This window comes from Prevotella sp. C0026C3, from assembly GCF_056590795.1.
This window is the reverse complement of the sequence record NZ_JBWPWW010000001.1, coordinates 230,686-288,356: the sequence shown is the minus strand read 5'-3', so window position 1 is coordinate 288,356 and position 57,671 is coordinate 230,686. Positions and strand designations below refer to the sequence as shown.

Genomic DNA, 57,671 nt, shown 5'->3' with positions numbered 1-57,671 from the left:
GATTATCTAAGTTATATTTAGTTTAGGTTATGAAGACAATAACAGACCGTATTAAAGATATACTAGACAATGATGGGCATACAGTCAGTACATTTGCTCGAAAGTTGGGGATATCATGGAGTTCGGCAAATAATATCGTCTCCGGAAGAAATGCACCTAACTACGAAACCATGGTCAAAATCATAGAAAAATTTAATAATATTGATGCGAACTGGCTTGTAATGGGACAGAAGAGTATGGATGCACAAAAGGATAAAAAGCTGTATGCTATAATTGAGAAGCAACAGAAAACTATCGAGAATCAGCAAAAAACAATTGATAGATTGACTGCAGAATTAGTACAAGATTTGTCTTCTAAAAAAGTAGCGGATGTCGTATAATCAAAGAGATATGGATTTTGTCGACTCGGTGAAAACTCGGTGAAATAATGTGTGTTTAATAGAAAAACCCTATTGATTATCAATGAGTTATGACGGAAGAAGTGACAATCGTAAATCCAGTAATCCCGACTTCATTTTAAGTAAAAAGGGACTGTCTGACAGTCCCTTTTTCTTTTTTATCTTCCTAATTTTTCATTCCTAGGTCATAACAGCTTACCCTTAATAAGAATCTGTAGGAGTATTACATATTGTGTTCGCAATCAAATTATGGTTATCAACTGTATTCATTCTTACTTGTAAATCTTGCAATTAACTTCCCACTATCAGCTTGCTCATCAGTTTTTTGCTATATATTTCATATCATAATGAAAGTTGTAAATCCCCACTTTCCACTCCTAACTCTTCACTCTAAGTGTGTTGCAGGGGCTTTTCAAGCTTGTTGCATGAACTAGGCAGCGATGTTGTAGAGCCGAAGCAAGGATGTTGCGGAGCCATAGCAGTAGTTTGAGAGTGAAGAATAGTGGAGTGAGAGGTGAAGTGCTTGTAAATGAAAGTCGATGAAGTTAAAGGTTAAGTAATTATTGGCTGCTGGGTGATATATATAGTGCCACATTGTTTTTAATTTTTATTGTTTTATCAGATGTAAAGATCGAGGCGATTTTTTGTTGTTATAAACATTAATATATATCTTTGTGGGAGTGGGTATAGATGTGAGAATGATACGTATGGATGTGCTTAATTTGTCCTTATGGAGTCACGGAAGACCCACAAATTGTTAAATTTAAAATGATATACGTATGATGAAGAAATTATATTTGATGACCTTTGTGGCGATGTTGTTGGTTTCGTGCGGTACGCCAAGGACTGCGGAAGAGAAGGTGGTGTTGCGACAGCGCACGGCACAGCAGGTGGAACAGGCTTTGAACGATCGCCATTATACCATTACGGTGGACTATATGCAGCCGGCCGTGGGACCGAGTCGCCGATTGGATTTCGGATATAGCTTAACGGTCAAGGGGGATACGCTTCATTCTTATCTGCCTTATTTTGGGCGTGCTTACAACATACCTTATGGTGGAGGGAAGGGACTTAACTTTGTAGCTCAGATTGTGGGATATACCGAACGAGAGGTGAAAAGGGGGCTGAAAGAGATTGTGATTGATACGGATAATAAGGAAGACCAATTGCAATATGTGTTGTCAGTGTTTGACAATGGCAGCGCGTCGATAATGGCTTATGCCCGTCAACGCGACAGGATAGGCTTTACGGGTAATATGGAACTGGATAAATAACTTGGAAATAGATAGATAAATGAAGCGAATTGCCATGGTGTGTGGGCTACTTTTATTCGCAGTTGCCACATTCTCTCAAAACTCTGCTACCCGATATTTGATAAGTTACGATCGCCAACACATGTTTCTTAGACATGGACAAGAGATGAACGTGGTGGATATGGAATTGGAATGGCCGCATTTGCTCAATGGTGAGCGATCCGATTCGTTGCAAGCCAAACTTTGCAGGATAGCTTTTGGACAATATGCAGGAAGCGTAGAACAGAGCAGAAAGGCTTTCCTGAATCGATTAGGGCAGCCGGTAGTAGGGCAGTTGGATTCGCTTCCCGATGACCGGAAATTTTGTTATGTGCGTTGTAAAGTGCAACAGCTAGGTTTCTCACCCGAACGTTTTATCTCGTTCCGTGTGGAATATGATTGTCAGCCAGAGGCACTCTCATCGCAGAAAGCTGAAAGTAGGATTCGCTTCATTACTTACGATATGACTGCACACGAGGTGATGGAAGAGAGTGATATGATGGATTTGGGCGCATTGATGAACGATTCTTATAACTATTCAACACTGTTGCGATATCTGTCGCGTGGCGCTCGGACTTCGCTTCAAGGTGAGATCGAGGCTTCATCGGTGCTGGGGCCGGCACTGAGTGGCGAGCATTCGGCTGTGTTCGAAGTGTTCTATAATAATGGTGCTGATAGTTTTTTGAGTGATATTCCCTATGAGGTTTTGCGCGGGGCGATGAAACGTCGAGTGAAGAAAATGATGAAAGCTACGACTCAGCCAGTCGCTCTTGTCGATAATTTGGAATTTAACGACGGAATAGATGATTCACTTACGATTTGTAAGCAGCCCGATGTGCAACCCACATATAAAAATGGTAAAGCAGACCTTTTGGACTATTTTTCAACGCAATTTGTAATACCTGAGCGTGGAAAGTTGGAGGGAAAGTGTGGTAGGGTAGTGGCTAGATTCGTGGTAGAATGCGATGGTAGCTTGTCTCATCTGGCTATCGTAAGTCCTTCTTCGCCCTCGGTAGATAGAGCACTTATAGAGAGTTTACGTCAAATGTATGGTTGGAAATCTGCTCAGAAAGATGGGCAAAATGTTCGCACAGAGTACGTACTTCCAGTAAGATTGATGACTCAATGATATATTTTGGATGAAAATTGAAACAAGAAGTATCGAAAAGATAGGTATGGTAGGTACTTGATGAGTGTAAAAAACATGTTTTAGGAGCGTAAAAGTGTCATATTGTAATTTAGAAGGTGTTTTAAGGGGTGGTTTGTGTAATATGGCTTTACAAACTGTAAGTATAATCTTGAAAAACTAAAAGTTTTAAACTGAAAGCATAGGGAAATATTTCAGTTAAAAAAGAGGGTTGATTTTTGTGCAAAATAGTGTTAAAATCAAAAGCTTAAATGATATTTCTTGTATATATTTGCAATAGAAAAATCGAGACCTATTAAACTTTTGACTTATGAAACGTACCCTTTTGATAACCGCAATGGTAATGATGGCCATCTCTAGTTTTGGCCGTAAGCATATTGAAAATGCTACAGTTGTAGCCGATACTATTTTCTATGCAGAGAATATGTTGCACGTTACAAGTAGCGAACAAGCTAGTTATTATCGTTTGTTGATGACTGCCGGAACGGGCTTGAAAAAACAAGAAGTGTTCCAAGACTTCTATATGAACGGAACATTGAAGGCTGAGGGTGGTTATAGCTTTATAGATCTTGGCAACGATAAGAATACCGTACTGAACGGTGAAGTTACCACTTATTATAAGAATGGTAATGAAAAGTGGCATGGAAAGTTTGTAAATGGTAAGCGCGAAGGATACTTCACATTGCAGATGCGCGATGGTAGTATTGCCGTAGTAGAGTTTGCTGATGGTGTTTCAAAGCACAGTTACTTCACTGTAACTCGCCAAGACGGAACGATGGAAAAGCGCTCTTTGAATGAAATAAAATCTCTCTTATAAATAAATATAAAAGTCTCTATTATAATACTAAAAAAGGAGTCTGCTTCGTGAGAAGCGGACTCCTTTGTCTTTTTGTATATATCAAAGAATGGATATTGCTTGTTTGTATTACTTAATCGTTGAGAACGAGCTCTACGGGACAGTGATCGGAACCAAAGATGTCGGTATGTATTTTGGCATCTGAGATACGGTCGCGCAACCGTTCGGATGCAAGGAAATAGTCAATACGCCACCCTGTGTTGCGTTCGCGAGCTTTGAAACGATACGACCACCAACTGTAAGTGATTTGTTCAGGATAGAGTGTGCGGAAAGTATCGATGAATCCTTTGGCCAATAAGGCTGTCATCTTCTCGCGTTCTTCGTCGGTGAAGCCTGCATTACGATGATTGGTCTTAGGATTTTTGAGGTCTATCTCTTCGTGAGCTACATTCATATCACCACAAACAATAACGGGTTTACGTGCGTCGAGTGCCTGTAGATACTTTGAAAATTCGTCCTCCCACTGCATGCGATAATCTAAACGGCGTAGCTCGTCTTGTGAGTTGGGGGTATAAACGGTAACTAAGAAGAAGTCGGCATACTCTAGTGTGATGACGCGCCCTTCGTGGTCGTGTTCGTCGATACCCATGCCATAAGCCACATTGAGTGGCTTATGCTTGGTATAGATGGCCGTACCGGAGTATCCTTTCTTGTCGGCATAGTTCCAATACGATTCATATCCCTCGAATTGTAAGTCTAGCTGACCGGCTTGCATCTTTGTTTCTTGCAAGCAAAAGAAGTCGGCATCAAGTGCTTTGAAGTCGGCTTCAAAGTTCTTACCTACACAGGCACGTAGCCCATTTACATTCCATGAGATGAATTTCAGCATGTTATATTTTATTTCTTGCCTTTGAATCGCAATGGTAAATTGACGTCGTAGGTGCTATTGCCAACTTTGATGCTCTTGATAAGAAGCGTACATCCGAATTGATTTTGGAAAGATTCGCATATCGGGTATAAAACAACTTGTTTGAAAGTTAATTGGTTGGCGTACTCAATAGTTACATTCTTTGAACCGGCAGAGAATGTGGTAGTAGTCGGAATTATTATAAATTGATAATATCCTTTATTAAAGAATTGGGTAGAATAAGTTGCTGGTGTACGTACATTGGCCTTAATTGTGAAAGTCTTTGCTTGATTTACAAGTGTGCTATCGTCGCTTGTAATATACTTGCTGATGGCTTTTGTGGGGATGTTGGGGATAATAATGGTAGAATCAATTGCTGCTCTTATCATGATATCCATAGAATCCGGCTTGCTCTCAGAGATGTTTTTGTAAGAATACACTTTTCCTTTATAATTGCCAGATAAGGCAGTTATCATTGTGGTTTTCTCTGTAGGAGTGAGTTTTTTGTAATTGTTGGAATCGTCATTGTTATCAGAACCCAAACAAGAAGTAAAAGAAGCTGTTGCCAAAAGAGCACAGCACATCAAGGTAAATAAACTTTTAAAATTTTTCATGTGATAAGTTTTTTAATTCGTTATGTGTATAAAACGATATGAAAAGGAGAATCTTGCATGTGGAATTGTTAAATTCTCTTAGATTCTCCACGCAATAAATTCATAAATTCCTCGCGCGTCTTAGCCTGATTGAAAGCCCCGCTGAAATCGCTGGTAGTCGTAATTGAGTTTTGCTTTTCGACACCGCGCATTTGCATACACATGTGTTTGGCCTCGATGACGACCATCACTCCGAGTGGATGCAGGGTGTTTTGGATGCAGTCTTTAATCTGTTGTGTCAAGCGTTCTTGCACTTGTAAGCGATGACTAAAGATGTCTACGACGCGTGCAATCTTGCTAAGTCCGGTAATATATCCATCGGGAATATAAGCAACATGCACTTTCCCATAGAATGGAAGCATATGATGTTCGCACATAGAAAAGAAATCAATGTCCTTCACAATGACCATTTGGTTGTACTTCTCAGCAAAAAGAGCGTCAGTTAATACCTTGTGTGGATCTTGCGAATAGCCTCTCGTGAGTACTTGCATGGCCTTTGCCACGCGCATAGGAGTCTTCTCTAATCCCTCGCGTTCGGTGTCTTCGCCAAGGAGTTTCAGTATAGCTTGGTAGTGTGATGCGAGTTCTTCCAGTCCCTCACGAAATTCAATTTCAGGATTCATTCTATTTGTTTCGTATATGATAGAGTGGCTTATAGCCGGTATATTCTATTGTAATGTTAGTCTTGTACGGTAATCTTACCACGTACAATGGTTGCTTGCTTGTAGCCCATCTTGCGAAGATTCTGCAACATTTGGACTGCTTCTTGCATGCTTCGATAGTTACCGATGCGGCAAATCCATCGTGGTGAGTAGAAATGTACATAGACCGGTTGGTCTGGATAAGCCATTTTGATGGCGTTACCTATTTGTTGAGCGCGTTGTTTGTCGGCTCTGGAGTTACCTCCGGAGAATGCTTGTACCCTGTACCCATTCACCTTATAACTTCTCACCATTACTTTCTTACGTAAGTCTACGGTCGGTGTTTCTGTTTCATCATAACCCTCTTCTGTTGTCTTTTGAGGATTAACAGCAGTCTTTTGAGTTGTCGGTGTAGCCTCTTTGTGAGCTGGTTCGCGCTTGGTAGAGTCACCGTTATGTTGTTGGGTGGTAGGGGTAGGGTGCTCGGTGGGCTTCGTTTCCTTGGTCTTAGGATCTATTTGTGGCTTGGTACCATTCTGTTGAGTCTTGCTACCATTCACCAATTCGTCTATCTCCTTACTTTGTTTGACAGACACGGTGCCTTGTCCTGGAACTTTCTTTTGTAGTTGTTCGAGGAATGTTTGGGCGCTGATGGTCGCAAACGGACACATGACCAATATCAATAGAGCGACGAATTTATTTCTAATCATGTCGATTTAAATAGGGAAAGAAAGGCGGAGAAAGACTCTTTCTGTAAGGAATGAGTCTTCTCCTTCCATTCTTCAATGATTTATTTCTTATTTCTTCCAAGCGTCAATAATGCCTTTGAAGTCAGCGCATTTCAATGCTGCGCCACCAATCAAACCACCATCAATGTCGGGTTTAGCGAATAGTTCGGGTGCATTGCTAGCCTTGCAGCTGCCACCATAGAGGATAGAAGTCTCGTCGGCAATCTTCTCTCCGTATTTAGCAGCGACTGCTGAGCGGATGAATGCGTGGATTTCTTCAGCCTGATCTGATGTAGCTGTCTTGCCGGTACCGATAGCCCAAATTGGCTCATAAGCAATGATGATGTTCTTAAATTCTTCTTCTGACAAGTTGAATACAGAACCTTCGAGTTCAGCCTTTACTACTTCGTTCTGCTTATTAGCTTCGCGCTCTTCCAAAGTCTCACCGATACAGAAGATAACCTTCAAACCGTTCTTCAGTGCCAACAATACTTTCTCCTTCAAGATCTCCGGAGTTTCATTGTAATATTGACGACGCTCAGAGTGGCCAAGGATTACATATTGAGCACCGGTACTCTTTACCATCTCAGCAGAAACCTCACCAGTGAAAGCTCCCTTTTCCTTGTCAGCGCAGTTTTCTGCACCAAGTCCGATGGTATTGCTGTCCAAAATGCCGGCTACGGTAGCCAAGTGGATAAATGGAGTACAGATAACAACATCACAGTTTGGCTTGTCTGCTGCCAAAGCTTCGTTGAGTTCTTTAGCCAAAGCTACGCCGTCTTGCAGGTTCATGTTCATTTTCCAGTTGCCTGCTACAATTTTCTTTCTCATTTTACTATTCTTTTTATTAAAGAGTTGAACAATATGTTTCTTTTCTTTCAGTTCTTTTGCTCTCACCCATCTACTCCAAGCCCAAAGGCGATCGGCCAAGGTCAAGAGTGTCAGTGGCAGCACAAAACAGAGTATGATCTTCAATATGTCACCGGCAATCGTATTGTCCGACATCTTGCCAATTTCGGTTTGAGCGAGTGGTTTCTTCAGTTCCTCATCCTTAGGCAGCCTGTTGTGGCTCCACTTTCGGATGATAGTACCATCCTTAATAAGTACCAATCCCGGATTACTACGGATGATGGTTTTCAACGTAGTTTCGTCTGTAGTACAGAACGGATACTCAGCTCCGGTCATATCTTCCCAATGGCTGATGGCTATACTGTCGCTTGCGGTCAGTCCATAGAATGGTATACCATAGTTTTGAGCATATTCGTAAACCTGATTTATGTCTCCGAAATTCCCATCGTCAGCCACTTCCAAATGGGGAGATATAAGTAGGAAGGTGTAACCTTTGTTGGTAAGAACCTGTCGGGTAATATCTTCGCCCGTGCTATTGAGCTGGATGGAGAAGTCGTGGATGGGTGGAATATAGCCTTTCTCTGTTTGTACCGTTTTGCTATCCACGAACGTCCACGTTGAATCAGGATAGTTGTCAAGTGTGAACTCACGCGTCTTTCCATTCTTCTGAAGCAGGAATGTTGTCTCAAATTTCGGTTGCTTGGCTCCTTGCGGAATCTCCATTCCTTTCAGAATGTTAGCTCCTACATGATAAGGACGGAAGTCGAATTGGGGTAAATCGTAAAGACTATACCCACTTGAGATAATAATAAACAGCACCGTATAGTTGATGACAATCCACTGATTGCTCTTCGAGATGAATCGCATTTGGCGCAATGGCCATATCGCTATAATGATGGCTGCAGCCAACAGCACTATATTTTTGAGCAATGTTTGTGTGTTCGACAGGATGATGGCGTCGCCGAAGCAACCGCAATCTTTTATCGGGTCGGTCACAACTATCCATATTGTAATAACTGTCATGATACTCATGAACAGTATAACAATCTTAGAGATGACGCGACGACGAATAGCGAACAGCATGAAAATGCCCAATGAGAACTCCAATGCCGCTAATCCTACCGATGTGAAGAGTGTCAACCAGTCTGGCAATACGTCCACCAATCCTATCGCACTTAGGTAATCTTGTATCTTATATTGGGTGCCGATGGGGTCAATGGCTTTCACATAACCCGAAAAGATAAATGTAAATGCAAGCAGCAATCTACATAGGTTGGTGAGGATGGTTTTCAGTCTGTCCACTTCTTCTGCTTATTCCGCTAATTTGATGGCTCCAAATACAGCGTAATTGATGATGTCCATGTAGTTGGCATCAATACCTTCCGACACGAGAGTTTCGCCTCCTATGTCCTCAATCTCTTTGACACGTTCTATCTTTGTCAGTATGAAGTCGGTGTAACTGCTAGTGCGCATGTCTCTCCAAGCTTCGTCGTAGTCGTGGTTCTTCTTCAACATGAGATTCAAAGCTTCCTCTGCATGTCGGTCATAGAGAGCCAAAGCGTCTGTTGGTGTCATATCAATGGAATCGGCAAATCCTTTTTCCAACTGTATTAAACCGATGATACCATAGTTGATAAGTGCCACAAATTCCGTCCTGATACCATCGCCTACGCGTGATTCTTTCTTGATTTCAAGCGAGCGAATGCGCTTGGCTTTGATAAAAAGTTGGTCGGTGAGAGAGGATGGACGCAATATACGCCATGAAGCTCCATAGTCATGTAGCTTCTTTTCGAACAGTGTGCGGCATTCGCGCATGATGTTCTTGAACTGTTCTTCCGTGTTGGAATGACTCATGAATCCTAAAATTTTCGCCTGCAAATTTAATGAATTCCACCGAGAAAAGCAAATAATTAATATATAAGGTGTCAAACTTTCAAGTGAGAAAGTTTGGGAGTCAAGAAGAGTTGATTATGTTATAGCCTGTTGAAAGTTGGTAGATGGGGGTGTTTTCTTATTGCGTTTAGTGCAAGAGATGGTTTTGTTATTCTATGGATTTGACTTTCCATCGTCTGGTTTTGTCACTACCTACGTGTTCAATGATGCCGAGTTGACGGAATTTTTGTAGATGTTTCTCTATAGCACGTTGGCTTATTCCTATTTGTTGGGCTATTTCCGAACTTGTTAATATAGAGTTTTTGGCAATGAGAAGAAGCGTCTGTTTTTCGTTTACACCGAACTTTACACCGAACTTTACACCGAACTTTTTGCCAAATCTAGCTTCAAATTCCTCGTTGATGTATTTTCTTTGTTCTCTACTCTTATTAATAGGTTGTCCTTGTTGAGACTTTAATGTTTTCAAGATTTCATCAAGCATAAATTCAATGAAAGGTGTGCTGTTGGCATTATCATTGGCTGTTGCTATAGCTTTATAGTACTGTTCTTGGTTGGAATAAACGATATTCTCCACAGGTAGATGAGCAAAGAGGGGATGTAATTTTGATAGTATGAGCGATTGCCACAATCTACCAGTTCGTCCATTGCCATCACTAAAAGGATGGATAAACTCAAATTCGTAGTGAAATACGCAGGAACGGATGAGTAGATGGTCTTGAGCGGTTTTTAACCAAGCAAAAAGATCGTTTATTAGGTATGGAACTCTATCGGCAGGTGGGGCAATGTACACAACGCCCGGTTCTGAAAAAAACTCCTACACCGCCTCGTCGGAAGTGTCCAGCATCATCAGTCTATGCCATCATCATCGTGCTGTGAGTACGTAACAAATCATTGACTTCGAATGGATTTAATTGATCAAGTAACTCATATGTAGCCAAAGCGTTCTTCACTTCTTGTATTTGTCGGAGGGGAGCCACCACCGTTTTTCCCTCAACAATGTCTTTTACTTCGTTCTCTGAAAGGGTGTTGCCCTCAATAGCTAGCGAACTGTGAATTGTCTTTATACGATTTGCCTTACGCAAATGTAGGCTATCGTTTTGCTCCAGCCTAATGGCATATCGCTCAATTTGGGCTGATATGTCAGCTATTTGGTTGACTATCTTTGCTGTGATGGTGAACGGTGGTGTGTACATGTCCAATCAAATGGTTCTGATTAGGGACTTCTGATAATTTCGGATTGCTTCGGTTGTTTCCAATAACTTCCTTGAAAGTTTCTATTTCTCAGCCCTTTGTTTTATCCGAATCATTCGTACGACACCGCACATAGCTTCGTAGCGGGCTTGTAGTGAATCACGCTTGACGCCTAATTTGTTGCGTTCGGCAATGGTAGCAGAGGTTTGGACGAGGGCAATGGTGGCTTGTAGGGCTGAGTCGGTTTGGGCGATTTCGGTTTGGGCAAGCTTCAATGAAGCTTCTTGCCAAACTTTGAGAGCATGTTTGCGCGACTCAATAGCCATAGGATAAGTTCTGCGTAACGACTCAATGGAGTCGAGTACATCGGCATACTTACCTTGTGCATACAGGGAATCTATCGACTGTACCAGCGCAGCCGCCTTTTCATCTTCGGTTGGTGCACACGAAACCAACCATATTGTGATAATCAATAGTATATTGAGTTGCTTCTTCATCTCCGGTCTATTAGTTAGATGACAAATATACGCATTTTTCTTTCAATAGCAAAAAAGCCTACTATACTTTTCCTTTTTCTCATTTTTCTTTAACTTTGTGACCGTCTAATCCAAATGAGTTGTCATGAAATACCTGATACATCGAATTTTCTTGAAGTTGCTATTGCTTACAATATTCTTGCCGTTGTCGGTTTCTGCCGACATCATCCATCTCATGCCAACCCCTCATTCACTGCAAAGGGTGAGGGGACAATTCTCGCTTCATCGCTCTATATCCATCGTGATGCCCGATAGTGTGGCTATCGTTGGTGGACCGCGTGTGGCAGCAGAGTTGTCCGAGTTGGTCGTTGAAGGTGGTGGAAAGGTTGTTGCTAAGGCTCATGCTACCATTGTTGTGCGGATGGTCGCATCGGTTCGTGGTGCTCGATTCCAAGAAGAAGCTTATCATTTGACGGTCAATCCGAATACGATAATGATAGAGGCTGCGACTCGTTTGGGTGCTTTGCGTGCAGCACAGACGCTCCGTCAGTTGGCCGAAGGACGTCGTGGGTCTATAGCCGGTTGCGATATTACAGACTGGGCTGCCTTTCGAGTGCGGGGTTACATGCATGATATCGGGCGCAGTTATATCCCTTTCGAGCGACTTAAAGAAGAGGTTGTGGCCTTGGCTCGCTACAAAGTGAACGTATTCCAGTGGCATCTCACCGATAATCAAGGTTGGCGATTGCAGAGCGATATTTATCCTCAGTTGAATGCCGATTCTAGTTTTACGCGGTTTCCCGGTCAATATTATACCAAGGCACAAGTTCGTGAACTTGTTACCTTGGCATCTTCTTATGGTATCACGGTTATTCCCGAACTTGATATGCCCGGTCATAGCGAGGCCTTTCGTCGTGCTATGGGGCATAGTATGGTCACGGTGGAGGGACTGAATGAATTGAAGAATCTGCTAACAGAGGCTTCCGAGACTTTCAGTGGTACCCCATGGATGCACATAGGAACAGACGAATATCGTGTTGCCGATAAGCCTCTGGCCGGGCAACATGCATTGGATTTGAACACCTTTGTAAGTGAAATCGTAGCCCATCTCAAGTCGCTTGGTCGCAAAGTAATGGCATGGAGTCCCGGTGTGGGGGATAAGTCGGTGCTCAATATGACACAGATGTGGAGTGGGCGAGGCCGACCTACTCCCGGCGTACCGGCCATTGACTCTCGTTATCACTACATTAATCACTTCGATACGTATGCCGATTTAGCCTTGCTTTATGGTTCTACTATTGCCGAACAACAGGAGGGGAGTGCACAGTATGCCGGTGTTATCATGGGGATGTGGAACGATAGGCTGATGCCTAGCTATGAATCTATCATTACGCAGAACAATTTTTATGCCTCTATGTTGGCTGCTGCCGAGCGTGGATGGCTTGGTGGAGGAAAAGGTTATTTCACAAACAAAGGGGTAAGACTGTCTGTTGCCGACACCGATTTCTTCGATTGGGAACGTCGGTTCCTTTATCATAAGGCGCATTTTCTACAAGGTAAGCCTATCAACTATGTGAAACAAACTAACGTGAAATGGCTTATTACCGACGCTTTTCCTAATAATGGTGATTTAACAATGAAGTTTCCACCAGAGACCGAAGAACTGAAATCTTCTTATACTTATCAAGGAAAGGTTTATGGTACGCATTCTGCGCTGGGCGCTACGGTGTTTTTGCGACATTATTGGGGAGAGAAGATGGTGCCCGGATTCTTTGAACATCCGCAATCCAATACTACCGCGTACGCCTATACCTATGTTTATTCGCCCGTGAAGCAGATGGCTGGTGCACAGATAGAGTTCTACAATTACGGTCGTAGTGAGGCTGATGTAGCGCCACGACAGGGTAAATGGGATTATAGAGAGAGTCGTATTTGGGTGAACGACGCGGAGATAACCCCACCCAAATGGCAGAATACCTACACCGAACGTACGAATGAACGTCCGTTACTCAATGAGAATTTCAGCGCTCGGAAGCCTATTGGCATCTCACTCAACAAGGGTTGGAACAAGATACTCATCAAGTTGCCCAATAACGGATTTGAGGCTACTTCTGCCACTCGCCTTGCTAAGTGGATGTTTACCTTTGTCTTGACTAATCAGGAGGGTACGTGCGCACTTGATAATGTAATCTATTCGCCTACGCGCTAATTTTTCTCTAGTTCCATTCTTATCTTTTTGGGTAGCGAATGAACTACCAATTGGTAAGATCCTGCGATACAATCGGTCACCAATTCGGGGGGGTAATAGGTCTAGATAGAGGTCGTTCCAATGTTTCTTGTTCATGTGATACGCCGGTTTGACACCATCGTATTGTTCGCGCAACTCCTGTCCGTGTTCCGGCTTTAGTTTAACGGCAATGCGTGGTTCGGGTGTATCCAGTTCTATCAGCATGAACCATTTACCCTCGATACGGAACGAAATCCATCGCTCGGCAAACAATTCTTCTGTCACTCCTTTGTGTTGTAGCGCGACCAATCGTGCTTCTTCTATGTCCATTGTGAGACGTTGGTTTTCATTGAATGATGTTATTGGCAAAGATAATAAATACTAGAAATATATCCAAAATGTGAGATAGTAGGACTCGATTCTTGTGTGTAAAAGTACTGATATGATTTACTTTGCAAATAAGAATACTCTGATAATCAGTAGATTATGGTGTTATTTGATTTGTTTTGCAAATAAGAACTTAAACATAATATGGAACATATGTGGCATATTTTTTAGAAGTTATACTTTCGTCTGATACTTTTATCAAGTGCGCTTCTAATGTATCTGATATGATACGTGATGCTACGGCAGATTTATTCTTATCCAATCCAAATCTTTCTCTTACTGATAAGTTGTTGATAGGATTGTTTGATTCGTATGAGAGACAGGCATGCTGATAGCACGCCATAACCTTCTCTTGCTTGGTCATATCTGATATTCTCTTTCTCGGATAGAGGAATATGCGTGTGTATAGTGCGTTTTTTGTGAATTTAACAGCAGGTAGAAGCATCTGTTCTATGGCTTCAACGGCACGGTCTATACCACTTCCGCGACGCTCGCAATATCTCAGGAAGAACATCGCTTGGGCGAGTTGTTCATTTCGGGATAGTGGAGGCATATCTATTAATCGATTAATATCTCCAAGTGGGGATCCCGGATTTGTTATTACAATTCTGTCTTTAAATATTTCAATAGTTACAGCCATGCCCGGTATAGAGAAATCTTGATGGACCAACGCATTGGCAATAAACTCCCTAATGGCTATCAGTGGATATGTCGGTTGCAGTATTCGAGCCACTTTTATGTTCTCTGTGGAGGAGTGCTTCATTACATAGTCAATTAATCCATCGAAGCCAATAGCATATCCATATGTTCCGATTTGCTCATGAAGTAGTTTTAAATTGTTATTGCCCTCGTATATCCTCACAATTACCGAATGGCTACTAAGCTCTTCAAAGTCTTTTATATCATTGGCGAATAGCAAAGCTCCAAGATTAGTGATATCCCACTTTCCTGCGTCTAGAGATTCTGTACAATACCCTAAGGTTACAAGTAATTCCATCACAATCTGCGTGTTGTTTGGGATTGTTTTGTCCAAAATCTGATACAATTTCCTATAGTTGAGCAGGGTGAGGACTTGCTTTACTGTCAGATTTTGCTTTGCATGTCTTTTCTCAAACGGAGTTCCTTGTGAGTCTGCTATGAGGGATTTGATTTGTGACCTCGACATCTTGATGGTTGAACCTGCTGAACGTGTATATGCATCAAACATATTTGACCCCTTTTTGTGGATGGGCTTATCTGATTGCTCAGGGATATAAATGAATAGCATAGAGTGTTCTTGATAAGTTAAGACTGCATGTTCTATACTAATAGACGATGACAGATTGTTGTGTGCAATATTTCCTAATTTCTGGATAATGTTGTCAATATCTGTTTTAGTGAGTGGCGTAAAACTTCCATCATTATTGATTCCAAATACCAATATCCCTCCTCCTTTGTAATTAGAGAAAGCACAAAGGTGTTCAGCAAGTCTTTCTGTTTTTGTAGACAAAGCGCATTTCCAATCAAGTTCATTCAATTCCGTTGGAATAGGATATAAACTGTCTTCTAATAATGTTATGGCTTTTTTCTTCCAATCCATGATATTGCGGCTTTCAAGTGTATATGTTCTTTCTTTGCAAAGATAAATTTATTATTTGTAAAAACGATATATGGTGTGATTTAATATTCAAAACGTCTCTTTCATGTATCGCACATTGTATGCAGCAAGGGGTTGCAATAGGTGTGCAAAGAGGTTAACTTTGCATCGACTAATAAACAAATGATATGAAAACTACAACAAATCAAAGACCGGCAGACTATGTTGTTTGCATGCTCACCGAGGGCAAATGCGCCTTGAGCGCGTCTTGCCTGCGGAGCAAGATGTTTGCTGCGAACGTGGATGAGAAGCAAACTTACATGCACATGTTAAATCCCTATGCACTTGCCGATGGCTTAAGTGGAACGCCATGCACGTATTATCGCTCGGCGCAGAAGCAACAGTTGGCTCGTGGTATGTTGCACATTTTCGACAATGTACCTCGAAAAATCTATCCCGAAGTGCGTAGAGCGGTAATGGATTGCTTCTCTTCCTACCGGCAATTCTATTATTGCCGAAAGGGTGAAAAACTAATTTCTCCATCTGCCCAAAATGCTGTTATGGAGGTGTTTAAACGTTATCGACTCGATACGGAGCATCTTTTCGATGCTTATGAGGAAGGATTCGACTGGTAATGGGAATGCTCTTGGATTGCTGCTAAGTTGAGTCAGCATCGCTGTTGGGATGACTCAGCGATGCTGAAACGGCTTGGCAGCATTGTTGCCTTGCTCTTGCAGTTGGGTAGTAGACAAAATGATGCGTTGACAAGTAGACAATGATGAAATTCTATTTTGATATGATTTCGAGATGAGATGTGGATAATGGTGGGGTGTAAACATTGGTGTTATTTGGCTGCGGACGCGACATGTCGCGTCCCTACAATGCTTATGTGTAGCTACCTGTATGTGTGCTTGGCGGTAATTATCGGAAATTTGGATATGTGAAATCCCAGTTCCTTACCTCCCTTTTATGTATTATTAGCTGTAAAAAGGCGGTATCAAGCATCTTTTTCATTATTTTTGTAATGATGAAACAGGAAGGACTACTAGCATGAAGATATTGAATCGTATAAGGAAATGGTTCTCGTGCCGGTCCGACGAGCGCCGAGTGGCATTGGTCTTATCGGGTGGTGGAGCTCGTGGATTGGCTCATATTGGAGCAATAGACGAGTTGGTGAGTCGCGGATATACCATTACATCAATAGCAGGAACATCGATAGGGGCACTTATAGGTGGTCTTTGGGCGGCCGGACAGTTGGATGCTCTGCGACAAGAACTTACCAACTTGGATCGCAGACGTATCCTTTCGCTCATGGGTATCTCGCTGGGGTTGGATCATGTGGCGACCGGTGAGAAACTGATGATGGCGTTGGAAGCGTTGGTAGGCGATCGTAAAATAGAAGATTTACCGATTAAGTTCTGTTGTGTGGCAAGCGATATAGTGTCGGGACGAGAAATGGTTTTTAACGAAGGCTCGCTGCTCCAAGCTATCCGTGCATCTATTTCCATTCCCGGATTCTTTAGTCCGGTGATAGATGGAGAGCGTGTATTGGTAGATGGCAGTGTACATAATACGTTGCCGCTCGACCGCGTGATGCGCCAAGAGGGTGATTTATTAGTGGCTGTTAACGTCAGTGCGCCCGATGATGAACCGTATGTTTGTTATCTAAAACCGCAGTGCGAACGGCATAGTTCTTTAGAATTTGCAATCCGTTCGCACTTTCCTTTCAATAAGATAAAATTCTCTGAGAACTATTTTAATATGGCTTTGCGGGTGGCACGGCTGACGATTCAGAATAATACTCAGATGGCTTTGCGACTCACGCCGCCCGATTTGTATGTCCAATTACCCATGTGCCGCTACAGTTTATTCGATTATGACAAGGCCGAGGAAATCATTGCTTACGGCCGAGAAGAGATGGGTAGAAAGTTAGATGAATTAGAAAAAAAATAGTAACTTTGCATCCCAATAAGACTAAAATATAAGAATGAGGAATCTTACTGATGCCGATTTGGCTCAATTACTCGATCAAGATATATTCCATCAAATTTCGTTAGCAGCCGATTCTCTCCACATGGAGTGTTATGTGGTGGGCGGATACGTGCGCGATTTGTTTTTAGAGCGCCCATCAAATGATATTGATGTGGTGGTCGTGGGCAGTGGTATACAGGTGGCTGACGCCTTGAAGAAGCAGTTGGGCAGGAAAGCTCATCTCTCGGTGTTCCGTAATTTCGGTACGGCACAGGTAAAATTCCGCGACATGGAAGTGGAGTTTGTGGGGGCACGAAAGGAAAGTTATAGCCACGACTCGCGCAAACCGGTGGTGGAGGACGGTACGTTGGAAGACGATCAGAACCGTCGCGACTTCACCATCAATGCTATGGCCGTGTGTCTGAATGCTGATAGATTTGGCGAATTGGTAGATCCTTTCGATGGACTTTTGGATATGGAAGATGGCATAATCCGCACGCCGCTCGACCCGGATATTACGTTTTCGGATGACCCCTTGCGCATGATGCGCTGTATTCGATTCGCCACACAGCTTAATTTTTTTATCGAAGATGAGACGTTTGAGGCGTTGGAGCGCAATGCCGATCGCATTAAGATTGTCAGCGGTGAACGCATTGCTGATGAGATGAACAAAATCATGATGACGAAGACGCCCAGTAAAGGCTTCGTCGACTTGCATCGTTGCGGACTGTTGAAGCTTATTTTGCCAGAATTAGCAGCCATGGATGTGGTGGATGTACGCAATGGTCGTGCTCATAAGAACAATTTCTATCACACGTTGGAAGTGCTCGATAATATCTGTAAACATACTGATAACCTGTGGTTACGGTGGTCGGCGCTATTCCATGACGTAGGTAAACCGCGCAGTAAACGATGGGATAACGTGGCCGGATGGACGTTCCATAACCATAATTATATAGGAGCGAAGATGATACCTACCATTTTTCGTCGCATGAAATTGCCGATGGATGCGAAGATGAAGTTCGTAGAAAAGATGGTAGACTTGCACATGCGCCCCATAGCCATAGCCGATGACGAGGTGACCGACAGTGCTGTACGTCGCTTGATGAACGATGCCGGAGACGATATAGACTCGCTGATGACCCTTTGTGAAGCTGATATTACGAGCAAAAACCAGCAGCGCAAGCAGCGATTCCTCGACAATTTCCGTATTGTACGTGAGAAGTTGGTCGACTTACAGGAGCGTGATTACAAGCGATTGTTGCAACCGGTGATAGATGGTAACGAGATTATGGAGATGTTCCATCTGCGTCCTTCGCGAGAAGTTGGGGCATTGAAGCAAGCGTTGAAAGACGCTGTACTGGACAATAAGGTGCCTAACGAGCGTGAGCCTTTGTTGGAGTTGCTGCGTAAGAAGGCTGCCTCTATGGGACTGACCGTTTGATCGTATTCAGAATATAAGTTTCCCTTATAATCTTTGTTAAATAAAACCTGATTGCAGACTAAAGTTTGCAAAGAATTTGTACTTTTGTGTCGCAAAACTTTTATAGCGATATAAGTTTTTAGATTAATACGTCATAAGATAGCTGATAGAGGCATGTTGCGCGTCAGACTACATGATATGAGATAGAAATAATAATTATATATAGTATTTAAGGTATGAAGATTAAGACTTATTTGTTTGTTGGAGCCGTTGGGCTCTTGATAGCTTCATGTGGCAACAAGCGCAATCAGTTGCCAACCGATAACCATTATCCGGTAGTAACCATTGGTTCTCAGAGTGCAGAGATGCAAACTACTTATCCAGCAACTATCAAAGGTGTGCAGGATGTGGAGATACGTCCAAAGGTTTCGGGATTCATTACGAAGGTTTGTGTACAACAAGGTCAGGCTGTAAAAGCCGGTCAATTGTTGTTTGTTATAGACAATGAGACCTATCAAGCAGCTGTCCGTCAGGCTCAAGCTGCTGTGAATACAGCTCGCTCAGGGATGAATACGGCTAAGTTGACTTACGACAATAGCCAGAAACTTTTTAGTAGCAATGTCATCGGTTCGTATGAGTTGCAGTCGGCAAAGAACTCCTATGAGAGTGCACATGCGTCTTTGGCACAGGCCGAGGCATCCTTGGCTTCGGCTAGAGAGATGCTGAGTTACTGCTATGTGAAGAGCCCGGCTAACGGTGTAGTAGGCGATATTCCTTATAAAGTAGGTGCATTGGTAAGTGCATCCAGCCCCGATGCGTTGACCACAGTGTCTAATACGAGCACCATGGAAGTATACTTCTCGATGACCGAAAAGGATATGTTGGAGCTCTCAAAGAAGGCCGGTGGCGTGCATGCTGCTATTAGTGACTACCCGGCAGTGAAGCTACAGCTGGCCGACGGAACTATCTACGACCGTCCGGGAAAGGTGACGAAAGTGAGCGGAGTGATTGATCAAAGTACCGGTTCGCTTTCTATGATCGCTCGTTTCGACAATCCCGACCATGTATTGAAGAGTGGTGGCGCCGGTTCTATCATTGTTCCAAACATTCATAGTAATGCTATTGTGATACCACAAAGTGCAACTACGGAGATACAAGATAAAGTATTTGTTTATACGGTAGGCTCAGACGGTAAGGTGAAGTATACGGAAATCACTGTCGATCCACAGAATGATGGGCGTAATTATGTGGTTTTGACCGGTTTGAAGGTGGGCGACCGCATCGTAACCAAGGGTTTGACGTCGTTGACCGACGGTATGAAGATAGAGCCAATATCCGAAGCCCAGTATGAAGTAAACTTAGAAAAGGCAACCAAGATGGCAGCCAATCAAGGCTCGGCAAAGGGTTTTATTGATACCATGAAGGGTAAAAAGTAGAGAAAAAGATTGTTGAAAATAACTGTTTATTATGACATTTTCAAGATTTATTGAACGTCCTGTACTGTCAACGGTGGTATCAGTCTTCCTCGTTTTGTTGGGATTGATAGGCTTAATATCGCTACCTGTTGAGCAGTATCCGGACATTGCGCCACCTACTATATCCGTATCGACGGTTTATACGGGTGCAGATGCGCAGACGGTATTGAACTCCGTAGTCACTCCTTTGGAGGAAAGTATCAACGGAGTAGAGAACATGACCTACATGACATCGTCGGCAACGAATGATGGTATGGCCATGATTACGGTGTACTTCAAACAAGGTACCGACCCGAACATGGCTGCCGTGAATGTACAGAACCGTGTACAACAGGCGCAAGCGTTGCTACCTGCCGAGGTAACACAGGTGGGTGTGACTACTTCAAAGCGTCAGACGAGTAACGTCATCATGTATAGTATCACGACAGAAGATGGTCGTTACGACGCCAAATTCGTGACCAACTATAACAACATTAATATTATTCCGGCCTTGAAGCGTGTATCCGGGGTGGGCGATGTGCAGACTTTCAGTACCAAGACCTACTCTATGCGTATTTGGTTGCAGCCTGATAAGATGAAACAGTATGGTTTGATACCATCTGATATAGCTGCATCTTTGGCCGAACAGAATATCGAAGCCGCTCCCGGTAAGTTCGGTGAGCAGAGCAATGCCAGCTTCGAATACGTGATGCGCTATAAAGGTAGATTGAAGACACCGACCGAATATGGCAACATCCTCATCAGTAATTCGTCGACAGGACAGACACTTCACCTGCGCGATGTGGCTAAGATAGAGCTTGGCGGACTAAATTATGCTGTTGGACAGAAGAACAACAACCAGCCCTCTGTGATGGGTATGGTACAGCAGATAGCCGGTTCTAACGCTAATGATATTGCCAAAGGTGTGAAGCAGGTGCTTGAAGAACAAGCCAAAAACTTCCCTCCCGGACTGGAATACAAGATAGACTATGATGTAACAGAGTTTCTCTATGCCTCTATCGAAGAAGTTGTAATGACATTAATTATCACCTTCGTGCTGGTGTTCTTCGTGGTTTACATCTTCTTACAAGACTTCCGTTCGACGTTGATTCCGTTGATTGCCGTGCCGGTATCATTGATTGGTACCTTCCTTTTCCTTTGGATATTCGGTTTCTCCATCAACTTGCTGACGTTATCTGCGCTACTTTTGGCCATCGCTATTGTAGTGGACGACGCCATAGTGGTGGTGGAAGCGGTGCATGCCAAGCTAGATTTGGGTTATAAGAGTGCAAAGACGGCTTCTATTGACGCCATGAATGAGATTTCAGGTGCTATTATTTCTATTACGCTTGTTATGGCTTCGGTGTTCGTTCCGGTGTCGTTCATCAGCGGAACGAGCGGTACATTCTATCGAGAGTTTGGTGTTACGATGGCTGTAAGTATCGTTATCTCGGCTATTAATGCCTTGACGCTGTCTCCGGCTCTTTGTGCTATGTTCTTGAAACCGCACGACAAAGACGGCCATGAGCGCAAGATGAGTCGCATAGACCGTTTTCATACTGCTTTCAATACAGCCTTTGACAAGATGCTCGTGAAGTATCGTAAGGGCGTAGAGAATATCATTGGTCATCGTATTGTGACAATATCTACCGTTGTTGTGGGTATTGTATTGTTGGTCATCTCAATGGGTGTGACCAAGACCGGGCTTGTTCCGGATGAAGATACAGGTACATTGTTCGTCACCATCTCGCTTCCTCCTGCTACCAGTCAGGCCGAAACGCAGAAGGTTACCGACCGTGTGGATGCCATGTTGGCAAGCAATCCAGCTATCCAAAGCCGTGAACAAATCGTCGGTTATAACTTTATTGCCGGTCAAGGTTCCGACCAAGCCACCTTTATTATCAAGTTGAAGCCTTTCGACGAGCGCCCCAGCGGATTCTTCTATAAACTCTCAGGCTTGTGGCAGGGTGATGGTATCATGCGATTCTTCGTCAATCCAATGGCTAATACGTCTGTCCTTGGTATGATATACAAGCAGATTGCCTCTATCAAAGGAGCGCAGATTCTAGCATTTGGACCTCCTATGATTCCCGGTTTTTCGGCTACCAACGGTCTAACATTCTCTATGCAGGATAAGACGGGTGGCGATTTGAACAAGTTCTTCAGCGTTACTCAGGACTTCTTAAAGGAACTGAACAAGCGTCCGGAGATTTCAAATGCGATGACATCGTACAATCCTAACTACCCACAATATATGGTAGATGTGGACGTAGCCAAATGTAAACAGAGCGGAATCAGTCCAAGAGTGGTTCTTTCTACATTGCAAGGATACTACGGCGGACTCTATGCTTCTAATTTTAATAGCTATGGTAAGCTCTTCCGCGTGATGATCCAAGGTGACGTTGCAAGCCGTATGCGCCCCGGAGACTTAACGAATATCTATGTACGTACGGCTGCCGGAATGGCTCCTATCAGTGAATATTGCACACTGAAGCGTGTCTATGGACCGTCTAATGTGAACCGTTTCAACCTGTTTACAAGTATCAATATCAATGCAACACCGGCCGATGGTTATTCTTCAGGAGATGCTATCAAGGCCGTACAAGAAGTTGCTCAGCAGAATTTACCGACCGGTTACGGTTACGATTTCTCCGGTTTGACCCGTTCGGAGCAGGAGTCTAGCAATACCACAGCCATCATCTTTGTGCTGTGTATTGTGTTCGTTTACTTGATTTTGTCGGCTCAATACGAGAGTTATTTGCTTCCGTTGTCGGTTATCTTGTCGTTACCTTTCGGTTTGGCAGGTGCATTTATCTTCACCAACTTGTTTGGTCACAGCAACGATATCTACATGCAGATTTCGCTGATTATGCTTATTGGTCTGCTAGCTAAGAACGCTATCTTGATAGTAGAGTTCGCTTTGCAGCGTCGTCGTACCGGTATGGCTATCAAGTATGCCGCTATTTTGGGTGCTTCTTCGCGTCTTCGTCCTATCTTGATGACCGGTTTTGCCATGGTCATTGGTCTGTTACCGATGATGTTTGCAAGCGGTGTAGGCAAGAATGGTAACCAGACTCTAGGTGCAGCAGCCGTTGGTGGTATGCTTATTGGTATGATGATTCAGATCTTTGTAGTACCGGCTTTGTTCGTTATCTTTGAATATTTGCAAGAGAAGTTCAAGCCTATTGTCTTCGAAGACGAGAACAATCCCGAAGTTGCTACTGAGTTGCAGCAATATGCTCGACGCCCTATTGAATATAAAGTAGAAGAAAAGTAAATGATGAAAATAAAGAGTTTAATCATATTAGGCCTTGCAGTCGTGTCTTTGACAGGCTGTAAGAGCCTATACGGAAAATACGAACGACCTGTTATCAACACGCAGGGACTGGTGAGGGACACTGTTTCCGTCACCGATACGTTGGCAGTTCGCGACACGGCGAGCTTTGGTAATCTGCCTTGGCGCAGTGTGTTTACCGACCCACAGTTGCGTGTTCTCATCGAAAAAGGGTTGACTAACAACACCAATTTGCTCAATGCTGCCCTCAATGTTGATATGGCTGAGGCTCAACTCAAGGCTGCAAAGTTGGCATTCTTGCCTTCTTTCACCTTTGCTCCCAATGGAACTATCGCTTCATGGGATGGAAATAAGGCTACGAAGACCTATTCGTTACCCATTTCAGCCAGTTGGACAGTCGATCTCTTTGGCAATTTGTTGTCATCCAAGCGTAGTGCGCAGATGGCTTTGATAGGCACTAAAGACTATCAAGTGGCGGTGAAGACCAAGCTGATAGCCAATATTGCCAACCTTTATTACACCCTGTTGATGCTCGACGAAGAAGTGAATATCATCACCAACATGGAGAAGTTGACCAAAGATACATGGGATGTGATGAAGATACAGAAGGAACTTGGCCGCGTACGTTCTACCGGAGTACAGAGTGCCGAAGCCAGTTACTACTCTGTCATGGCACAGAAGGCCGACCTTCTACGTAATATTCGTGAGGCCGAGAACTCGCTTTCTCTCTTGCTAGGTCAGCCGGCTCAGACCATTGTCCGTGGTAAATTGGCAGATCAGAGCCTTCCCGACAACTTTTCAACAGGTATCTCTCTCCAACTATTGAACAATCGCGCAGATGTTCATGCTGCCGAGATGAATTTGGCACAGTGCTTCTATGGTGTGGAGAATGCGCGTAGTCGCTTCTATCCCAACCTCACAATTTCGCCCACAGGTGCCTTTACCAACAGTGGTGGCATGGGTATCGTGAATCCCGGTAAGTTCTTGTTGAGTGCGGTAGGTAGTCTTGTACAGCCTATTTTCCAGCGTGGACAACTCATTGCCGGACTCCGTGTAGCGAAAGACCAGTACCAAGCTGCCTACAACACATGGCAACAGTCGCTTTTGAGTGCGGGCAGTGAAGTGAGCAACGCCCTGATACTTTACAACGCTTCGGCGTCTAAAAGCCGTATCGAGGAAAAGCAGGTGGCTACGCTGAAGCAGAACGTTGTCGATACCAAACTGTTGATGTCGCAATCCAACAGCACCTATTTGGAGGTTATTAGTGCCCAGCAGAGCCTACTCAATGCAGAACTTTCCAAGGTGCAAGACGACTTCTCCAAGATGCAGGCTGTGGTTAATCTATATTATGCACTGGGCGGTGGAGCCAAGTAATTGTCGAATTTTAAAACAAGAAAAGATGGCAAGTCAAATAAGTCCTAAAGCAGAAGTTTCTCCCAAAGCAAAGATAGGAGACAACTGTACTATATATCCTTTCGTTTTCATCGAGGACGATGTGGAGATTGGCGACAACTGTGTAATCTTCCCATTTGTGAGCATTCTCAACGGTACTCGCATGGGTAGCCACAACAAGGTACATCAGTGCACGGTGTTAGGTGCGCTCCCTCAGGATTTTGAATTTACCGGGGAGTATTCTCGACTCATCATCGGCGACAATAATATTATTCGTGAGAACGTGGTTATCAACCGTGCCACACACCGCGGATGTACCACGGTGATAGGTAATGATAACTTCCTGATGGAAGGATCCCATATCTCTCATGACACCAAGGTGGGTAATCAGTGTGTGTTCGGATACGGTACCAAGATAGCCGGAGATTGCGAAATCGGGAACGGAGTAATCTTCTCAAGCAGCGTCATTGAGAATAGTAAGACCCGCGTAGGCGACCGTGCGATGATTCAAGCCGGCACTACTTTCTCCAAAGATATACCACCTTATATTATAGCAGGTGGTCGTCCGGTGTCTTATACGGGTATCAACGATGTGATGTTGACCCAAGATGGTGTCGACGAAAAGATACAGAAGCATATTGCTAATGCTTATCGACTGGTGTTCCATGGGCAGACAAGCGTGTTCGATGCAGTGCTTCAAGTGAAGGAACAAGTGCCCGATAGCATTGAAATTCAGAATATTGTGAATTTTATCGAGGGTACACAATTAGGTATTATCAGCAAGATGTAGTTCATACCTATACATCTTGTGTTTATGATAAGGGCTGGCCGTGAGGTCAGCCCTTATTGTTTTTCAGTCGGTTTTGTTAATATCCGAGATTCTGAGTCATGCCCGGATTCAAGTCAATTTGGCTAAACGGAATTGGCAAAAGTTGTTGATAGTCCTTGATGCCATATTCGGTGATAGCGAGTTTGTTACGTTTCATGAAAGCGAAGTTGCCGATACTGTAGAGCAACAACTTTTGTCTTGCTTCCTTGATACCTGTAATCCCACTGTCCGAAACACTGATATGCTTGGCATCTACTACCTGTTTCAAATAATTGTTGGCTTGTGTTGCCTGCCCGGTATGTACCATACATTCCGCATAGAGCAGCATTACGTCAGTGTAATTCAGCACTGGTAACGAATACGAAGAATAATCCTTGAAGCCTTTTTCGGCATTTCTTATGTATTGAGGTCTTAACGATAGTATATTCTCTTTGCTGTAACTGTTGATGGCTTTAAGCGTTTCCAGATTGCTGTAGTTGCTATTGTCGAGACTATAATAGCCGTTTTTGACGACTTTCTCCAGTAATGGCGTCGCCGAGTTGTAGTCGCCTTGATACATATAAATTTGTGCCAAGATGATACGTGCCACATCTTTAGGGACGAAGAAGAATCCCTCTTCACCATTTAACGATTCATTTCGTTCTTCTTTTAGTGACTCAATGGCATTCTTTGGGTTTGTTTCCAAATTAGTAAAGATCGTCTTCTTGCCAGTGCGTACAATTCGACTACCAGAATCGGTTTGTCTTTGTGATAGATAAGGCATATCGCCCCAAGCCACTACCATGTTGTAATAGATGAGTGCATGGAACACGTTACAATAGTTTTTGAACAGGTTGAGTCGCTGTGCATCGGCCTCTTTGATTAAAAGTATATTGTTGATGGCATCGTACACATAAGATGACACTCTTTACCGATGGTTTTAATGCCGGCTTACAAGCTATGGACTACCGCATGGAAAAGAAAAAAGCGAACTCTGATACCACGCTCAATATCCGTATGGTACGTAATGGTGGGTTCACGGCTGTAGTGGAATAAGTGATGATGATAGACAATAAAAAAGGTAAGAGTTTGAACTCTTACCTTTTCTAATATGATGCTGTACAGGGGATTCTGGCAGCAATGACGCGGTCGCGGATGGTATCCAATTCCTCGCGAGTGGCCTTTTGGAGATGTGTGTCGGGTGTTTCACGGTCGATAGTGTATACCATGACCTCGCTCGGAGCTATCTCTTTGACAGCTTCAAGCCATGGGGCAATGTAGTATTCCGATGTGTTGTCGACACTCTCACCGGCGTTGTTACAACCTTTCATAAACATGGTTTGGATGATGACGTGGCCGTTGAAGCTTTTTAGTTGGTCGATGATACGTTCCACGTTGTAGTTCGGACTGAGTGGGCGGTCTACCTTTTTGATGTATTCCGAGTCGACGGTATCCAGCTTTTGAATATTGTTGTCTACCTTCATGAGTGCCTCGTGTACGGCTTTCTGTTTAAGAAAGGTGGCGTTGCTAAGCACACTTACCTTTGCATCGGGACAATATTGGTTACGCAGACAGATGGTGTCGTCGATGATTTCGGGGAAATGCGGATTGCTCGTAGGCTCTCCATTGCCTGCAAACGTCAATACGTTGGGGTGTTCACCGGCTTCGTGCATCTTTTTAAGTTGTGCCTCAAGCTTTTTGGCTACAAGTTCGCGAGTAGGGAAAGGAGACTGTGTGCGATGGTCGGCATTAAATCCGCATTCGCAATAGATGCAGTCAAAAGTACATGCTTTGCCGTCGCCCGGTAGCAAGTTGATGCCTAGGGACAATCCTAATCGGCGACTATGTACCGGTCCGAAAATCGGTGATGGATATATTATCGTACTCATAATGTCTGTATAAAGTTGGTTTACAAAGGTAATGAAAATCCTGTTATGGTGGCATTTGTGCCCGATTTTATGTTCTGAAGTAATGATGCTACGTAAGAATTAGCATATTTTATACTTATTACCATCTTATGATAATTACATGATGGTAATTGGAAAAAGATGATTATCTTTGCATTAACAAGCTTATTTCTATTATGATAGCAAATCCTTTTATATTGCATGGTTATGTATCTGACGATTTGTTCTGCGATCGAGTGGCGGAAACCGGTATCATACGCGAGCATCTAGAGAATGGTCGCAATGTGGCATTGATGGCTCAGCGACGTATGGGAAAGACCGGTCTTATCTCCCATTTCTTTCATCAGAAGGATATACAGCAATGCTATTATACTTTTTTGGTAGATATATATGCGACGAAATCGTTGCAAGAGATGGTCAATGTGCTAGGTAAAGAAATACTCAGTGCATTGAAACCTTTTGGTAGAAAGGTATTAGAATTGTTTATGGATTGTCTCCGATCGGTTCGTTCGGGTATATCGTTTGACCAATATGGTAATCCAACTTGGAATGTGGAGTTGGGGGACATACAGAATCCGGAAGTAACGCTTGATGAAATTTTCCGGTATTTGGAGATGGCTGATAAACCTTGTCTTGTTGCTATAGATGAGTTTCAAGCCATTTGTATGTATCCGGAAAAAAGTGTTGAGGCCTTGTTACGAACTAAGATACAACGATGCCATAATGCCTATTTTGTATTCTCCGGGTCTCAACGTACCATGATGACTGAGATGTTTTTGAGCCATAGTCGTCCGTTTTATCAAAGTACGGCGTTGCAGCATATTGGTGCTATAGACTTGAGTGTATATACAGAATTTGCTACTCGTTTGTTTAGAGAGGGCTGTCGAGTACTTTATGCTGATGTTGTGGAAGAAATATACAGTATGTTTGATGGTGTTACATGGTATCTACAGCGTATACTCAACAAGTTATATGTGCTGACAACGGAAGGAGGAGAATGTAAGAAGGAACTTGTCCCTGTGGCTATTACCCGCATCCTTGATGAGAGTGCATTTGCTTATGAGGCTTTGTTATATCAGTTGCCGGCCAAACAGAAAGAATTGTTTCGTGCCATTTGCAAAGAGGGCAAGGCTCGGAATCTGATGTCGGAAGAATTTATTCGTAGACATAGGCTGGCATCGGCTAGTTCGATACAGTCTGCTATCAAAGGATTGTTGGATAAGGATTTCATAACACGTCATGATGATTACTATGAGAGTTACGACTTCTTTTTCCGTTTATGGTTATTAAGACAATAAGTTTATAGGGAAACCCATACCTTATTTTATTATACGTGCAAGGTCATTGTATTGTTGTAGGTATATGGGATGGGATGAGAGGTGGGGCGTTTGGTTATTTCGTCTTTTCTTAGTACCTTTGCAGACGCAAATGGATATGAATCTTGGGAAGCACGTTTGGTCTGGGCTTCATGTTTTCATCAATGAAAGAGATGCGTGTTAGGAAATATCAAGAAGTGATGTGTATACTTGATGTATCGCTAGATAGAGATGCGCACTCTTGCTTTTTTCACTTATAAAATATTAAAATGGTACAGCATCTTCAGCAGACAATAGGACGACATGTGTTCATGCCGATACAACAATTTATGCAAAAGGAGCGTTCTAGCAGCATCGTCTTAGGTCTCTCAGTCGTCATAGCTTTGCTATTGGCAAATTCTCCTTGGCGCGAAGATTATTTTGCTTTCTTTGAACAGCATTTCGGTTTTATATGGAATGGTAAACCTTATCTGAATTTCAGTTTGGAACATTGGGTGAATGACGGACTTATGTCTATCTTCTTCTTCGTTATCGGATTGGAGTTGAAACGAGAGTTTATCGGTGGCGAACTACGCCATTTAAGTAAGGTAGTGTTACCTGTTGGAGCGGCTATTTTCGGCATGTTGGTACCTTCGCTCATCTATTTGGCATTCAATGCCGGTACGCCTGTGGCTCATGGATGGGGAATCCCTATGGCTACCGACATCGCTTTTGCACTGGCCATACTTTATCTGTTGGGTAACAGAGTGCCTCTTTCGGCAAAGATATTCCTCACGACATTGGCTATTGTTGATGACTTAGGGTCGGTATTAGTGATAGCGTTGTTCTATACGTCCAATATTTCGTTGATGAGTATTGGTGTCGGTATGCTCTTCTTGTTGCTGATGTTTGTGGGCAATAAGTTGGGTGTGAAGAACGTATGGTTTTATGGTATCATAGCCGTTGGTGGTGTATGGGTATGCTTTTTGATGTCGGGAGTGCACGCTACTATCTCGGCTGTGCTGTCTGCCTTTATGATTCCAGCCGACTCTTCTATCCCTGAAGCCGCATTCATTGCTCGTTTGAAGCAACGGATGAAGGATTTTGAGGCTGCCGAGTCTAATGATGTGATGACACTGGAAGAGGAACAAGTGGAGATTATCTCGGATGTAAAAAGAGATACGCGGAGCGCTATCCCACCGCTCCAACGACTAGAACACAGTATCCAACCGTTTGTTTCGTTCGTCATCATGCCTATATTTGCTCTTGCCAATGCCGGTGTCTCGTTTGTAGATATGGATGCTTCAATGATATTTGAGAACCATGTGGCTATCGGAGTGATGCTTGGCTTGCTATTGGGTAAACCAATAGGTATCTTATTGTCGGTATGGTTGCTTACCAAACTTAAGATAGGACGCCGCGATAAGGCTATGTCTTGGCGAGTGTTGACGGGACTAGGCTTCCTCGCTTCCATTGGTTTCACGATGTCAATGTTTGTTTCTGTGCTCGCTTTTACCGAGCCCGGAAGCATTGTTTTGGCCAAGTTGGGTATTTTTGCAGCGTCGATCGTGGGCGGAATTGTGGGCTATTTGCTGTTGCGTAAAGCTTGATGCCGATAGGACGGAGCCATTATGGTCATGCCGGAAGGGTAATACGGGTGTTAATGCACGTTAATCACTCGTTTTATCAGTGTTTTTTTTGTTACTTTGCAACGATTTTGGTGTAATATACCTTGTACAGAATGGGAAAGAAAAAGAACGGTACCCGTAATCCTCGTGGATTGCAGGTTGTTACTCTTTGTATCAGCACTGCGTTGGTACTTATATTATTAGGAATGGTCGTATTCTCTGTCTTGACAGCGAAGAATCTGTCTAACTACGTCAAAGAAAACCTAATGGTGACGATGATGTTGCAAGACGACATGACCAATCCCGAAGCAAAACAACTATGTCAATCGCTTCAAAACCGTCCTTATATCAATACTGTCCACTTTATTAGTAAGGAAGAAGCGTTGAAAGAGCAGACGCTAGCCATGGGGACAGACCCATCTGAGTTTATCGGGGGGAATCCTTTCTTGGCCTCGATAGAAGTTCGGCTCAAGGCCGATTACGCCAATAGCGACTCTTTGAAATGGATAACGAAGGAGTTGAAACGTAATTCTAAGGTGAGCGATATTACTTACCAACAAGATTTGATGGATAGTGTGAACACCCATTTGAGGCGTATCAGTATCGTATTGTTGGTGCTGGCGGCTCTCTTGACATTCGTTTCTTTTTCGTTGATCAGCAACACTGTCCGTCTTAGTATTTATGCACGGCGCTTCTCTATACACACGATGAAACTCGTAGGAGCATCGTGGAGCTTCATTCGTAAGCCGTTTATCAAGCGCAATGTCGTCATAGGAGTTGTTGCAGCATTGCTGGCCGATGTGGTATTGGGAGGTATGTTGTTTGCTCTCTATGCCTATGAGCCGGGTATGTTGACCGTTGTCACATGGCAGGTAATGGCCATTACGGGTGCATCTGTATTCCTCTTTGGAATCATTATTACGGCCATTTGCGCCAATATATCTGTCAACAAGTTCCTCCGAATGAAAGCCGGAGACTTATATAAGATTTAATTTTGAACATCAATCAGGGATTATCATGGATAAAAGAAATCTGGCTTTTGGAAAAAGCAACTTCGTGTTATTGGCTATAGGCGTATTAGTTGTCATCATTGGCTTTATCATGATGAGTGGCGGAAGTTCTACGGAGAATATGTACGATCCTTCTATTTTCAACGCTCAGCGTATCAAAGTGGCACCTGTCGTATGCTTGATAGGCTTCCTATCTATTATTTATGCCATTTTGCACAAGTCTAAAGATTCTAACGATAACATCGACTCATGACCATTATACAGACAATCATCCTTGCCATTGTAGAAGGATTGACCGAGTTTTTGCCCGTATCTTCTACGGGCCACATGATTATTACGCAAGGCTTATTGGGCATTGAGAGTACTCCATTTGTTAAGGCTTTCACCATTATTATACAGTTTGGTGCCATCCTTTCGGTGGTATGTCTCTATTGGAATCGCTTTTTCCGTTTAGATCATAGCCCTGCTGCGGCTGGTAGTACGCCGTTACAGAAGTTCTTGCATAAGTGGGATTTCTATTGGAAACTGCTCGTTGCTTTTGTTCCTGCGGTAGTTATCGGACTTATCGGCAAGAAGACCGGGCTGATAGATCGCTTCCTAGAGAGTGTGGAAGTAGTGGCTATCATGCTTGTTGTAGGTGGTATATTCATGCTGTTCTGCGACCGAATCTTCAATCAAGGGAGTGAAGAGAATCAGATAACAGAAAAGCGTGCATTCAATATAGGTTTGTTCCAGTGTATCGCCATGATTCCCGGAGTCTCTCGTTCGATGGCAACCATCGTCGGAGGTATGGCTCAGAAGCTCACTCGTAGGGCTGCGGCCGAGTTCTCTTTCTTCTTGGCTGTGCCTACAATGGCTGCTGCTACGGTGCTTGATGTATACGAATTGTTCTTCTCTTCAGATGCAGCGACAGCCGGATGGGCCACTACCGACAATCTAATGATGCTTGGGCTGGGCAGTGTGGTAGCCTTTGTTGTGGCACTTTTGGCCATGAAGTGGTTTGTTGCTTTCCTCACTAAATATGGATTTAGAGCCTTCGGTATCTATCGAATCATCGTCGGTGGCTTCATCTTGTTTTGGTTGTTGAGTGGTCACTCTTTAGCAATGGTGGGCTAATGAACTTCAAAACAGGAGAGATTTTCGGTATTGATAAACCGTATGGGAAGTCTAGCTTTGGTGCTTTGGCGCACGTCCGATATGTGCTAAGCAAGCATGTAGGCTATAAAGTGAAGATTGGTCATGCGGGTACACTCGACCCTTTGGCCACGGGAGTGTTGATACTTTGCACGGGCAAATGTACCAAGCAGATAGAGCAACTACAAAGTCATACCAAGGAATACACGGCAACATTACAGCTTGGAGCGACTACGGTGAGTTATGATATGGAGCATCCTGTGAACGAAACGTTCCCGACCGAGCATATCACTCGCGAACTTATAGAGCAGAAACTCGCCGGTTTTGTGGGCGATATTCAGCAAGTACCGCCTACCTATAGTGCTTGTAAGGTCAATGGTGACCGCGCTTATGCACTTCGTAGAGCTGGTGAGGAGGTGCGGTTGCAACCTAAAAATGTGCATATCGACGAGATTATGCTGACCGATTTCGACCCCATTAAGATGCAAGTAAGCATTCGGGTGGTCTGTGGTAAAGGTACTTATATCCGTGCTTTGGCTCGCGATTTAGGCAGGGCATTGCAGAGTGGAGCTTATCTGACGGCTCTTCGCCGCACTCGTGTAGGCGAGATAAAAGCAGAAGACTGTATCGATTTCGACCATATACAAGAGTGGATCGAACAACAAGAAATAGAAAAGTAAAGGTGGAAATATAATGAAACTATCGCAATTCAAATTTGATTTAGCCAAGGAGCAAGTCGCTCTCTATCCTCATAGCATCGTGCATGAGTTCACTAACGACAAAGGTGAGAAGAATTCTTTCACTGTTACGCGCCGTGACGAAGCCCGCCTGATGGTGCTTCATCGCAAGTCTGAAAAGATAGATATGTATCAAACGGACGAAAAGGGCGAACCGCTGAAAGATAAAAACGGTAATCCTGTGTATCTGGAATTCCGTAATATCCTCGACTATTTTGATGAGGGCGACACCTTTATCCTTAATGATACCAAGGTGTTCCCGGCTCGTCTTTATGGTACTAAAGAAAAGACCGATGCGAAAATCGAGGTATTCTTGCTGCGCGAATTGAACGAAGAGATGCGTCTTTGGGATGTGTTGGTAGAGCCGGCACGCAAGATTCGTATTGGCAATAAGCTCTTCTTCGACGAGAGCGGTACGATGGTGGCCGAGGTCATCGACAATACTACGAGCCGTGGTCGTACGCTTCGATTCCTCTACGACTGCCCTCACGACGAGTTCAAGAGAGAGTTGTTTGCATTGGGTGAGGCTCCATTGCCCCGTTATATCATTGATAATCGTGAGAGCCAAACCGCTACGGCTGAGGATTTAGACGACTTCCAGTGCGTATTTGCACAGAACGAAGGAGCCGTTACGGCTCCGGCTACCGGTTTACACTTTAGTCGTGAATTGATGAAGCGTATGGAGATACGCGGTATCAATACTGCTTATATCACGCTACATTGCGGTCTTGGCAACTTCAATTCTATTGAAGTAGAAGACTTGACCAAACATAAGATGGAATCGGAGCAGATGATTGTAGGTGCCGAGGCTTGCAAAATCGTGAACGAGACCAAGCAATCAGGCCATCGTGTATGTGCTGTCGGTACCAGCATTGTGAAAGCTACGGAGACAGCTGTGGGCACCGATGGTATGCTGAAAGAATATGATGGATGGACCAATAAGTTTATCTTCCCTCCTTATGATTTCGGATTGTCCGACTGTATGGTAGCCAATTTCTATCATCCTTATTCTACATTGCTCATGTCTACGGCTGCTTTTGGTGGTTACGACTTGGTGATGGAGGCTTATAACTTGGCTTCTAAAAATGGTTATAAGTTCGGTTGCTTCGGCGACTCTTTACTCATTCTCGACGATTGATGCACAAGGTCTATCTGTCGTTGGGGGCTAATATCGGCAATCGAAAACGTACGATGCACGATGCTATAGTCCTCTTGGAAGAGAGGGTAGGGACTGTTTTGCGCAGTTCCTCCCTTCTTGAAACAGAGCCTTGGGGATTCTCTTCTCCCAATAAGTTTATCAACATGTGTGTCTGTATAGACACTCCGCTGTCTCCACGACAATTGTTGAGGGTGACACAGCAGATAGAACGCGATCTTGGGAGGATGGAGAAGACCGATGGTGACAACTATACCGACCGCATCATTGATATAGACATTCTGCTATACGACCAACTTCACGTTGACGAATCCGATTTGAAGATTCCTCATCCATTAATGGAACAGCGTGAGTTTGTGATGATTCCGCTTCGTGAAATCCTCGAAGATTAATCCTAATAGCTTCCTATTATTCCATGAAAAGAATATCTTTCCTTTTTCTATTTTTCCTTTTTTCCCTCGTTTCTATGAGTCAAACAGCTATTTTGATGGTTCACTATGGGACTAATAACGATGCCCGTAGAACTAAGACATTGGATGCTATCAATGCTTTGGTGCACCAAAATACAGGCTTGGAAGTGCGCGAAACCTATTCTTCGAAGATGGTTATAGCTGCTTTGAAGAAGCGGAATATCCAAAAATACACTATTGCCGAGGCGCTTGAAGCACTGCATCGTGATGGCTATCGTCAGGTTGTGGTGCAGCCAACCCATTTGCTTGACGGCATCATGACCGGTATTATGAACGAGGCTATAGCCCCTCTTCGTCACAAGTTTGATACGATTAAGGTGGGAAGTCCGCTTTTTAGCAGCGTCGAAACATGTCAAAAGATGGTCGATGTGCTTACTCGCTCGATACCGGTATCGGCAGATAGCGAAGTGTTCTATGTGGGGCATGGTACCCAAAGTATGGCGAATGCCGTTTACAGTATGCTCGATTATATGTTCAGAGAACAGGGTGAGGGCAATCGCCATGTGGTGACTATCGAGGGGTATCCCGGTTTCGATAGTTTAAAGAAGATTCTCCAAACTTCCGGCCATCAGCATGTTGTCCTTGTACCGTTGCTCTATATCGCCGGTAACCATAAGGCCGAAGACCTCGATGGAGAGTGGAAAGAAGAGTTAGAACGAGCCGGTTACCAAGTCGAAGTGGTACAACATGGACTCGGTGAATTGCCTGAAGTGCAGCAATACCTTGTCGGTCAAATCCGGCAATTAATCCAATAATAGTAAAAAATAATCCCTGCCATCTCTCAAGATAGGCAGGGATTTTTCTTTAGCAAATTGTGCTTGAACTTTCAGATTATTTACGTAATCTAAGAGCTTTGATGATAGCACGGTAGCGCTCAATGTCTCTGTCGTAGAGATAGTCGAGCAATGCACGACGCTTTCCTACCAATTGTGTCAATGCACGTGTGGTAGTATGATCTTTACGGTTTTTCTTTACGTGCTCCGTCAAGTGGGCAATACGGAACGAGAACAATGCTATCTGGCTTTCAGCAGAACCAGTATCAGAGTTAGACTTTCCGTACTTACCAAAGATCTCTTCTTTCTTTGCTTTGTCTAAATACATAGCTTTTTGTTAATATTGATGTTATTTTATAGATGCCTTCACCTGCCTAGATAGATAAAAGCGGTGCAAAGGTACAATATTTTTTAGGCAAATCCTAGAGAAATCGTATTATTTTTCTCATTCCCTGTGTTTTTCTTGTGTTTGTTCGTGTGTACTTTGGAGGCTTTACTATACCTTATTATATATATAGGGCATCATCTCTCAATTTGCTAACATGAATATCTTTATTTTGTATAGGTAATATATTTGTTTATTTAGCTCATTTTTGGGTTTTATTTCTTAATATTTTCTTTTAGTACGACTAAATAAAAATATTATATCAAAAATATTCTATTATTTGATTATTTTTATATAACTTTACCGCGATTATCATGATTGATGCACGAATTATAGCAAATCTTGTTGTGAGAAATATATAGAAAACCGATAGAAACCAAAAACCATATTAATATTTTTGAATTATGACAACTAACTACAGAAAAGTATTATTGGGAGGAGCTATCCTTGCTTTGGGTAGTTCACCGTGCCTCGCGGCAGCTTCCAGCAATTCGGCTGAAGTTTTAGCAGTTCAGCAACAGTCGTCGAAAGTGACTGGTACCGTGTCTGATGATTTCGGTCCTATTATCGGAGCTTCGGTTGTTGTGAAGGGACAGACCATGGGGACTGTGACCGATATTGACGGACGTTTCACGCTTAATGCCAAGAAAGGACAAACCTTGGTGATTACTTATGTAGGCTTCGATAAGAAGGAAGTCGTATATAATGGTGAAGCTAGTCTGAACATCAAGATGACCGAAAGCTCACAGCTCATCTCTGAGGTGGTCGTAACAGGTTATGGTGGAAAGACTCGTCGTGCTAAGTTGACCAACTCTATCAGCAAGGTAAAGGAAGACGCTTTCAATGTGGGTGTATATTCTAACCCGGCTCAGGCGCTCGCGGGTGCTGTTGCCGGTTTGCGTGTCACCAGTACTTCCGGTAATCCGGGTTCTACTCCTAATATCGTTCTTCGTGGTGGTACCAACCTCAACGGTACTGGTTCTCCTCTAGTGATGGTCGATGGCCAGTTGCGCGAAAGTTTAAGCGACATCAACCCTGAGGATATCGAGTCTATGGAAATTTTGAAAGATGCCGGTGCTACGGCTCTTTATGGTGCTCGTGCCAACAATGGTGTAATCCTTGTTACCACAAAAACCGGTAAGAGTGGGCATCGTGAAATCAACTTAAAAGCTAAGGTGGGATGGAACTATGTGAACAATCCCTATGAATTCCTCGGTGCCAAAGATTATATTACTTACCAGCGTCTAGCTTATGCTAACTCTGATTGGGCTAGTAAAGCGGCTTTAGGTAACAAAACTCCGTTTGGTACAGGTAATAAATATGGTACCGGTATGGTTTGGAATATTCTACCATTGACCGATGCGAACAAAGGTTTGCTCGACAAGGGATGGAAGAGTATGGAAGATCCTGTCAATCCCGGTCAGACTCTTATCTATCGCGAGACCGATATAGCTAAGTACAGTTTCAACAATCCGGCTATGACACAGGATTATAATGCCAGCATGTCGGGTGGTGACGAGCGTGGTACTTACTATGCAGGTTTGGGTTACAATAAGTCTGAGGGCCTCCCCATAAAGTCGTTCTACGAGCGCTACAACTTCACTTTCAACGGTAGTTATAAGGTTACCGATTGGTTGAAGTCTAGTTCAAATTTCAGCTACAACCGTGCCAACTGGCAGAGTATGCCGGGTTCGCAGACTAGCGAAGCCAACTACTTCGGTCGTATCCAGTCGTTGCCTCCTACGGTTCGTTATGACGATGAAGATGGAAACATGTTGCTTGGTCCGAACTCTGGCGATGGCAACCAGTCTTACCAGCCCGATAAATGGGTTGTTGATAATCAGAGCGACAAGTTTACGATGATTCAGAGCTTCGATGCTGAACTTATTCCTAACTTGATGTTGCATGCTTCCGGACAATGGTACTACGATGAAGAACTTGACGGCAAATTTTCTAAAGATTTTGAAACCAATCCCGGCAAGTTCAATCGTACCCGCTCTACGTCTGAATATTTCAATCGTACATTCTCTCAAACTTATAATGCCACCATCAGTTATAATACTACGTTCTTGAAAGACCATACGATAGATGGATTGTTGGGTACTGAGTATTACGATAGATATACCAAACGTTTTAGTGCTGCAGGTAGTGGCGCTCCAACCGATGACTTCGCAGATTTGGGCTTGACCAGCTCTAAAGAGAATAAGCGTGATATAGATTCTTTCCATGAGAGATACCGTATCCTGTCTTATTTTGGTCGTGTCAACTACGACTATCAAGACAAGTATCTACTCTCCGGAGTATTCCGTTACGATGGTTACTCATCATTGTTAGGCAACAATCGTTGGGGCTTCTTCCCCGGTGTGTCTGCCGGATGGGTAGCTACGAAAGAGCAGTTTGTGAAAGATGCACTCCCGTTCCTGTCATATGGTAAGTTGCGTACTAGCTATGGTGTCAACGGTAATGCTTCGGGTATCGGTGCTTATACATTGCAAGGTAGATATGGTACAACCACTTATAATGGTAATACTGGCTTCTTGATAGGTACATTACCTAACCCCGGACTTCGTTGGGAAAAGAGCCATACCTTTGAAGTTGCAGTAGACTTAGGCTTCTTGAACAACCGCTTGACAGCTAACTTCACCTATTACAACCGTTTGACGCAGGATAAGTATGCTCAATTGACACTTCCTTCTACCACCGGTTTCTCTGGTATTACCAACAACAATGGTAAATTCCGCAACCGTGGTATCGAAATGGAGTTTGGTGCTCAAATCTTGAAAACCAAGGATATGAGCTGGAATGCTAATCTTAACATCGCTTATAACATCAATAAGATTGTTGCGCTTCCTTACAACAAACTGGAGCGTAATCGCCAAGGTGGACAGGAAATCTACACCGGACGTAAAGTTAAGAACGCTGCAGGACAAGAAGTTGATGAGACCATCTTTGTAGGTGGATACCAAGAAGGCCAAGAGCCCGGCTTGCTTGTAGGCTATCAGGCAGAAGGTATCTATAAGAGCTACGACGAGATTCCCGGTAATTTGGTAGTGAAATCAGGTAACGCCAATGGTAAATATATGTATGGTCCGGCAGCATGGGCAGCTCTCTCTGATAAACAGAAAGCAAATGCACTGCGTATCCAGCCGGGTGACGTGAAGTGGAAAGACATCAATGGCGACGGCATCATCGACAATCTCGACCAAGTGAAACTAGGTCATACCATGCCTCATTGGACTGGTGGTTTCAACTCTACTTTCAAGTATAAAGGCTTCACACTGTACACTCGTCTCGACTTCGCTCTTGATTTCAAGACTTACGATGGTACTACTCCTTGGTTCTTGGGTAATATGCAAGGTACCTATAATGCTACTACCGACGTATTCAATACATGGTCTGAGAGCAATCCTAACGCCAAGTATCCTCGTTATGTATGGGCCGACCAACTTGGTACCGGTAACTACAACCGTACTTCAAGCCTGTTTACCTACAATGGTAGCTATTTGGCTTTCCGCGAGATTTCGCTCGCTTATACCCTGCCAAAGGCTTGGGTAAGCAAACTCGCCATGAAGAATCTGGAAGTTTCTATTACCGGTCAGAACCTTGGTTATATCAAGTCTGCACCTATCGCAACACCTGAATACTCTCACGGTGGTGGCGCTTACTCCGGTATGGGATATGGATTGCCACGTACAATCATCTTGGGTGTGAACGCAACATTTTAATTGACACATAAGAATTAAAGACATGAAAGCAAAATATATTTTATCAACCATCATGGTTGGAACGACTTTGGGGCTCACGTCTTGTGCTGATAAACTCGACTTGGCACCAATTGATTACTATGGTAGTACATCGTATTGGAAGAATGATTCGCAAGCCGAAGCTTATATAGATGGTCTGCATAGCAATATGCGTAGCGCAGAGTGGACTCATAATATGGTGTTTGGCGATTTGCGTGGTGGTCAATATAAGGTAGGAACCACTGCCGATGGCTCTTCTACCGATGGTGGAGATATTGCTTCACAGAACTTTGATGCCGAGCATCCTGGTGTATCTAAATTTGGTAACTATTTCGGTTATATTGCTAACTGTAACCTAGCCATTGCTAGAATTGAGGCTGCCGACTATTTGGCCGATGCCGATAAGAAGTATTTCTTGGGTATAGCCTATGGCTTGAGAGCATTCTATTACTTCGATCTCTATCGCGTATATGGCGGTGTACCATTGCGTCTTGGTACAGAGGTAATTGATGGGCAGATTAATCCAGCAGAACTTTATATGCCTCGTGCCAAAGCTTCTGAAGTGATGGCTCAAATCAAAGCCGACTTGAAAAAGTCGCTGGAGAATTTCGGAGATAATGCAAAATTTGACCCGTATGGCCGCGGAAATAAGAAAGGTTATTGGTCGAAAGCTGCCACAGAGTGTTTGGCTGGTGAAGTGTACTTGTGGAATGCTAAGGTAAGCATCGGTGATAACAAGGCCAATACGGCCGATTTGGCTGTGGCTAAGGCTCATCTTGAAAGCGTGGCCAAGAATTACGGTCTTTCTTTACGACCTACTTTTGCCAGTGTATTTGATGCAGCCAATGGCAAGGGGAACAGCGAAATAGTCTTTGCTATACGCTATGCTGAAGGTGAAGCTACTAATTATTATAGCCAATATGTGTACAACATCGGTACCGGACAGTTGAATAAGAACGTGTATTTGGAAGATGGTACACTCTTCGACGACCCATTACAGATGGCAGGTGCAGGTGGTATTCAGCGCTATGAGTACAAAGAGGCGTTGTTCAATAAGTTTGATAAGGAAGATTCTCGCCGCTTGGCAACTTTCCTACCTACTTATAAGAAAGCTGCAGATAACTCTCTTACTTACTGGGGAACAGTGGTAAGAAAGAATATCGGTATTATCAATTCTGCCGGACTGCGTGTGTTCTGTGGCGATATACCTTACTATCGACTGTCGTGGGTTTACCTCTCTTTGGCCGAAATTGCAAATATGCAAGACGACAAGGCTGCTGTAGAGAAGTATATCAACGATGTTCGCGAGCGTGCTTATGGTAAAAACTGGGCCGATAAGTTTAAGTTTGTTGCTGGCGACTTTACCAAGAACGAGTTGGCCATCTTAGCTGAAAAGGATAAAGAGTTTGTACAGGAAGGCCAGCGTTGGTGGGATTTGTGTCGTATGACCTACACCAAGAATGGTAAGCATCTCGTCTTCATGAAAGAGGGAAGTGTGGATGGTACCTCTCCTGTTTTGGAGGAATCGGAATCTCACAAGCTCTTGTGGCCGATTGATAAGAATACTCTTAACAACGACGATGCTTTGGAACAGACTCCGGGGTATACCAAATAACCGCACGGAAAGCTAAATATTAGAGACATAGGGTTGGGGAACATTTGTTCCTCGACCCTATTTTTTGTAGTGGGGGGAGATAGGGGGAGTCCACATTTTTCATAACATCATGGTGTATATTCCGTTCTTTTCAAACTTCTATCTTGTCCGAAGGACAGCCCTCTCAATAGCCGTAATCCTTTAGGCTTATGGGAAATGCGTAAGAGATTTGAGTCTGAAAGACTCCCCCTTGCCGTGTTATAATCTATATGCAAGGCGTATAGGGGCAGTCTTGTCAGACTGGAAGTTGGTTGTCTACGCTGTCCGGAGACTATCTTCGCTATCGCTTGATAGTCCCCGGCTCTTAAAAGGGCTGTCCTTCGGACAGAAGAATGCTCTTTGGACGAATTCAATTCGTCATTATAGAAGTCCCACCCGAACCCTCCTCATAGAGGGGAGGGCGAAAGGAATGAACCTTTCCCGTCCTACAATTTAAGAACTCATAAACTCAAGAACTAACAAACTAACCTCAAAAAATCGTTTATTTGTCAACTCAAAACCTTCTCCCTCCCCCTTTGGGGAGGGTGGGGTGGGGCTTCTGCAACGGCTCTTCACTACTGCTGCCTCGCCCATTTAGCGATACTGTTCGGCCAAGGCAGCAATGTTGCCACGACGCTGCAGCGAGTTGAGGGTGACTAGTTAGGAGTGAGTAGTGAGTAATTTGGGGTGAGAAGTGTTATGCAAAAGGAGAGTATAAATAGTGTTATCAGCGTGTTGGTATGTGAAGAATAATCCGTACCTTTGCATCGAATTTTAAGGTAAAAGAATGCAAGATATTAGAAACATTGCGATTATAGCACACGTCGACCACGGTAAAACAACATTGGTCGACAAGATGATGCTCGCTGGTAAACTGTTCCGTGACGGCCAGAATAACAGCGGCGAGGTATTGGACTCCAATGATTTGGAGCGTGAGCGAGGGATAACGATTCTTTCAAAAAACGTATCTATCAACTGGAAAGGTACGAAAATCAATATTATAGATACTCCGGGACACTCTGATTTCGGTGGTGAAGTAGAGCGTGTATTGAATATGGCCGATGGTTGTATTCTGCTTGTTGACGCGTTTGAAGGCCCGATGCCCCAGACTCGTTTCGTACTTCAGAAGGCTCTTCAGATAGGTTTGAAACCGGTCGTTGTGGTAAACAAGGTAGATAAACCCAACTGTCGTCCAGATGAAGTGTACGAGATGGTATTCGACTTGATGTGCGATCTGAAGGCTACCGAAGACCAATTGGACTTCCCGGTGGTCTATGGTTCGGCTAAGAACGGCTGGATGGCTGAAGACTGGAAGCAACCTACCGACAATATCGAGTATCTGTTGGATAAGATTGTAGAAGTGATTCCTGCACCGAAGCAGTTGGAGGGTACTCCACAGTTGCTCATCACATCGCTCGACTATAGCAGTTATACAGGTCGTATTGCCGTAGGTAGGGTGCATCGTGGTACGTTGACCGACGGTATGAATGTGACGGTTAGCCATCGCGACGGTTCAAAGGATCGCACCAAGATAAAGGAATTGCACACTTTTGAGGGCATGGGTCACGTGAAGACCGACCATGTAGACAGTGGTGATATATGTGCTGTCATCGGTTTGGAAAGGTTTGAGATTGGCGATACCATCTGTGATTTTGAGAATCCGGAGCCTCTTCCACCTATCGCTATCGACGAGCCTACGATGAGTATGCTGTTTACCATCAACGATTCTCCGTTCTTCGGACGTGAAGGAAAGTTCTGTACTTCTCGTCATATCAACGACCGTTTGAAGCACGAATTGGAGAAAAATCTTGCTTTGCGCGTTCGTCCGTTCGAGGATAGTACCGATAAATGGATTGTCAGCGGGCGTGGTGTGCTTCATCTCTCTGTGTTGGTTGAGACCATGCGTCGTGAAGGTTACGAGCTACAGGTGGGTCAGCCACAGGTTATCTACAAAGAGATTGATGGCGAGAAGTGCGAACCCATCGAGGAATTGACGATTAATGTGCCCGAAGAGTTTGCCAGCAAAATGATTGATATGGTAACCCGTCGTAAGGGCGATTTGCTGGGAATGGAAAATCAGGGCGACCGTGTGAATATCGAATTTGAGATTCCTTCGCGTGGTATCATCGGTTTGCGTACCAACGTATTGACCGCTAGTCAGGGCGAAGCTATCATGGCTCACCGTTATAAAGATTATCAACCGTTCAAGGGAGAGATTCAACGTCGCTCCAACGGTTCACTTATAGTGATGGAAACCGGTACAGCTTATGCTTACTCTATCGACAAATTGCAAGATCGTGGAAAGTTCTTCATCGATCCGGGTGAGGACGTTTATGCCGGTCAGGTAGTGGGTGAGCATATCCACGAGAACGATTTGGTTATCAACGTAACCAAGGCTAAGCAGTTGACTAACGTGCGTGCCAGTGGTTCAGATGAAAAGGCAAGGGTGGTTCCTAAGACCGTTATGAGTTTGGAGGAATGCTTAGAGTATATCCGTCAAGACGAATTGGTAGAGGTAACACCGAAGAATATGCGTATGCGCAAGTTGATTTTGGATCACTTGGAGCGTAAGCGTGCGAACAAAGAATAAGATTTCTGAAAATAGAATCGGGGGCATCCACAACTGTGGATGCCCCCGATTTGCGTTTGTTATTTATTTAGCTCCCTCTGCTATCTTAAACAATGTGCCTGTGGGACAAACGAAACGGCAATAGGGACGAGGCACGAAGATGGCGAGAACGAGGAAGATGGCGGCTAATACCAATACTATCCAAGATGCTGATTGGATGATGAACGCCGCGAAAATTTCGTAATCCATCCAACTGAAACCGACTCCGATGAACATCATGACCATAAGAACAGCCCATAGTATTTGACGGAAAGAGGTGAGCCATTTGACCGTCTGTTTTGACATTTTCCATTTCTTATGTGTCACTTTTCCGGCTAAATCTTGCATAGAACCGCATGGACAAATATGGTTACAGTAATAGTTTTTCTTGCCAAAGAACGGATAGATGAAAGCCGTAATGAGCATAATGAGCGGCACGAGCGAGGTCCATATGTCGATGCCATTGGCCAAATAGCCCATGATGAGCGAGTAGTTGATGAACGTACCACCCCAAAATCCTAGTACAATGACGTTGAGGATGAGTTGGAATGTGTGGTATCTCTTGTTCCTGAAAAATAGTGGAATGATAGCTCCCATGAGTACGACGACGAGCCCGGCGGCATACTTCCACGACATATCCATCTTCTCCCAAAGGTTTGTTTTGCTTGTGTTTTTGGCCGCATATTGCAGTCCTAGTCGCATATTAGTGATGATGGCACGCGAGGAATAAGTGGCTCCACTCACTCCATCTACCTTCATGGTGAGTGCCTCTTTGGTTGTTCTGCCGTTCCAATAGGTCAAGAGTTTGGATGCTTCGGCAAAGAAATCTTCTGATTCGGAGTTGTTCAGTGCGATGACTTTCTGTACTTTCCCGTCTTTGATATATATTTCTAGAGGTACAGGACCGCCATAACCAAGGACGTCTTTGCCTAGTTGGGTGGTGTTGATGATGTATGTACCATCCTGTAATTGACGCAGTGTATCGGTTGATACTGCTTTTGCCTGTTGTTGATAACCGTTATTGAGCGCGTGGCCGAGCAATTTTCCATCGCGTCTTACGGTCACTGCGAGCATCACGGCCAAGCATGTGAGGAACATCAGTATATGTTGTAGCCTTTTTGGGTTCATATTTTTGTATTGTAATGTTGGTGGTGCTAGAACCACTTATCTTATGCAAAGGTAATGCAAATGAGCGCAATGAGAATTCATTCTCAAATTGCCGAGTGCAGCTTATCTTATGCAAAGGTAATAAATAAAAGCGAGAGAGGGGAGCAACCTATGTTGTTAGCTATAAAAACTTAATGTGATTTAGGCTTTCCTTTGCAATATTTTGGATTGTGGTGCGTTTATCTTTTAATAATCAAAAGATAAAGCTATGAAACGTTTGGTGTTGTTTTTAGCGCTAACTGCCGTGTTTGTAGTCGCACAAGCACAGAGTCATCAAGGAACATTTTCGTTGATACCGAAAGTGGGTATCACGTTGGCTAATATGGCAAATATGGGGCTCAATACTTATGATGGAACGCTAGATTCTCATTTTAAGGCTGGTTTTGTGGGCGGATTACAGGGGGAGTATCAAGCAACTACTCATATTAGTGTGTCGCTGGGTGCCTTTTATTCCATGCAGGGATGCCGTTATTCCGATTATCGTATACAGGTTCCGATCAAGGTTTCCGAAGATGAAGAGTTTATCGGAAGCCATCATCACCATATCAATTTGGACTATGTGACCGTGCCTTTGTTGGTGAATTACTATGCTACTCGCGGTCTGGCTGTGAAAATAGGAGTACAGTTTGCGCGGTTGGTCAATGCCAAAGAGAGTAGGGAGGATACTCCATATAAGGTAAATAAGAGTGGAGTTTATACCTATGGCGAGATGACTCAGACGACGAAAGACCGCATGGAACAGTGCAATAAGACGGAATTTTCCATCCCTATGGGTGTCTCATACGAATACATGAATGTCGTTGTAGAGGCGTGTTATCATCTTGGTTTGAGTAAAATAACAAAGGGAGCCGAAAATCATAACCACTGTTTTACGATTACGGCTGGGTATAAGTTTGATTTATAGAGGGTTGGTCTAGCAGCCATTTCCAAATAGGCTTTACTTCAATAGTGAGGCCTTCTTCGGTAATAGTGCATTCTTCGTCCATCGTAAGGATGTAGTTTTTGCTAGTATGCTCTGCTTTCGCAACTTCTATTAATCCTTTCATTTCTCGCTGTTTGGTTTTTTCTTCGCTGATACTCATGGTCACTTGATAGGCTTCAGTGAGTGTAACGCCATGTCTAACAACAAAGTCGCATTCTCCTTTATTGGCATAATAATATACATCGAGTTGCCTGCGTTTGAGCTCGATGAATACTAAATTTTCTAGCAGGATGCCGATATTGTCAGTCGGGTTGAAGCCTATTGTGCTGATAATAGCGTTGTCTATAAGATATATTTTCTTGGCACTGGCACTCTGAGTCTTTACGGATGGAGCATATTTTGTTAATTGAAAGATGAGATAAGTGTCGCTAATAGCATTTAAATAGTTCTTGATGGTTTCGGGATGTTTGAGACCTACAACCTTTCCTAACGAACTATAGGTATGACGTTTGGCTGCGTTACTGGCAAGATAGTGCATGAGTTCGAGTACTTCGCGTTCGTTAGTGATGCCATTTCGCAGCAATACGTCGCGATATATAATGCTCTCGTATATTCCGGATATATATTCTCTTGTTTGATTTCTAAGGAAAGCAGGGAATCCTCCTTGCTTCATGTATCTCTTAAATTGGGCGAGCATCGTGGCGGTTCCAACTGTTGTCGCTATGGTTTTGGTAGAATGTTCTATCTTATTATAGGTCAAGAACTCTTTGAAAGAGAACGGATACAATTCTATTGCAATATATCTCCCGGTGAGATGTGTGCCTAATTCGCGGCTTAACATATTGGCATTAGAACCTGTAATAAAAATCTTATTACTGCTATTATAGAGTCTTCGTACAAAGAGTTCCCAACCTTTTATATTCTGTATTTCGTCAAAATAATAGGTATGTTGTACTCCAAAGAGCTCTATCAAGCATTCTTGGAGTAGTTGGAAATCTTCTATGGTGAATTTGATGAGGCGATCATCATCGAAATTAAGGAAGAAATCTTGTTCTTTCATCCTCTTTCTCATTTGCTGTATCAGCACAGATTTACCACATCTTCTTACTCCAGAGACAACTACTATCTCTTCGCTTTCAAGCCATTGAGGTTGAATGTCTCGCGCAACTTCGTCTTTTAAACGGATATTTTGCTGGTCAAGAATAATTTGAATCAATAGTTGTTTAGGTATCATATGCCTGTAAGGATGATGAATATGGGCAAAGATAGCAAAAAGTTTTCATTCATAACGAATGATATTCTAGAATATCTTCGTTCGTAATGAAGGTTTTTCTAAAATATCTTCATTGGCAATGAAGATATTTAATCTAATATAGTCTCTCTTCGATCGTATAAATAATAGATAATGGCAAGAATGATACCTACTAGCAAGCCCGATAGATGGCCGGCCAAACTGACGGTGGCTTGGAAACTGAAAAGGAGAGTTATGCCGACCATGATGACAGGAAACCAAATGCCGTCTTTGTGTTTTGGAGTTAAGAGAGAGTTGATGATAATATAGCCATACATCCCCATGAGTCCGCCGGAAATACCTATCACGGTGTGCGGAGAGAAGAGAATGGCACAGGAAGTACTAAGAAGGCCGGTGATGTAGAAAGATAAAATGACTCTACGGCTGCCTATCGCAAATACATATAAGTATAAGATGAGCCAATAATTAATGAGGTTATACGCAATATGCATGAGATTTCCGTGTAAGAAGAAAGCCGTAGCGATGCGCCACCATTCACCTAATCCCATCACCAAGTAGCTATTGGCGCCACCCCAACTGATGATTTCGGAGACGTCGGGCGACATGAGACTGACGCCCGAAAACACCATGGCCAAGTAATAAACAATACTGACGATGGGAGGAAGAGCTATAAGTATGGCCATGATGATGTGCCATGTATGCTCCGTCTTTTCCGATTTACGAATCTCTCCTTTATGCTTTTCCTCTTTAGCATCAACCGGTGAGGTTAGTAAGAAATTGAATATTGTTCTCAACAACAAATCATCTCGTTCTTCATATTTCTTACGATCGGGTTTGCCAAAAATCACAATGAGAATGATGATGAGGCTATATGCGAGGGCAATCCAGCAGATGACGGCTATATTGAAATGCCCACTGTGACTCTCACTCTCGTCTGCTAATCGGAAGATAATGGCGTCATCGGTCGACAAATCATTGAAATGACCATTCGTAATCGCATGTACAAATCCCTTGTATAAATCAGAATGGTGTTCGTGTTTGAGCAAATAAGGTTGGTTATAGAGCGGGTAAGCATGGCGGTTAATACCCTGATGGAAGAAATCGTTGTAGTATTGATTAAGCTTTTCTTCGCTCGTCATGGCACTATATTCGCGACTAGTGAACTTTGTTCCAACATATACATTGGGCATTTTGTTGACTTCGTACACATCCAACATCTCAAAATAGAGCTTGTCTGCACCATGCCTTTGAGGTCGAGAAACCACATGTGTGTACGTTCTGCTGTATGTTGTGTCTGTTTCCAAGTGCGAAACGTGCACCCAATCGGTCTCCATTAAGTTTTTTATCTGTTGCAATGTCTCTACATGGAGTACGCTACTTTTCCATTGATTCATCTGGAAACCAATGACAATTCCAAGAAATAACGTGCCGGCCATGGTTAAACTTGAGAACGAAAATCGACTGTTGCTGATCCAAGGGAATGCATCATCTATGTTCCAAGTACAAATGACGACAATCAGACCAAGCAGGAGAGGAATGCCAAAGTTACGTAATTCCTCGCCAATATGCTGAACCAATGGGGTGTCCCATGCTATCCAAAGGAACAAGAAATAAAGTAAGGCCATGCCAAGTGATGGCGAAAGCAATCGAAAAGAGATGTTGCAAATAAGCGACCAATCTCTTTTTGATGTGTCTTTTCTTTTATTTCTTATGCCCATAGTAACGCTATGGAGAATTACCGTGGGTAGTTCAAGTTCTCATCTTTGATGACATTCAGCACCTCATTGAGGTATTTACGCGACTCCCAACGCGCCATCGGAAGGTCGTGGAGCAGATAGTTGCCGCAATCTTTGGGTGCTGCACCGGGAATTTCTCCATCAAAATTGGCTACAAACTCAAAAGTCTTTTTCATCAATTCTACGATGTCGCTACTCTTTAAGTCGCCTTTCATTACAAGATAATTGCCCGTGAGACATCCCATTGGCCCCCAGTAGATAATGCTATCTTTCCACTCCGAGTCGTTACGAAGATAGGTTGCAGCCAGATGTTCGATGGTGTGGATGGCGCCAACGTGCAAAGTCGGCTCGCGATTGGGTTCTTTCATACGAATGTCAAACGTCGTGACGGTCTCGCCCCCGACGGTGTCTTGGCGACTAACATAGATGCCGCGCAACAGGCGGTTGTGGTCTATGGTGAATGAAGGTATTTTATCCATGATGTAAATATTGTAATCGTTTTATTCTTGTTTCGTAGTTCTACTCAATTCCGAAGTTATCAGAAGTTAAACGCCTATGGGGTGTTGGAGTTACAAATGGGAGTTAATAGACAATTGTCTGTTGACTTCTTGCCTCGAAGAGGCTTTTACTTCTGTTGACTCCTGCTAACTTCCAAACCGGTGAAATGAGGAATGTTAATCTAATCTTTCTAAGAAACGGCGCGTCACTTCAAACGAACCGTCGGCCATACGATCCCAAAAATCAAAATATTGTTGTGCCTTACGGTCTTTCAAAGGTACATCGCTGATAATTCGGAATGAGATGAACGGTACGCCATAGATATGACAAGTCTGTGCAATGGAGCAGCTTTCCATGTCTACGGCCATCGCTTCGGGGAATTGATTGAGGATAGATGCCATCTTCTCACGGCTGTCTACAAACCACTCTCCGCTCACAATGAGTCCTGTACGTACGTTGGTCTCGGCCTCAATGCTTAATGCTTTCTTTACCAACTCATCGGGTGAATTGAATCGAGCCGGCATTCCGAGAATCTGTCCGGGTTGGCATTCCGAGCCACAATAAGCATCGTGGTAGGTGCATGAAGTAGACACTACTACATCGGTCACGTTGAGTGACGTGTCGGCACCGCCTGCACAACCCGACGAAATTATCAAGTCGGGCTGGTAATGGGTTATCATCTCGACGGCACCAATGGTCGAGTTGACCTTACCAATACCGCATTGTTGTAATATAATATGGTGTTGGCCGACAGTGCCGAGAAGAAATTCTCGACCGGCATGTAGCTCGGTATGGACATCGTGGAGAAGCGCGTGTAGCTGCTTATACTCCTTGTCCATGGCTACGATTAATCCTATATTCATGTCTTAAATCTATTTCTTACTTTTCGCATGACTGCTCAACTAGAAGTCGTCGGGAGTTAAATGCCTTTGTTAGGCATTGGAGTTATCGGCAGTTAATGGACATATGTCGGTTAACTACAAGTCTTATAGAGGTTTTTACTACTGTTTTCTCCCATTTACTTCAGAACATTCGATGCCCGGATTATATTTCTTGCAAATTTACGAAAAAACTTTCATGGAGTCTTGTTGTACATGGGTTTTCTTGTTGGTTTGCAACTATTTCCTTATTTTTGCATCTATAAAATAAACATTTATTTATGAAAGCATTGAAGACTTACTGGCCCGATATTGTGGCAGTTGTATTATTTGCTGTGATTTCTTTCGCTTATTTCTTCCCCGCGGATATTGAGGGAAGAATCTTATATCGTCATGATTCGTCGGCCGGTAGAGGTGCAGCGCAAGAACAAGCAGCCTATTATGAACGCACGGGAAAGATGACCCGATGGTCGAACTCTGCGTTTAGTGGTATGCCGACGTATCAGACGGCACCATCGTATAGCAGTACGACGGCACTCAAACAGGCCATCAATGCCTATCATCTGTGGTTACCGGAGAATGTTTGGTTTGTTTTTGCCTATTTGCTTGGCTTTTATATCTTGCTTAGGGCATTTGATTTCCGCCATTCGTTGGCCGTTCTGGGTTCTATTATTTGGGCATTTTCCAGTTATTTCTTTATCATTATTGCGGCCGGACACATTTGGAAAGTCATGGCATTGGCCTATCTTCCGCCGATGATAGCGGGTGTGGTATTGGCTTATCGGGGCAAGTTCTTGACGGGATTAATAGTCACTGCCATCTTCTCAGCGTTTGAAGTGAACGCCAACCACGTGCAGATGACCTATTATTATCTGTTCATCATCTTCTTCATGCTAATTGCTTTCTTAGTCGAAGCCATTCGCGAAAAGCAGTTGTCTCGCTTCTGGAAGGCTACTGGTGTGTGCTTGATAGGTGCCGCTATCGGCATTAGCCTGAACCTATCCAATCTCTATCACACGTGGCAGTACTCACAAGAGTCGATGAGAGGGAAGAGTGAGCTCGTTAAGAAGAATGCAGCCAATCAAACAAATTCGGGACTTGACCGTGATTATATCACACAATGGAGTTATGGGGTGGACGAGACTTGGACACTTCTCGTACCCAATACCAAGGGCGGGGCATCGGTTCCATTGGCAGCTAATAAGACTGCGATGGAGAAAGCCAACCCTGAATACATGCAAATCTATCAGCAGTTAGGCCAGTATTGGGGCGAACAGCCCGGCACCAGTGGCCCTGTCTATGTGGGTGCCTTTGTGTTGATGTTGTTCATTCTCGGCCTGTTTATTGTCAAAGGGCCAATGAAGTGGGCACTTTTGGCAGCTACGATACTCTCTATCCTTTTGTCTTGGGGGCGTAACTTCATGCCGTTTACTGATTTCTTCTTGGACAATGTGCCGATGTATTCCAAGTTCCGCACGGTGGCATCTATCCTCGTTATGGCTGAGTTTACGATTCCCTTGCTGGCCATGTTGGCTTTGAAGAAGATAGTAGACGAGCCCGATTTGCTGACTAAGAAGATAAAGTTCGTCTATATAAGTTTTGCCTTAACAGGCGGTATAGCCTTGCTCTTTGCTCTTATGCCCAATATGTTCTTCGTCGATTTTATCTCTTCTTCAGAGATGAATGCTTTGAAAAGCATACCGGCAGAGTACCTTGGGGCTATAGAAGGAAATCTCCGAGAAATGCGTCGTGCTATTTTTGTGGCTGACTGTTGGCGTTCTTTCTGGATTATTGTGGTGGGCACATTCCTCCTCTTGCTCTTCAAAGCTCGCAAGTTGAAGGCTGAATACATGATAGGAGCGGTGGCGTTGCTCTGTCTGATAGACATGTGGCAGGTGAATAAGCGTTATCTCAACGATGATATGTTTGTAGAGAAGAGCGTGCGCGAAGCCCCTCAAGTCATGACAAATGTAGACCGTCAAATATTGCGTGACAAGTCGTTGGACTATCGAGTGTTGAATTTGGCTTCGAATACATTTAATGAGAATGAGACCTCTTACTATCATAAGAGTATCGGTGGTTACCATGCTGCGAAGCTACGCCGTTATCAAGAACTCATCGAGGCGTATATTCAGCCTGAGATGCGTAAGATTTTGCCGGCCATATCACAGGCTGGTGGCGATATGACCAAGGTTGCTGGAGACTCCATTTACCCTGTACTGAATATGCTGAATGCTAAGCATTTCATTCTTCCATTGCAGAATAATCAGACTGTTGACGTGCAGAATCCATACGTATATGGTAATGCTTGGTTTGTGGATAAGTTGTCGTATGTGGATAATGCCAATCAAGAACTTGATGCACTGGGTCGCTTGAATCTGCGTCATGAAGCAGTGGCAGATGCTAAATTCCGCACCCAACTAGGTGAGGCTACGCATCAAGACGGAACGTCTATCGTCACATTGACTTCTTATGAACCCAATGAACTGCATTATGACGTAAATTCTACGAAGGGTGGAGTAGTGGTATTCTCGGAGATTTTCTATCCCGAATGGACCGCAACCGTTGATGGTCAGCCCGTAGAATTGGGACGTGTAAACTATGTATTGCGTGCTTTGAACGTGAAGCCCGGCCAACATAAGGTCGTTCTCTGCTTCTATCCGAAGAGTGTAGACCAAACTGAAACCGTGGCATATGTATCTTATGCTGTCCTTCTTCTCCTTATAATATTAGGTATATTCTCGGCTCGACGACAGCCAAAGGAATTGGAATAGTAGTTGATAGGGACTAGGTTTCCTCATAATGGTGTGCCAAATAGGTAATCATTATCAAGATATAAAATGAATGCAAAGGCTCCGCAGCATTGCTGCGGAGCCTTTTTAGTAATGCTGTCCGGCTGTGGCAGCAATGTTGTTAAGGCCTTGCAGTAACCTCACCCCGACCCTCTATAGCCCCACCCCAACCCTCCCCAAAAGGGGAGGGAGAAGGTTTTAAGTTGACAAGTAGACGATTTTTTGGGGGGAGTTTGTTAGTTCTTGAGTTTATGAGTTCTTAAATTGTAGGACGGGGAAGGTTCATTTCTTACTCTCTCCCCTTTATGGGGAGGGTTGGGGTGGGGCTTCTGTAGATACGGAAAGTCTTCCGTATCATAGCTAAATGGTGCAAAATAAGCCCTATCCAAGTTCTCTTAAGGGAGAAGGGAGGAACTATAGAGTTTACAAGTAGACGAGTTTAGGCTTTAGTTTATAAGTTTTTGAGTTGATGAGTTCTTAAGTTGTGGTATGGAAAAGGTTCATTTCTTTCTCCCTCTCTTTTTGGAGAACCATTGGTCATCGACCGAATTGTCGCTGTCGGCGTAGCCGGTGCGATGGTAAACGAGGGAGATAATGGCTGGGGAGAGGCTTTTCAAAAAGAGAGGGATGGTTAAAAGATAAATGAGAGAATAAGGATGAAAGACTATAAAAGATTTATAAGGAGCGACTGTATTGGAGTGTATTCTTGTCCGAAGAACAACCCTTTCAATAGCCGGGGACTATCAAGCGATAGCGAAGACAGTCTCCGGATAGCGTATATAACTAACTTCCAGTCTGACAAGACTGTCCCCTATACTCCTTGAATATAGATTATAACACGGCAAGGGGGAGTCTTTCTGACTTTTATTTTTACTGCTCTTCAATCACAACCTTACGGGCGAGCATACACGCTCCGATGACACCGGCACGCTCTTTTAGCTTGGATTGTACGATGTGAGAGTCTTTATTGACGAGATTGAGTGAGTATTTGAGCACACTGGTCTCAATGGAGTGCATCAAAAAGTTGCCAGTCTGTGACATCGTTCCGCCAATAACAACCAAGTCGGGATTGAATATGTTGATGATACCGGCTAAGGCTTTGCCTAGGTTAAGACCTATCTGCTCCAGCACTTCCAGACACAAAGGGTCTTCACGATTAGTGGCATTGATGAGCTCTTCCATGGTGAAGTTGGTCTGTCCGTCTTGTGATAGGATGGAGGTTTCGCCGGCTTCGATGTGCTCTTTCACTTTGCGATAGAACGCACGGCCTGATGTTTCGGTCTCCAAACATCCCTTTTTACCGCAATGGCAGATGATTTCGTTGTCGAAATAAGGCATGTGACCAATCTCACCGGCATATCCCGACTTGCCTTTATAGAGATGACCTTCGAGGATGATGCCCATACCAAGTCCCCAACTCATGTTGATGAAAATGATATCTTTTTCTCCTTTCACACATCCTTGCATGTATTCACCGTAGGCCATGGCACGCGTATCGTTGTCAATGTTGGTATGAATACCAATCTTCTCAGTCAATATGGCTGTCAAAGGTTCCTCAGATACGTTGTAGAAACTGTAGCTATAGCCGGTTCCGGAGTTCACACGACCGGGAATGTTGAGGTTGACGTTGAGAATCTTTTTGCGCGAAATTTCGAGGGAATCGATGAATTTGTTGATGTGTTGACACAAGTCGTTGAGCGATTCCATCGTATTGGCGTATTGGAAAGGAATATCCATGAGCAGGTTGATGAGTTCCCCGCGGAAATTCATCAGTCCCATATGGATACAGTCTTGTCCCATGTCAACTCCGACGAAGTAGCCGGAATCGGGGTTCAAGCCGTATAAGATGGGTTTTCGGCCTTCGCTAGTTTCCTGCTTGCCATATTCTAGTACAAATCCCTCGTCGCTCATATCATTGATGAGTTTAGAGACTGTGGGGATGCTCAGATTCAACTCTTTCGACAAATCTGTATTGGTAGAGTTGCCGTTGTGAATGAAAAACTCTACTATCTTGTTCTTGATAAGCATGTTTTTAGAGTCTTTCTCGTCTTGGAAGATATTAATCATTGTATGTCGGTATTAAGTTGCCAACCCATTATCATTGAAATCTGAGGAATGAGTGTCATGGCGATTTTTTGTTGTCCTTGATAATTTGGATGCCAATCAGAGCCTGTATCAAACTCCTCACTGACGATGTTGAGCATCGGAGCTGCGAGATATACTTTCTGCAAATTGGCTATGGCGGTCTTTAATTCTCTGAAATTGGCCTGTAGATATACGTTGGCCGAGTGAGGGAGAATGCAAAGTACAGGTACGTCTCCATAGTTGGTTTTGACGCGTTTGATGAGCTTGACGTAGGCACCGACGTATTGTGCGCTACTCGGAATGGCAATGGGTGAGAAGTCGTTGGTGCCAAGATTGATGATGACCAAGTCGGGATGATAGGCTTTGAAGTCGTAAGCCTGTGTGCCATGGGCGTCGAACAAAAGCCCATAACGGTCGCTCATGTTAGCTTTTGAAACTCGTACGCTGTCGCCATAGTTACGCACCATGCCTCGGCCGGAGTGAGCTACGAGGGCATAGTCGGCATCGAAATAACGAGCAATGATGCAACCATAGGCTTTGTTACAGTTCTCGGTGGATAGCTTGAAACGCTCAGTGGCTTTCTTACCCTCTGTTCCATAGCCACAAGTGTAGGAGTCGCCGATGATTTCTATCATCCTGCTTTTGCGAGCTACGGGACTTAATTGAGCACCCTTGTCTACGTAAAAGCCGTGGATAGTAGTACACCCGTACTCGCCTTCGGTACACTTTTGCAATCTCAAGGTGTGTGTGCCTTTACCTAAATTCTCTGCCAACACAACCTTGTGAGGCTCCCGTCCCGATACTTTTATCTTGTCTATAAGGCGATTATCGATAAATATGTTATGATAACTGGTGTCGATTTCGGATATATTGACGGCGATAGAATTACCAGTAAAGCGCGTCTGTACGTAGGTACCTACCCAATCGTAAGAGACGCTACCGTCTGCTTGTTGGGCTGTTCTACCTGTATAGAGGATGTTGGAGTCGGTAGCCTTGATTAATTTTTGGTTACCGCTCTTGGCAAGTGTGGTTGTGAAGCAAGCACAGCATAGCGCTATGATGCAGGCTGTTCTTCTCATTTCTTGACGCTTTGAAATTCCTATGATGTACTTCCCATATATAAAAAGGTACATCTTTATATTGTTTGCTCAATGCAAAAATAAGAAAAATTGCTGATATTGGTGTGTTTTACGGTGGAAAACTATATGATAAGAACGCTTTATATGATTCGTTAAAACGACTTAATGAGTATTTGTTTGGAAATAAGGATTAATTTATAAATATTTTGATTAAATATAAAATAAAATACTAGAATCTTTTGGAATCTTGGTCAAAAAGAACTAATTTTGCATCATGTCGCATAAAAAATGATTTGCAGGCAAAATATATAGCTATGGACAAAAAGGAATATTTGAGCTTTTGGGCGAATTCTTACAAGAATGATTTGACAAAAATCATCATGCCATTTTGGATGGAACATGGTTGGGATCGGCAGAATGGTGGCGTTTATACGTGTGTAGACCGTGATGGAACACTGATGGATACGACGAAATCGGTATGGTTTCAAGGGCGTTTTGCCTTTGTTTGTGCATACGCATACAATCATATAGAGAAGAATCAGCAGTGGTTGGATGCTGCTGCCAGCACCTTGGAATTTATCGAGAAGCATTGTTTCGATGAGCAGGGACATATGTATTTCTCTGTTACGGCAGAGGGAACGCCACTCCGTAAGCGTCGTTATGTATTCTCGGAGACATTTGCCGCTATAGCTATGTCGGAATATTCTTTGGCTACAGGAGATAAGAAGTATGCTCAAAGAGCAATGGATATATTCTCCGATGCTGTTCGATTCCTCAATACTCCGGGCTTTTTGCCAGCAAAATTTGAGCCGGAAGTGAATCTCCAGAGTCATTCCATTGTGATGATTTTAATCAATGTAGCCTCGTGTTTGCGAAAGGTTTGTGACGATCCGAAGCTCACTCAGCAGATTGATGAGTCCATAGATAAATTGCAAAGATATTTCATACATCCGGAGTTTAAGGCTTTGTTGGAGACTGTAGGTCCTAATGGTGAGTTTGTAGATACCAATATGACGCGTGCTATCAACCCCGGTCACTGTATCGAAACGTCTTGGTTCCTGTTGGAAGAGTCGCGCCATCGTGGTTGGGATAAGAAGCTTACTGATATGGCTCTTACCATCTTTAACTGGTCGTGGAACTGGGGATGGGATAAACAATACGGTGGTATTATCAACTTTGTAGACTGTAAGAACTTGCCTCCACAGGATTATTCGCAGGATATGAAGTTCTGGTGGCCGCAGTGTGAGACCATTATCTCTTCGCTTTATGCTTACTTGGC

48 protein-coding genes and 2 pseudogenes (2 of these 50 only partly in view) are annotated in these 57,671 nt (G+C 43.7%); 30 read left to right on the top strand and 20 right to left on the bottom strand.

Annotation, left to right across the window (positions count from 1 at the left end; all coding sequences use genetic code 11):
- The 5 genes from AC1EK4_RS01130 to AC1EK4_RS01110 form a co-directional block, all read left to right on the top strand.
- A protein-coding gene (locus tag AC1EK4_RS01130) for a hypothetical protein (protein WP_480356691.1) crosses the window boundary here: on the top strand, positions 1-21 show its final stretch. Its footprint begins 393 nt before the window's first position; the window shows 21 of its 414 coding nt (coding positions 394-414); its start codon lies beyond the left edge, outside the window; its stop codon occupies positions 19-21.
- 8 nt (positions 22-29) lie between these two features.
- Positions 30-380 carry a helix-turn-helix domain-containing protein gene (locus AC1EK4_RS01125; RefSeq protein WP_480356689.1) on the top strand — a complete coding sequence of 117 codons (351 nt, stop codon included), beginning with the start codon at positions 30-32 and terminating at the stop codon, positions 378-380.
- 797 nt (positions 381-1,177) lie between these two features.
- Positions 1,178-1,672, top strand: a complete 495-nt coding sequence (locus AC1EK4_RS01120; protein ID WP_052052805.1) for a DUF4251 domain-containing protein — start codon at positions 1,178-1,180, stop codon at positions 1,670-1,672.
- 19 nt (positions 1,673-1,691) lie between these two features.
- Complete coding sequence (locus tag AC1EK4_RS01115; protein WP_480356687.1) at positions 1,692-2,819, top strand: energy transducer TonB; 1,128 nt, start codon at positions 1,692-1,694, stop codon at positions 2,817-2,819.
- A 328-nt stretch (positions 2,820-3,147) separates the two neighbouring features.
- Complete coding sequence (locus AC1EK4_RS01110; protein ID WP_036896692.1) at positions 3,148-3,654, top strand: toxin-antitoxin system YwqK family antitoxin; 507 nt, start codon at positions 3,148-3,150, stop codon at positions 3,652-3,654.
- A gap of 112 nt (positions 3,655-3,766) precedes the next feature.
- Here the strand turns inward: AC1EK4_RS01110 and AC1EK4_RS01105 are convergent, their stop codons facing one another.
- From AC1EK4_RS01105 to AC1EK4_RS01070, 8 genes and pseudogenes are all read right to left on the bottom strand, one after another.
- Positions 3,767-4,519: an exodeoxyribonuclease III gene (locus AC1EK4_RS01105; RefSeq protein WP_036896734.1), complete on the bottom strand. Its 753-nt coding sequence runs from the start codon at positions 4,517-4,519 to the stop codon at positions 3,767-3,769.
- An 11-nt stretch (positions 4,520-4,530) separates the two neighbouring features.
- Complete coding sequence (locus AC1EK4_RS01100; protein ID WP_480356685.1) at positions 4,531-5,154, bottom strand: hypothetical protein; 624 nt, start codon at positions 5,152-5,154, stop codon at positions 4,531-4,533.
- 68 nt (positions 5,155-5,222) lie between these two features.
- Positions 5,223-5,816, bottom strand: a complete 594-nt coding sequence (folE, locus tag AC1EK4_RS01095; protein WP_036896690.1) for a GTP cyclohydrolase I FolE — start codon at positions 5,814-5,816, stop codon at positions 5,223-5,225.
- Between the two features lie 56 nt (positions 5,817-5,872).
- The gene (locus AC1EK4_RS01090) at positions 5,873-6,544 is read right to left on the bottom strand and encodes an SPOR domain-containing protein (RefSeq protein ID WP_062432550.1); all 672 of its coding nucleotides are present in this window, start codon (positions 6,542-6,544) and stop codon (positions 5,873-5,875) included.
- Positions 6,545-6,631: 87 nt separating this feature from the next.
- Positions 6,632-8,713, bottom strand: a complete 2,082-nt coding sequence (locus AC1EK4_RS01085; protein ID WP_480356682.1) for a BT_3928 family protein — start codon at positions 8,711-8,713, stop codon at positions 6,632-6,634.
- A 9-nt stretch (positions 8,714-8,722) separates the two neighbouring features.
- Positions 8,723-9,265, bottom strand: a complete 543-nt coding sequence (locus AC1EK4_RS01080) for a DUF1599 domain-containing protein (RefSeq protein ID WP_036896688.1) — start codon at positions 9,263-9,265, stop codon at positions 8,723-8,725.
- Positions 9,266-9,452: 187 nt separating this feature from the next.
- Positions 9,453-10,497 (bottom strand): annotated as a pseudogene (locus AC1EK4_RS01075) (Fic family protein).
- A gap of 81 nt (positions 10,498-10,578) precedes the next feature.
- Complete coding sequence (locus AC1EK4_RS01070; RefSeq protein ID WP_036896687.1) at positions 10,579-10,992, bottom strand: hypothetical protein; 414 nt, start codon at positions 10,990-10,992, stop codon at positions 10,579-10,581.
- Positions 10,993-11,116: 124 nt separating this feature from the next.
- Between AC1EK4_RS01070 and AC1EK4_RS01065 the strand changes: the two genes are divergently transcribed.
- A complete protein-coding gene (locus tag AC1EK4_RS01065; protein ID WP_480356680.1) occupies positions 11,117-13,180 on the top strand; it encodes a family 20 glycosylhydrolase in 2,064 nt (687 codons plus the stop codon).
- 153 nt (positions 13,181-13,333) lie between these two features.
- On the opposite strand, the pseudogene AC1EK4_RS01060 reads toward AC1EK4_RS01065, so the two are convergent.
- Both AC1EK4_RS01060 and AC1EK4_RS01055 read right to left on the bottom strand, forming a co-directional pair.
- Positions 13,334-13,528: pseudogene (locus AC1EK4_RS01060) on the bottom strand (MmcQ/YjbR family DNA-binding protein); the annotation flags it as partial.
- Between the two features lie 190 nt (positions 13,529-13,718).
- Positions 13,719-15,164: an ATP-binding protein gene (locus tag AC1EK4_RS01055; RefSeq protein WP_036896685.1), complete on the bottom strand. Its 1,446-nt coding sequence runs from the start codon at positions 15,162-15,164 to the stop codon at positions 13,719-13,721.
- Between the two features lie 185 nt (positions 15,165-15,349).
- On the opposite strand from AC1EK4_RS01055, the gene AC1EK4_RS01050 reads away from it, so the two are divergent.
- From AC1EK4_RS01050 to lpxA, 7 genes are all read left to right on the top strand, one after another.
- The gene (locus tag AC1EK4_RS01050; RefSeq protein ID WP_052052802.1) at positions 15,350-15,796 is read left to right on the top strand and encodes a DUF6078 family protein; all 447 of its coding nucleotides are present in this window, start codon (positions 15,350-15,352) and stop codon (positions 15,794-15,796) included.
- Between the two features lie 415 nt (positions 15,797-16,211).
- On the top strand, positions 16,212-17,114 hold the full coding sequence (locus AC1EK4_RS01045; protein ID WP_036896684.1) for a patatin-like phospholipase family protein: 903 nt from the start codon (positions 16,212-16,214) through the stop codon (positions 17,112-17,114).
- Positions 17,115-17,148: 34 nt separating this feature from the next.
- The gene (locus tag AC1EK4_RS01040; protein ID WP_480356678.1) at positions 17,149-18,576 is read left to right on the top strand and encodes a CCA tRNA nucleotidyltransferase; all 1,428 of its coding nucleotides are present in this window, start codon (positions 17,149-17,151) and stop codon (positions 18,574-18,576) included.
- Positions 18,577-18,791: 215 nt separating this feature from the next.
- Positions 18,792-19,991 (top strand): efflux RND transporter periplasmic adaptor subunit, encoded by a 1,200-nt coding sequence (locus AC1EK4_RS01035; RefSeq protein WP_480356676.1) that lies wholly within the window; start codon positions 18,792-18,794, stop codon positions 19,989-19,991.
- Between the two features lie 31 nt (positions 19,992-20,022).
- Positions 20,023-23,286: an efflux RND transporter permease subunit gene (locus AC1EK4_RS01030; protein ID WP_480356674.1), complete on the top strand. Its 3,264-nt coding sequence runs from the start codon at positions 20,023-20,025 to the stop codon at positions 23,284-23,286.
- A gap of 3 nt (positions 23,287-23,289) precedes the next feature.
- The gene (locus AC1EK4_RS01025; RefSeq protein WP_036896730.1) at positions 23,290-24,678 is read left to right on the top strand and encodes an efflux transporter outer membrane subunit; all 1,389 of its coding nucleotides are present in this window, start codon (positions 23,290-23,292) and stop codon (positions 24,676-24,678) included.
- A 25-nt stretch (positions 24,679-24,703) separates the two neighbouring features.
- The gene (gene lpxA / locus AC1EK4_RS01020; RefSeq protein ID WP_480356672.1) at positions 24,704-25,486 is read left to right on the top strand and encodes an acyl-ACP--UDP-N-acetylglucosamine O-acyltransferase; all 783 of its coding nucleotides are present in this window, start codon (positions 24,704-24,706) and stop codon (positions 25,484-25,486) included.
- A gap of 76 nt (positions 25,487-25,562) precedes the next feature.
- Here lpxA and AC1EK4_RS01015 read toward each other — a convergent pair whose 3' ends face one another.
- Positions 25,563-26,429: a RagB/SusD family nutrient uptake outer membrane protein gene (locus tag AC1EK4_RS01015; RefSeq protein WP_480356670.1), complete on the bottom strand. Its 867-nt coding sequence runs from the start codon at positions 26,427-26,429 to the stop codon at positions 25,563-25,565.
- Between AC1EK4_RS01015 and AC1EK4_RS01010 the strand changes: the two genes are divergently transcribed.
- Positions 26,423-26,560 (top strand): glycoside hydrolase family 97 C-terminal domain-containing protein, encoded by a 138-nt coding sequence (locus AC1EK4_RS01010; RefSeq protein ID WP_082721653.1) that lies wholly within the window; start codon positions 26,423-26,425, stop codon positions 26,558-26,560. The two genes, AC1EK4_RS01015 and AC1EK4_RS01010, sit on opposite strands and share 7 nt — an antisense overlap.
- 50 nt (positions 26,561-26,610) lie before the next feature.
- Here the strand turns inward: AC1EK4_RS01010 and AC1EK4_RS01005 are convergent, their stop codons facing one another.
- Positions 26,611-27,393 (bottom strand): radical SAM protein, encoded by a 783-nt coding sequence (locus AC1EK4_RS01005; RefSeq protein WP_036900065.1) that lies wholly within the window; start codon positions 27,391-27,393, stop codon positions 26,611-26,613.
- A gap of 194 nt (positions 27,394-27,587) precedes the next feature.
- Here AC1EK4_RS01005 and AC1EK4_RS01000 point away from each other — a divergent pair, with 194 nt between their 5' ends.
- The 9 genes from AC1EK4_RS01000 (at position 27,588) to AC1EK4_RS00960 (ending at position 35,596) form a co-directional block, all read left to right on the top strand.
- A complete protein-coding gene (locus AC1EK4_RS01000; protein WP_480356668.1) occupies positions 27,588-28,709 on the top strand; it encodes an AAA family ATPase in 1,122 nt (373 codons plus the stop codon).
- Between the two features lie 287 nt (positions 28,710-28,996).
- Complete coding sequence (gene nhaA, locus AC1EK4_RS00995; RefSeq protein WP_480356666.1) at positions 28,997-30,316, top strand: Na+/H+ antiporter NhaA; 1,320 nt, start codon at positions 28,997-28,999, stop codon at positions 30,314-30,316.
- A gap of 131 nt (positions 30,317-30,447) precedes the next feature.
- Positions 30,448-31,326 (top strand): cell division protein FtsX, encoded by an 879-nt coding sequence (locus tag AC1EK4_RS00990; protein ID WP_036900059.1) that lies wholly within the window; start codon positions 30,448-30,450, stop codon positions 31,324-31,326.
- Positions 31,327-31,351: 25 nt separating this feature from the next.
- The gene (locus AC1EK4_RS00985) at positions 31,352-31,597 is read left to right on the top strand and encodes a DUF3098 domain-containing protein (protein WP_036900057.1); all 246 of its coding nucleotides are present in this window, start codon (positions 31,352-31,354) and stop codon (positions 31,595-31,597) included.
- Entirely contained in the window at positions 31,594-32,460 is an 867-nt protein-coding gene (locus AC1EK4_RS00980) for an undecaprenyl-diphosphate phosphatase (RefSeq protein WP_036900054.1), read from the top strand. Before AC1EK4_RS00985 ends, AC1EK4_RS00980 begins: the two co-directional genes overlap by 4 nt.
- The gene (gene truB / locus AC1EK4_RS00975; protein WP_036900051.1) at positions 32,460-33,158 is read left to right on the top strand and encodes a tRNA pseudouridine(55) synthase TruB; all 699 of its coding nucleotides are present in this window, start codon (positions 32,460-32,462) and stop codon (positions 33,156-33,158) included. The genes AC1EK4_RS00980 and truB overlap by 1 nt, the downstream gene beginning before the upstream one ends.
- 13 nt (positions 33,159-33,171) lie before the next feature.
- A complete protein-coding gene (queA, locus tag AC1EK4_RS00970; RefSeq protein WP_036900049.1) occupies positions 33,172-34,353 on the top strand; it encodes a tRNA preQ1(34) S-adenosylmethionine ribosyltransferase-isomerase QueA in 1,182 nt (393 codons plus the stop codon).
- A complete protein-coding gene (gene folK / locus AC1EK4_RS00965) occupies positions 34,353-34,763 on the top strand; it encodes a 2-amino-4-hydroxy-6-hydroxymethyldihydropteridine diphosphokinase (RefSeq protein ID WP_480356665.1) in 411 nt (136 codons plus the stop codon). The genes queA and folK overlap by 1 nt, the downstream gene beginning before the upstream one ends.
- Positions 34,764-34,837: 74 nt before the next feature.
- Entirely contained in the window at positions 34,838-35,596 is a 759-nt protein-coding gene (locus tag AC1EK4_RS00960) for a sirohydrochlorin cobaltochelatase (RefSeq protein ID WP_036900073.1), read from the top strand.
- 76 nt (positions 35,597-35,672) lie between these two features.
- Here AC1EK4_RS00960 and rpsO read toward each other — a convergent pair whose 3' ends face one another.
- Entirely contained in the window at positions 35,673-35,942 is a 270-nt protein-coding gene (gene rpsO, locus AC1EK4_RS00955; RefSeq protein ID WP_480356663.1) for a 30S ribosomal protein S15, read from the bottom strand.
- 461 nt (positions 35,943-36,403) lie between these two features.
- Here rpsO and AC1EK4_RS00950 point away from each other — a divergent pair, with 461 nt between their 5' ends.
- The 3 genes from AC1EK4_RS00950 (at position 36,404) to typA (ending at position 43,965) form a co-directional block, all read left to right on the top strand.
- Complete coding sequence (locus AC1EK4_RS00950) at positions 36,404-39,724, top strand: SusC/RagA family TonB-linked outer membrane protein (protein WP_480356661.1); 3,321 nt, start codon at positions 36,404-36,406, stop codon at positions 39,722-39,724.
- 13 nt (positions 39,725-39,737) lie between these two features.
- Entirely contained in the window at positions 39,738-41,357 is a 1,620-nt protein-coding gene (locus tag AC1EK4_RS00945; RefSeq protein ID WP_480356703.1) for a RagB/SusD family nutrient uptake outer membrane protein, read from the top strand.
- An 805-nt stretch (positions 41,358-42,162) separates the two neighbouring features.
- Complete coding sequence (typA, locus tag AC1EK4_RS00940) at positions 42,163-43,965, top strand: translational GTPase TypA (protein ID WP_036900039.1); 1,803 nt, start codon at positions 42,163-42,165, stop codon at positions 43,963-43,965.
- A gap of 63 nt (positions 43,966-44,028) precedes the next feature.
- On the opposite strand, the gene AC1EK4_RS00935 is transcribed toward typA, so the two are convergent.
- Positions 44,029-45,111, bottom strand: a complete 1,083-nt coding sequence (locus AC1EK4_RS00935; protein ID WP_036900035.1) for a 4Fe-4S binding protein — start codon at positions 45,109-45,111, stop codon at positions 44,029-44,031.
- Between the two features lie 247 nt (positions 45,112-45,358).
- On the opposite strand from AC1EK4_RS00935, the gene AC1EK4_RS00930 reads away from it, so the two are divergent.
- A complete protein-coding gene (locus AC1EK4_RS00930) occupies positions 45,359-46,054 on the top strand; it encodes a porin family protein (RefSeq protein ID WP_036900031.1) in 696 nt (231 codons plus the stop codon).
- On the opposite strand, the gene AC1EK4_RS00925 is transcribed toward AC1EK4_RS00930, so the two are convergent.
- The 4 genes from AC1EK4_RS00925 to AC1EK4_RS00910 all read right to left on the bottom strand — a co-directional run bounded on the left by AC1EK4_RS00925 (position 46,026) and on the right by AC1EK4_RS00910 (position 50,421).
- Positions 46,026-47,306 carry an ATP-binding protein gene (locus tag AC1EK4_RS00925; protein ID WP_480356659.1) on the bottom strand — a complete coding sequence of 427 codons (1,281 nt, stop codon included), beginning with the start codon at positions 47,304-47,306 and terminating at the stop codon, positions 46,026-46,028. The two genes, AC1EK4_RS00930 and AC1EK4_RS00925, sit on opposite strands and share 29 nt — an antisense overlap.
- Positions 47,307-47,434: 128 nt before the next feature.
- The gene (locus AC1EK4_RS00920) at positions 47,435-48,949 is read right to left on the bottom strand and encodes a rhomboid family intramembrane serine protease (protein WP_480356657.1); all 1,515 of its coding nucleotides are present in this window, start codon (positions 48,947-48,949) and stop codon (positions 47,435-47,437) included.
- 110 nt (positions 48,950-49,059) lie between these two features.
- Entirely contained in the window at positions 49,060-49,539 is a 480-nt protein-coding gene (locus tag AC1EK4_RS00915; protein WP_036900025.1) for an S-ribosylhomocysteine lyase, read from the bottom strand.
- A 195-nt stretch (positions 49,540-49,734) separates the two neighbouring features.
- Positions 49,735-50,421, bottom strand: coding sequence for a 5'-methylthioadenosine/adenosylhomocysteine nucleosidase (locus tag AC1EK4_RS00910; protein ID WP_480356656.1), 687 nt, complete (start codon positions 50,419-50,421; stop codon positions 49,735-49,737).
- Between the two features lie 296 nt (positions 50,422-50,717).
- Between AC1EK4_RS00910 and AC1EK4_RS00905 the strand changes: the two genes are divergently transcribed.
- Together AC1EK4_RS00905 and AC1EK4_RS00900 are read left to right on the top strand one after the other, a co-directional pair.
- The gene (locus tag AC1EK4_RS00905) at positions 50,718-53,210 is read left to right on the top strand and encodes a YfhO family protein (protein ID WP_480356654.1); all 2,493 of its coding nucleotides are present in this window, start codon (positions 50,718-50,720) and stop codon (positions 53,208-53,210) included.
- Positions 53,211-53,710: 500 nt separating this feature from the next.
- Entirely contained in the window at positions 53,711-53,863 is a 153-nt protein-coding gene (locus AC1EK4_RS00900; RefSeq protein WP_156958392.1) for a hypothetical protein, read from the top strand.
- Between the two features lie 235 nt (positions 53,864-54,098).
- Here AC1EK4_RS00900 and AC1EK4_RS00895 read toward each other — a convergent pair whose 3' ends face one another.
- Positions 54,099-55,295: an ROK family transcriptional regulator gene (locus AC1EK4_RS00895; protein WP_480356653.1), complete on the bottom strand. Its 1,197-nt coding sequence runs from the start codon at positions 55,293-55,295 to the stop codon at positions 54,099-54,101.
- Positions 55,292-56,392, bottom strand: coding sequence for an SGNH/GDSL hydrolase family protein (locus tag AC1EK4_RS00890; protein ID WP_480356651.1), 1,101 nt, complete (start codon positions 56,390-56,392; stop codon positions 55,292-55,294). Before AC1EK4_RS00890 ends, AC1EK4_RS00895 begins: the two co-directional genes overlap by 4 nt.
- A gap of 314 nt (positions 56,393-56,706) precedes the next feature.
- Between AC1EK4_RS00890 and AC1EK4_RS00885 the strand changes: the two genes are divergently transcribed.
- Positions 56,707-57,671, top strand: partial view of an AGE family epimerase/isomerase gene (locus tag AC1EK4_RS00885; RefSeq protein WP_480356650.1) — the 5' portion only. It continues 220 nt past the right edge of the window; the window shows 965 of its 1,185 coding nt (coding positions 1-965); its start codon is at positions 56,707-56,709; the stop codon falls past the right edge of the window.

Excerpts from the sequence above, each read along its gene's own strand:
- queA (WP_036900049.1), top strand. The coding sequence starts at position 33,172 with ATGAAACTATCGCAATTCAAATTTGATTTAGCCAAGGAGCAAGTCGCT.
- AC1EK4_RS01010 (WP_082721653.1), top strand. The coding sequence starts at position 26,423 with ATGACACTCTTTACCGATGGTTTTAATGCCGGCTTACAAGCTATGGAC.
- AC1EK4_RS00980 (WP_036900054.1), top strand. The coding sequence starts at position 31,594 with ATGACCATTATACAGACAATCATCCTTGCCATTGTAGAAGGATTGACC.
- folK (WP_480356665.1), top strand. The coding sequence starts at position 34,353 with ATGCACAAGGTCTATCTGTCGTTGGGGGCTAATATCGGCAATCGAAAA.
- AC1EK4_RS00990 (WP_036900059.1), top strand. The coding sequence starts at position 30,448 with ATGGGAAAGAAAAAGAACGGTACCCGTAATCCTCGTGGATTGCAGGTT.
- AC1EK4_RS00915 (WP_036900025.1), bottom strand. The coding sequence starts at position 49,539 with ATGGATAAAATACCTTCATTCACCATAGACCACAACCGCCTGTTGCGC.
- AC1EK4_RS00935 (WP_036900035.1), bottom strand. The coding sequence starts at position 45,111 with ATGAACCCAAAAAGGCTACAACATATACTGATGTTCCTCACATGCTTG.
- folE (WP_036896690.1), bottom strand. The coding sequence starts at position 5,816 with ATGAATCCTGAAATTGAATTTCGTGAGGGACTGGAAGAACTCGCATCA.
- AC1EK4_RS00910 (WP_480356656.1), bottom strand. The coding sequence starts at position 50,421 with ATGAATATAGGATTAATCGTAGCCATGGACAAGGAGTATAAGCAGCTA.
- AC1EK4_RS01030 (WP_480356674.1), top strand. The coding sequence starts at position 20,023 with ATGACATTTTCAAGATTTATTGAACGTCCTGTACTGTCAACGGTGGTA.
- AC1EK4_RS00890 (WP_480356651.1), bottom strand. The coding sequence starts at position 56,392 with ATGAGAAGAACAGCCTGCATCATAGCGCTATGCTGTGCTTGCTTCACA.
- AC1EK4_RS00925 (WP_480356659.1), bottom strand. The coding sequence starts at position 47,306 with ATGATACCTAAACAACTATTGATTCAAATTATTCTTGACCAGCAAAAT.
- AC1EK4_RS01050 (WP_052052802.1), top strand. The coding sequence starts at position 15,350 with ATGAAAACTACAACAAATCAAAGACCGGCAGACTATGTTGTTTGCATG.
- rpsO (WP_480356663.1), bottom strand. The coding sequence starts at position 35,942 with ATGTATTTAGACAAAGCAAAGAAAGAAGAGATCTTTGGTAAGTACGGA.
- AC1EK4_RS01115 (WP_480356687.1), top strand. The coding sequence starts at position 1,692 with ATGAAGCGAATTGCCATGGTGTGTGGGCTACTTTTATTCGCAGTTGCC.
- AC1EK4_RS01025 (WP_036896730.1), top strand. The coding sequence starts at position 23,290 with ATGAAAATAAAGAGTTTAATCATATTAGGCCTTGCAGTCGTGTCTTTG.
- AC1EK4_RS01070 (WP_036896687.1), bottom strand. The coding sequence starts at position 10,992 with ATGAAGAAGCAACTCAATATACTATTGATTATCACAATATGGTTGGTT.
- AC1EK4_RS00960 (WP_036900073.1), top strand. The coding sequence starts at position 34,838 with ATGAGTCAAACAGCTATTTTGATGGTTCACTATGGGACTAATAACGAT.
- AC1EK4_RS01040 (WP_480356678.1), top strand. The coding sequence starts at position 17,149 with ATGAGGAATCTTACTGATGCCGATTTGGCTCAATTACTCGATCAAGAT.
- AC1EK4_RS01005 (WP_036900065.1), bottom strand. The coding sequence starts at position 27,393 with ATGAGTACGATAATATATCCATCACCGATTTTCGGACCGGTACATAGT.
- AC1EK4_RS01000 (WP_480356668.1), top strand. The coding sequence starts at position 27,588 with ATGATAGCAAATCCTTTTATATTGCATGGTTATGTATCTGACGATTTG.
- AC1EK4_RS01110 (WP_036896692.1), top strand. The coding sequence starts at position 3,148 with ATGAAACGTACCCTTTTGATAACCGCAATGGTAATGATGGCCATCTCT.
- lpxA (WP_480356672.1), top strand. The coding sequence starts at position 24,704 with ATGGCAAGTCAAATAAGTCCTAAAGCAGAAGTTTCTCCCAAAGCAAAG.
- AC1EK4_RS00905 (WP_480356654.1), top strand. The coding sequence starts at position 50,718 with ATGAAAGCATTGAAGACTTACTGGCCCGATATTGTGGCAGTTGTATTA.
- AC1EK4_RS01100 (WP_480356685.1), bottom strand. The coding sequence starts at position 5,154 with ATGAAAAATTTTAAAAGTTTATTTACCTTGATGTGCTGTGCTCTTTTG.
- nhaA (WP_480356666.1), top strand. The coding sequence starts at position 28,997 with ATGGTACAGCATCTTCAGCAGACAATAGGACGACATGTGTTCATGCCG.
- AC1EK4_RS01125 (WP_480356689.1), top strand. The coding sequence starts at position 30 with ATGAAGACAATAACAGACCGTATTAAAGATATACTAGACAATGATGGG.
- AC1EK4_RS01035 (WP_480356676.1), top strand. The coding sequence starts at position 18,792 with ATGAAGATTAAGACTTATTTGTTTGTTGGAGCCGTTGGGCTCTTGATA.
- AC1EK4_RS01055 (WP_036896685.1), bottom strand. The coding sequence starts at position 15,164 with ATGGATTGGAAGAAAAAAGCCATAACATTATTAGAAGACAGTTTATAT.
- AC1EK4_RS00950 (WP_480356661.1), top strand. The coding sequence starts at position 36,404 with ATGACAACTAACTACAGAAAAGTATTATTGGGAGGAGCTATCCTTGCT.
- AC1EK4_RS01065 (WP_480356680.1), top strand. The coding sequence starts at position 11,117 with ATGAAATACCTGATACATCGAATTTTCTTGAAGTTGCTATTGCTTACA.
- AC1EK4_RS01080 (WP_036896688.1), bottom strand. The coding sequence starts at position 9,265 with ATGAGTCATTCCAACACGGAAGAACAGTTCAAGAACATCATGCGCGAA.
- AC1EK4_RS01120 (WP_052052805.1), top strand. The coding sequence starts at position 1,178 with ATGATGAAGAAATTATATTTGATGACCTTTGTGGCGATGTTGTTGGTT.
- AC1EK4_RS00930 (WP_036900031.1), top strand. The coding sequence starts at position 45,359 with ATGAAACGTTTGGTGTTGTTTTTAGCGCTAACTGCCGTGTTTGTAGTC.
- AC1EK4_RS00985 (WP_036900057.1), top strand. The coding sequence starts at position 31,352 with ATGGATAAAAGAAATCTGGCTTTTGGAAAAAGCAACTTCGTGTTATTG.
- AC1EK4_RS00920 (WP_480356657.1), bottom strand. The coding sequence starts at position 48,949 with ATGGCCTTACTTTATTTCTTGTTCCTTTGGATAGCATGGGACACCCCA.
- typA (WP_036900039.1), top strand. The coding sequence starts at position 42,163 with ATGCAAGATATTAGAAACATTGCGATTATAGCACACGTCGACCACGGT.
- truB (WP_036900051.1), top strand. The coding sequence starts at position 32,460 with ATGAACTTCAAAACAGGAGAGATTTTCGGTATTGATAAACCGTATGGG.
- AC1EK4_RS01045 (WP_036896684.1), top strand. The coding sequence starts at position 16,212 with ATGAAGATATTGAATCGTATAAGGAAATGGTTCTCGTGCCGGTCCGAC.
- AC1EK4_RS00895 (WP_480356653.1), bottom strand. The coding sequence starts at position 55,295 with ATGATTAATATCTTCCAAGACGAGAAAGACTCTAAAAACATGCTTATC.
- AC1EK4_RS01090 (WP_062432550.1), bottom strand. The coding sequence starts at position 6,544 with ATGATTAGAAATAAATTCGTCGCTCTATTGATATTGGTCATGTGTCCG.